The 57,149-nt window shown below is 71.4% G+C and carries 50 protein-coding genes and 2 pseudogenes (2 of these 52 only partly in view); 17 read left to right on the plus strand and 35 right to left on the minus strand.

Annotated elements, in window-relative coordinates; all coding sequences use genetic code 11:
• Window positions 1-275: the end of a lipase maturation factor family protein gene (locus ABZ937_RS07230; RefSeq protein ID WP_361687051.1), read on the plus strand. 1,147 nt of this gene lie to the left of the window's left edge; the window shows 275 of its 1,422 coding nt (coding positions 1,148-1,422); its start codon lies off the left edge, out of view; it ends in the stop codon at window positions 273-275.
• Here the strand turns inward: ABZ937_RS07230 and ABZ937_RS07235 are convergent.
• The 8 genes from ABZ937_RS07235 to ABZ937_RS07270 are packed head-to-tail and all read right to left on the minus strand — an operon-like array spanning window position 263 to window position 8,090.
• Window positions 263-1,102 carry an amidohydrolase family protein gene (locus tag ABZ937_RS07235; RefSeq protein ID WP_361686789.1) on the minus strand — a complete coding sequence of 280 codons (840 nt, stop codon included), beginning with the start codon at window positions 1,100-1,102 and terminating at the stop codon, window positions 263-265. The two genes, ABZ937_RS07230 and ABZ937_RS07235, sit on opposite strands and share 13 nt — an antisense overlap.
• Entirely contained in the window at window positions 1,099-1,413 is a 315-nt protein-coding gene (locus tag ABZ937_RS07240; protein WP_361686792.1) for an L-rhamnose mutarotase, read from the minus strand. The genes ABZ937_RS07235 and ABZ937_RS07240 overlap by 4 nt, the downstream gene beginning before the upstream one ends.
• On the minus strand, window positions 1,410-2,378 hold the full coding sequence (locus ABZ937_RS07245; protein ID WP_361686795.1) for an aldo/keto reductase: 969 nt from the start codon (window positions 2,376-2,378) through the stop codon (window positions 1,410-1,412). Before ABZ937_RS07245 ends, ABZ937_RS07240 begins: the two co-directional genes overlap by 4 nt.
• Window positions 2,375-3,148 carry an SDR family oxidoreductase gene (locus ABZ937_RS07250; protein ID WP_361686798.1) on the minus strand — a complete coding sequence of 258 codons (774 nt, stop codon included), beginning with the start codon at window positions 3,146-3,148 and terminating at the stop codon, window positions 2,375-2,377. Before ABZ937_RS07250 ends, ABZ937_RS07245 begins: the two co-directional genes overlap by 4 nt.
• Window positions 3,127-4,485, minus strand: a complete 1,359-nt coding sequence (locus ABZ937_RS07255; protein WP_361686801.1) for an L-fuconate dehydratase — start codon at window positions 4,483-4,485, stop codon at window positions 3,127-3,129. The genes ABZ937_RS07250 and ABZ937_RS07255 overlap by 22 nt, the downstream gene beginning before the upstream one ends.
• Before the next feature lie 38 nt (window positions 4,486-4,523).
• Window positions 4,524-5,549: an ABC transporter permease gene (locus ABZ937_RS07260; RefSeq protein WP_361686804.1), complete on the minus strand. Its 1,026-nt coding sequence runs from the start codon at window positions 5,547-5,549 to the stop codon at window positions 4,524-4,526.
• Window positions 5,542-7,032, minus strand: a complete 1,491-nt coding sequence (locus ABZ937_RS07265; protein ID WP_361686807.1) for a sugar ABC transporter ATP-binding protein — start codon at window positions 7,030-7,032, stop codon at window positions 5,542-5,544. The genes ABZ937_RS07260 and ABZ937_RS07265 overlap by 8 nt, the downstream gene beginning before the upstream one ends.
• The gene (locus ABZ937_RS07270) at window positions 7,029-8,090 is read right to left on the minus strand and encodes a sugar ABC transporter substrate-binding protein (RefSeq protein ID WP_361686810.1); all 1,062 of its coding nucleotides are present in this window, start codon (window positions 8,088-8,090) and stop codon (window positions 7,029-7,031) included. Before ABZ937_RS07270 ends, ABZ937_RS07265 begins: the two co-directional genes overlap by 4 nt.
• Before the next feature lie 164 nt (window positions 8,091-8,254).
• On the opposite strand from ABZ937_RS07270, the gene ABZ937_RS07275 reads away from it, so the two are divergent.
• Window positions 8,255-8,962: an FCD domain-containing protein gene (locus ABZ937_RS07275; RefSeq protein ID WP_361686813.1), complete on the plus strand. Its 708-nt coding sequence runs from the start codon at window positions 8,255-8,257 to the stop codon at window positions 8,960-8,962.
• 10 nt (window positions 8,963-8,972) lie between these two features.
• Here ABZ937_RS07275 and ABZ937_RS07280 read toward each other — a convergent pair whose 3' ends face one another.
• From ABZ937_RS07280 to ABZ937_RS07305, 6 genes are read right to left on the minus strand one after another with little or no spacing between them, the layout of a single operon-like run.
• Window positions 8,973-11,993 carry a glycoside hydrolase family 38 C-terminal domain-containing protein gene (locus ABZ937_RS07280; protein ID WP_361686816.1) on the minus strand — a complete coding sequence of 1,007 codons (3,021 nt, stop codon included), beginning with the start codon at window positions 11,991-11,993 and terminating at the stop codon, window positions 8,973-8,975.
• Window positions 11,986-14,058 carry an endo-beta-N-acetylglucosaminidase gene (locus ABZ937_RS07285; RefSeq protein WP_361686820.1) on the minus strand — a complete coding sequence of 691 codons (2,073 nt, stop codon included), beginning with the start codon at window positions 14,056-14,058 and terminating at the stop codon, window positions 11,986-11,988. The genes ABZ937_RS07280 and ABZ937_RS07285 overlap by 8 nt, the downstream gene beginning before the upstream one ends.
• Window positions 14,055-15,311, minus strand: a complete 1,257-nt coding sequence (locus ABZ937_RS07290) for a glycosyl hydrolase (protein WP_361686823.1) — start codon at window positions 15,309-15,311, stop codon at window positions 14,055-14,057. Before ABZ937_RS07290 ends, ABZ937_RS07285 begins: the two co-directional genes overlap by 4 nt.
• A 26-nt stretch (window positions 15,312-15,337) precedes the next feature.
• Window positions 15,338-16,243, minus strand: a complete 906-nt coding sequence (locus ABZ937_RS07295; RefSeq protein WP_361686826.1) for a carbohydrate ABC transporter permease — start codon at window positions 16,241-16,243, stop codon at window positions 15,338-15,340.
• A complete protein-coding gene (locus ABZ937_RS07300; protein ID WP_361686829.1) occupies window positions 16,240-17,127 on the minus strand; it encodes a sugar ABC transporter permease in 888 nt (295 codons plus the stop codon). Before ABZ937_RS07300 ends, ABZ937_RS07295 begins: the two co-directional genes overlap by 4 nt.
• Window positions 17,128-17,133: 6 nt before the next feature.
• Window positions 17,134-18,420, minus strand: a complete 1,287-nt coding sequence (locus ABZ937_RS07305; RefSeq protein WP_361686833.1) for a sugar ABC transporter substrate-binding protein — start codon at window positions 18,418-18,420, stop codon at window positions 17,134-17,136.
• A gap of 218 nt (window positions 18,421-18,638) precedes the next feature.
• Between ABZ937_RS07305 and ABZ937_RS07310 the strand changes: the two genes are divergently transcribed.
• The 3 genes from ABZ937_RS07310 to ABZ937_RS07320 all read left to right on the plus strand — a co-directional run bounded on the left by ABZ937_RS07310 (window position 18,639) and on the right by ABZ937_RS07320 (window position 21,430).
• Window positions 18,639-19,685 (plus strand): LacI family DNA-binding transcriptional regulator, encoded by a 1,047-nt coding sequence (locus ABZ937_RS07310; protein WP_361686836.1) that lies wholly within the window; start codon window positions 18,639-18,641, stop codon window positions 19,683-19,685.
• Window positions 19,686-19,688: 3 nt separating this feature from the next.
• A complete protein-coding gene (locus ABZ937_RS07315; protein WP_361687063.1) occupies window positions 19,689-19,940 on the plus strand; it encodes a hypothetical protein in 252 nt (83 codons plus the stop codon).
• 140 nt (window positions 19,941-20,080) lie between these two features.
• Window positions 20,081-21,430 (plus strand): amidase family protein, encoded by a 1,350-nt coding sequence (locus ABZ937_RS07320; RefSeq protein ID WP_361686839.1) that lies wholly within the window; start codon window positions 20,081-20,083, stop codon window positions 21,428-21,430.
• Between the two features lie 27 nt (window positions 21,431-21,457).
• Here ABZ937_RS07320 and ABZ937_RS07325 read toward each other — a convergent pair whose 3' ends face one another.
• On the minus strand, window positions 21,458-21,943 hold the full coding sequence (locus ABZ937_RS07325) for a GNAT family N-acetyltransferase (RefSeq protein WP_361686842.1): 486 nt from the start codon (window positions 21,941-21,943) through the stop codon (window positions 21,458-21,460).
• A 57-nt stretch (window positions 21,944-22,000) separates the two neighbouring features.
• Window positions 22,001-22,174, minus strand: a complete 174-nt coding sequence (locus tag ABZ937_RS07330; protein WP_107117948.1) for a hypothetical protein — start codon at window positions 22,172-22,174, stop codon at window positions 22,001-22,003.
• 488 nt (window positions 22,175-22,662) lie between these two features.
• Here ABZ937_RS07330 and ABZ937_RS07335 point away from each other — a divergent pair, with 488 nt between their 5' ends.
• Window positions 22,663-23,058 carry a hypothetical protein gene (locus ABZ937_RS07335; protein ID WP_361686844.1) on the plus strand — a complete coding sequence of 132 codons (396 nt, stop codon included), beginning with the start codon at window positions 22,663-22,665 and terminating at the stop codon, window positions 23,056-23,058.
• Between the two features lie 50 nt (window positions 23,059-23,108).
• Here ABZ937_RS07335 and ABZ937_RS07340 read toward each other — a convergent pair whose 3' ends face one another.
• From ABZ937_RS07340 to ABZ937_RS07370, 7 genes are all read right to left on the minus strand, one after another.
• A complete protein-coding gene (locus ABZ937_RS07340) occupies window positions 23,109-24,623 on the minus strand; it encodes an SDR family NAD(P)-dependent oxidoreductase (RefSeq protein WP_361686846.1) in 1,515 nt (504 codons plus the stop codon).
• A gap of 552 nt (window positions 24,624-25,175) precedes the next feature.
• Complete coding sequence (locus tag ABZ937_RS07345; RefSeq protein ID WP_361686849.1) at window positions 25,176-26,507, minus strand: wax ester/triacylglycerol synthase family O-acyltransferase; 1,332 nt, start codon at window positions 26,505-26,507, stop codon at window positions 25,176-25,178.
• 147 nt (window positions 26,508-26,654) lie between these two features.
• Window positions 26,655-28,976, minus strand: coding sequence for a GH92 family glycosyl hydrolase (locus ABZ937_RS07350; protein ID WP_361686852.1), 2,322 nt, complete (start codon window positions 28,974-28,976; stop codon window positions 26,655-26,657).
• A gap of 130 nt (window positions 28,977-29,106) precedes the next feature.
• A complete protein-coding gene (locus ABZ937_RS07355) occupies window positions 29,107-29,586 on the minus strand; it encodes a GNAT family N-acetyltransferase (protein WP_361686855.1) in 480 nt (159 codons plus the stop codon).
• Between the two features lie 20 nt (window positions 29,587-29,606).
• A complete protein-coding gene (gene glgC, locus ABZ937_RS07360; RefSeq protein WP_361686858.1) occupies window positions 29,607-30,827 on the minus strand; it encodes a glucose-1-phosphate adenylyltransferase in 1,221 nt (406 codons plus the stop codon).
• A 50-nt stretch (window positions 30,828-30,877) separates the two neighbouring features.
• Window positions 30,878-32,029, minus strand: a complete 1,152-nt coding sequence (gene glgA / locus ABZ937_RS07365; RefSeq protein WP_361686861.1) for a glycogen synthase — start codon at window positions 32,027-32,029, stop codon at window positions 30,878-30,880.
• Window positions 32,030-32,069: 40 nt separating this feature from the next.
• Entirely contained in the window at window positions 32,070-32,840 is a 771-nt protein-coding gene (locus ABZ937_RS07370) for a (2Fe-2S)-binding protein (protein ID WP_361686864.1), read from the minus strand.
• Window positions 32,841-33,068: 228 nt separating this feature from the next.
• On the opposite strand from ABZ937_RS07370, the gene ABZ937_RS07375 reads away from it, so the two are divergent.
• Complete coding sequence (locus tag ABZ937_RS07375) at window positions 33,069-34,457, plus strand: DMT family transporter (protein WP_361686867.1); 1,389 nt, start codon at window positions 33,069-33,071, stop codon at window positions 34,455-34,457.
• Here ABZ937_RS07375 and ABZ937_RS07380 read toward each other — a convergent pair.
• Window positions 34,447-35,631, minus strand: a complete 1,185-nt coding sequence (locus tag ABZ937_RS07380; protein ID WP_361686870.1) for a transglycosylase family protein — start codon at window positions 35,629-35,631, stop codon at window positions 34,447-34,449. The two genes, ABZ937_RS07375 and ABZ937_RS07380, sit on opposite strands and share 11 nt — an antisense overlap.
• Before the next feature lie 271 nt (window positions 35,632-35,902).
• Between ABZ937_RS07380 and gndA the strand changes: the two genes are divergently transcribed.
• A complete protein-coding gene (gene gndA, locus ABZ937_RS07385) occupies window positions 35,903-37,342 on the plus strand; it encodes an NADP-dependent phosphogluconate dehydrogenase (RefSeq protein ID WP_361686873.1) in 1,440 nt (479 codons plus the stop codon).
• 483 nt (window positions 37,343-37,825) lie between these two features.
• Here gndA and ABZ937_RS07390 read toward each other — a convergent pair whose 3' ends face one another.
• From ABZ937_RS07390 to ABZ937_RS07400, 3 genes are all read right to left on the minus strand, one after another.
• Window positions 37,826-38,170 carry a GNAT family N-acetyltransferase gene (locus ABZ937_RS07390; protein WP_361686876.1) on the minus strand — a complete coding sequence of 115 codons (345 nt, stop codon included), beginning with the start codon at window positions 38,168-38,170 and terminating at the stop codon, window positions 37,826-37,828.
• Between the two features lie 37 nt (window positions 38,171-38,207).
• A complete protein-coding gene (gene panD, locus ABZ937_RS07395) occupies window positions 38,208-38,627 on the minus strand; it encodes an aspartate 1-decarboxylase (RefSeq protein WP_361686879.1) in 420 nt (139 codons plus the stop codon).
• A gap of 551 nt (window positions 38,628-39,178) precedes the next feature.
• Window positions 39,179-39,796, minus strand: a complete 618-nt coding sequence (locus ABZ937_RS07400) for a hypothetical protein (protein WP_361686882.1) — start codon at window positions 39,794-39,796, stop codon at window positions 39,179-39,181.
• A gap of 967 nt (window positions 39,797-40,763) precedes the next feature.
• Between ABZ937_RS07400 and ABZ937_RS07405 the strand changes: the two are divergent.
• The 5 genes and pseudogenes from ABZ937_RS07405 to ABZ937_RS07425 form a co-directional block, all read left to right on the plus strand.
• Window positions 40,764-41,204 (plus strand): annotated as a pseudogene (locus ABZ937_RS07405) (transposase family protein); the annotation flags it as partial.
• 220 nt (window positions 41,205-41,424) lie between these two features.
• A pseudogene (locus ABZ937_RS07410) lies at window positions 41,425-41,523 on the plus strand (ABC transporter permease subunit); the annotation flags it as partial.
• Window positions 41,524-41,782: 259 nt separating this feature from the next.
• The gene (locus tag ABZ937_RS07415) at window positions 41,783-42,205 is read left to right on the plus strand and encodes a hypothetical protein (RefSeq protein ID WP_361686885.1); all 423 of its coding nucleotides are present in this window, start codon (window positions 41,783-41,785) and stop codon (window positions 42,203-42,205) included.
• An 84-nt stretch (window positions 42,206-42,289) separates the two neighbouring features.
• Entirely contained in the window at window positions 42,290-42,706 is a 417-nt protein-coding gene (locus tag ABZ937_RS07420; protein ID WP_361686888.1) for an SsgA family sporulation/cell division regulator, read from the plus strand.
• A 254-nt stretch (window positions 42,707-42,960) separates the two neighbouring features.
• A complete protein-coding gene (locus ABZ937_RS07425) occupies window positions 42,961-44,226 on the plus strand; it encodes an aromatic acid exporter family protein (protein ID WP_361686892.1) in 1,266 nt (421 codons plus the stop codon).
• Here the strand turns inward: ABZ937_RS07425 and ABZ937_RS07430 are convergent.
• A complete protein-coding gene (locus tag ABZ937_RS07430; protein WP_361686895.1) occupies window positions 44,214-45,824 on the minus strand; it encodes a multicopper oxidase family protein in 1,611 nt (536 codons plus the stop codon). The genes ABZ937_RS07425 and ABZ937_RS07430 overlap by 13 nt on opposite strands.
• 94 nt (window positions 45,825-45,918) lie before the next feature.
• Entirely contained in the window at window positions 45,919-46,098 is a 180-nt protein-coding gene (locus ABZ937_RS07435) for a hypothetical protein (RefSeq protein WP_361686898.1), read from the minus strand.
• A 434-nt stretch (window positions 46,099-46,532) separates the two neighbouring features.
• On the opposite strand from ABZ937_RS07435, the gene ABZ937_RS07440 reads away from it, so the two are divergent.
• The gene (locus ABZ937_RS07440) at window positions 46,533-46,730 is read left to right on the plus strand and encodes a hypothetical protein (RefSeq protein ID WP_361686901.1); all 198 of its coding nucleotides are present in this window, start codon (window positions 46,533-46,535) and stop codon (window positions 46,728-46,730) included.
• Between the two features lie 97 nt (window positions 46,731-46,827).
• Here ABZ937_RS07440 and ABZ937_RS07445 read toward each other — a convergent pair whose 3' ends face one another.
• The 6 genes from ABZ937_RS07445 to ABZ937_RS07470 form a co-directional block, all read right to left on the minus strand.
• On the minus strand, window positions 46,828-48,129 hold the full coding sequence (locus tag ABZ937_RS07445) for an MFS transporter (RefSeq protein WP_361686904.1): 1,302 nt from the start codon (window positions 48,127-48,129) through the stop codon (window positions 46,828-46,830).
• Window positions 48,126-49,262: a PLP-dependent cysteine synthase family protein gene (locus ABZ937_RS07450; RefSeq protein ID WP_361686907.1), complete on the minus strand. Its 1,137-nt coding sequence runs from the start codon at window positions 49,260-49,262 to the stop codon at window positions 48,126-48,128. Before ABZ937_RS07450 ends, ABZ937_RS07445 begins: the two co-directional genes overlap by 4 nt.
• A gap of 1,339 nt (window positions 49,263-50,601) precedes the next feature.
• The gene (locus tag ABZ937_RS07455; protein ID WP_361686910.1) at window positions 50,602-51,015 is read right to left on the minus strand and encodes a hypothetical protein; all 414 of its coding nucleotides are present in this window, start codon (window positions 51,013-51,015) and stop codon (window positions 50,602-50,604) included.
• 25 nt (window positions 51,016-51,040) lie between these two features.
• A complete protein-coding gene (locus ABZ937_RS07460) occupies window positions 51,041-51,421 on the minus strand; it encodes a protease inhibitor I42 family protein (RefSeq protein ID WP_361686913.1) in 381 nt (126 codons plus the stop codon).
• A 142-nt stretch (window positions 51,422-51,563) separates the two neighbouring features.
• Window positions 51,564-53,147 (minus strand): peptidoglycan-binding protein, encoded by a 1,584-nt coding sequence (locus ABZ937_RS07465; protein WP_361686915.1) that lies wholly within the window; start codon window positions 53,145-53,147, stop codon window positions 51,564-51,566.
• 11 nt (window positions 53,148-53,158) lie between these two features.
• Window positions 53,159-53,530 carry a hypothetical protein gene (locus ABZ937_RS07470; RefSeq protein ID WP_361686918.1) on the minus strand — a complete coding sequence of 124 codons (372 nt, stop codon included), beginning with the start codon at window positions 53,528-53,530 and terminating at the stop codon, window positions 53,159-53,161.
• 400 nt (window positions 53,531-53,930) lie between these two features.
• On the opposite strand from ABZ937_RS07470, the gene katG reads away from it, so the two are divergent.
• From katG to ABZ937_RS07485, 3 genes are all read left to right on the plus strand, one after another.
• Complete coding sequence (gene katG, locus ABZ937_RS07475) at window positions 53,931-56,123, plus strand: catalase/peroxidase HPI (RefSeq protein WP_361686921.1); 2,193 nt, start codon at window positions 53,931-53,933, stop codon at window positions 56,121-56,123.
• 104 nt (window positions 56,124-56,227) lie between these two features.
• Entirely contained in the window at window positions 56,228-57,052 is an 825-nt protein-coding gene (locus tag ABZ937_RS07480) for an aspartate/glutamate racemase family protein (RefSeq protein ID WP_361686925.1), read from the plus strand.
• 23 nt (window positions 57,053-57,075) lie between these two features.
• Window positions 57,076-57,149: the beginning of an SUKH-4 family immunity protein gene (locus ABZ937_RS07485; RefSeq protein ID WP_361686928.1), read on the plus strand. 523 nt of this gene lie beyond the right edge of the window; 74 of the gene's 597 nt are visible here — the first part of the coding sequence; its start codon is at window positions 57,076-57,078; its stop codon lies off the right edge, out of view.

Raw genomic sequence — 57,149 nt, forward strand, 5'->3', positions numbered from 1 at the left:
TGATGTGGTTCGCGGCGCTGTCGCCCGCCTACGCCGGGGAGTGGTTCGGCGGCCTGGTGGAACGCCTGCTGGAGAACGACCGGGACACGCTGAGACTGCTCCGCCGCTCCCCGTTCCCGCCGGAGACCCCGCCCCGCTATGTCCGGGCCCGGCTGTTCCGGTACCGGTACACGAGCTGGCGGGAGCTGCGGGAGACGGGGGCGTGCTGGGAGCGGACGTATGTGCGGGACTTTCTGCCGCCGACGCGGCTGGCGGGGGCGGTTCAGAGGTCGTAGACGCGTGTCGCCGTCCCCTCGAACAGCGCCGTGCGCTCGGCGGTGCTGAGCCCCTCGGCCAGCTCGACCGCGACTTCGTGCACCCGCGCATAGCTCGCGGCCGGTGTGCACACGGGCCAGTCGGAGCCGAACATCAGGCGGCCGGGGCCGAAGGTCTCCAGGGCGGTCTCCGCGTACGGGCGCAGGTCGTCGGTGGTCCAGGCGGCGCGGTCGGCCTCGGTGACCAGGCCGGAGAGCTTGGCGACGGTGTTGGGGAGGGCGGCCAGGGCACGCAGGTGCGTCGTCCAGGGTTCGCGTGCCCCCGAGGCGATCGGCGGCTTCCCCAGGTGGTCGAGCACGAAGGTGAGCCGGGGCAGCGACTCGGCCGCCTTCGCGCACGCCGGGAGCTGGTGCGGCAGGACCACCAGGTCGTAGACCAGTCCGGCGTCGGCCACGGCGGTCAGGCCGCGCCGGACGTCGGGCCGCAGCAGCCACTCGGGGTCGGGTTCGGCCTGGACCTGGTGCCGGATGCCCTTCAGACGGTCGCCGCCGGGGAGTTCCCGCAGCCGGCACAGCTCGTCGGCGATGTCGGGGCGGGTGAGGTCGGTCCAGCCGACGACACCGGCGATCAGGTCGTGCCCGGCGGCCAGGGCGAGGAACTCCGGGGTCTCCTCCACCACCGTGACCGTCTGGACCAGGACGGTACGGTCGACTCCGGCGGCCCGGGCCTCGGGTTCCAGGTCGGTGACGGTGAAGTTCCGTCGCAGCGGCTGGAGTCCGGGGCCCTGGATCCAGTCCTGGTCGCGGACGGTCAGGTCCCAGACGTGGTGGTGGGCGTCGACGGTCACGGCAGCTCCCAGACGACGGGCAGGGTCGCGCCCGCGCCCTCGGCGGAGTAGTCGTGCACCACGTCGAACAGCTCGGCCATCCGGGCCTGCCAGGCCACGTTGACCGGGAGCCGCTCCAGCTCGGCGAGCAGGCGGGCGTAGTCCGCGCACTCCACCACGTGGAAGAGGTCCGCACGGCTGCGCCAGATGGTCCAGGACGTGGCGCCGGCGGCGCGGATGGCGTCGGTGAGTTCCTTCGGGACCGCCCGGTGGGCCGCCTCGTACTCGGCGACGCGGTCGGCGCGGACCCTGGTGTGCAGGGCGACTCTCATGAGGGTTCCTCCGGGGGCAGCAGGCCGGTGTCGCGCAGCTCGCGCCAGAAGGCGTCCGGGACGGGCGCGGCGAACTGGTCGGCGCAGTCGTGGACTTCGGCGGCGGAGCGGGCGCCGACGAGGACGCTCGCGACGGCGGGGTGCGCGGCGCAGAAGGCCAGGGCGGCGGCGCGCAGGGTGGCGCCGTGCCGCTCGGCGATCGCCTTGAGGCGCAGGGCGCGGTCCAGCAACTCGCGCGTCGCACCGGTGTAGTCGTACGTCGACCCGGGCGCCGGATCCGCCAGCAGGCCGGAGTTGAAGGCGCCGCCGATGACGACGGACACACCGCGCCGGGCGGCCTCGGGCAGCAGCTCGGTCGCCGCGCTCTGGTCCAGCAGGGTGTAGCGGCCCGCGCAGAGCACCACGTCGACGTCCGTGTCGCGGACGAATCTGGTGAGCATCTCCGCCTGGGTCATTCCGGCCCCGATGGCACCCACCACGCCCTCCGCGCGCAGCTTCTCCAGGGCCGGGTAGCCCTCGCGGAAGGCCTGCTCGGCATGGTCGTCGGGGTCGTGGAGGTAGACGACGTCGACGCGGTCGAGGCCGAGGCGGGCCAGGCTCGCCTCCAGGGTGCGGCGGATGCCGTCGGCGGTGAAGTCCCACACGCGGCGGTGGGTGGCGGGTACGGCGAAGCCGTTCGCCAGGTCGTCGCCGGTGCCGTCGGCCGGGTCGAGGCGGCGGCCGACCTTGGTGGAGAGGGTGTAGTGGGCGCGGTCGTACTCCCGCAGGGCCGCGCCCAGGCGCCGTTCGGACCGGCCGAGGCCGTAGTGGGGGGCGGTGTCGAAGTAGCGGACGCCACGCTGCCAGGCCGCCCGGACCGCCGTGTGCGCCTGCTCGTCGCTCACCGGGGCGTAGAGGTTGCCGAGGGCAGCGGCGCCGAAGCCCAGGGAGGTGACCTCGACGCCGCTGCGGCCCAGGGTGTTCACCGGTCCGCCGCCGGCCGGAGCCTGAGGCCCTGCATGCCGCCGTCGACGGCGAGCGCGGTGCCGGTGGTGGCGCCGGAGAGGGGGCCGGCCAGGTAGGCGATGGCGCCCGCGACCTCGGCGGCGGAGACGAGCCGTCCGGTGGGCTGGCGGGCCTCCAGGGCGGCGCGTTCGGCGGCCGGGTCCGGGGCCGCGTCCAGCAGCCGCCCGATCCACGGGGTGTCCGCCGTACCGGGGTTGACGCAGTTCACGCGGATGCCCTCGCGGACGTGGTCGGCGGCCATGGCGAGGGTCAGGGAGTACACGGCGCCCTTGGTGGCGCTGTACAGGGCGCGCTGCGGCAGGCCCGCGGTGGCCGCGATGGAGCAGGTGTTGACGATGGCCGCGGTGCCCGGACGGGCCGTGGCGGCGCGGCGCAGATGGGGGAGGCAGGCGCGCGCGGTGCGGACCATGCCGAGGACGTTGACGTCGAAGACGCGCCGCCACTCGGTGTCGTCGTTGTCCTCGACGGTGCCCTGGGCGCCGATGCCCGCGTTGTTCACCAGGATGTCCAGTCCGCCCAGCGTCTCGGCGGCCTCCGCGACGGCCGTGCGCACCGAGGCGTCGTCGGTGACGTCGGCGCGCAGCCCGAGGAGCGGCTCCGCCACGGTGGACGGGTCCAGGTCGAGCACGGCGACCCGGGCGCCGCGGGCGGCGAGGAGGTCGGCGGTGGCCCGGCCGATGCCGGAGGCCCCGCCGGTGACCAGGGCCCTCAGGCCCGTGAAGTCGCCCATGCGGCCTGTCCCTTCTGCGTGTCGGGGTCGGCGGCCCAGTAGGTGCCGTCGGGGAAGGTGTAGCGCGCGAGGGCCTCCGGGCGCATGGCGGCGGAGAAGCCGGGCGCGGTGGGTGCCGTGTAGTGGCCGTCGCGGACGACGACCGGGGTGACGAAGTGTTCGTGCAGGTGGTCGACGTACTCGATGACCCGGTCCTCGGTGCTGCCGGAGACGGCCAGGTAGTCGAACATCGACAGGTGCTGCACGAGTTCGCACAGGCCGACCCCGCCCGCGTGCGGGCAGACGGGGACGCCGAACCTGGCGGCGAGCAGCAGGATGGCGAGGTTCTCGTTGACGCCGCCGACGCGGGCGGCGTCGATCTGCACGATGTCGAGGGCGCCGGCCTGGAGCATCTGCTTGAACATGATCCGGTTGTGCACGTGTTCGCCGGTGGCGACCTTCACGGGGCCGACCGCGCGGCGGATCGCGGCGTGGCCGAGGACGTCGTCGGGGCTGGTGGGTTCCTCGATCCAGTACGGGGCGAACTCGGCGAGGGCGCGGGTCCAGCGGATCGCCTCGTCCACGTTCCAGCGCTGGTTGGCGTCGATCGCCAGGCGTACGTCCGGTCCGACGACCGCGCGGGCCACCCGGCAGCGGCGGATGTCGTCCGCGAGGTCGGCGCCGACCTTCAGCTTGATCTGCCGGAAGCCGTCGGTGACGGCCTGCGCGGCGAGCCGGCCGAGCTTGTCGTCGTCGTAGCCGAGCCAGCCCGGGGAGGTGGTGTAGGCGGGGTAGCCGCGCTCCAGGAGCCGGGCGCGGCGCTCGTCGGCCCCCTCCCGTCCCCGTCTCAGCAGGCCGAGGGCCTCCTCGGGGGTGAGCGCGTCGGTGATGTACCGGAAGTCGATCTGGCGGACCAGCCATTCGGGTTCGGCGTCGGCGAGCAGCTGCCACAGCGGCTTGCCGGCGCGCCGGGCGGCGAGGTCCCAGACGGCGTTGACGACGGCCCCGATCGCCATGTGCATCACGCCCTTCTCGGGGCCGAGCCAGCGCAGCTGGCTGTCGGCGATCAGGTCCCGGAAGAGCGAGCCGGGGTCGGCGCAGAGTTCCTCGACCCCGCGGCCCAGCACATGGCCCCGCAGTGCGTCGATCGCGGCGACCTGGACGTCGTTGCCCCGCCCGATGGTGAAGGTGAATCCGTGCCCCTCCAGGCCGTCGGCGGCGTCGGTGCGCAGGACGACGTAGGCCGCCGAGTAGTCGGGGTCCGGGTTCATCGCGTCGGAGCCGTCCAGCTCGCGCGAGGTGGGGAAGCGGATGTCATGGGTGTCGACCGCGGTGATGCGGGCGGGGGCGTCGGACACGGATGCCCTTTCTCGTAAGGGTGAGGGAGGACGGTGCGTCAGTCCTGGGCGCGGCCCGTCGTCACACGGGCGATCATGAGGGCGACGAGGATGATGCCGCCGTAGATGGCCTGGATCCAGAACGACGGCACCTGGGCGAGGGTGAGCAGGTTCTGTACGACGCCCAGGAGGAGGACGCCGGTCAGGGCGCCGAACATGGTGCCCTTGCCGCCGTCCAGGCTGATGCCGCCGATCACCGCCGCCGCGAACACGGTGAAGATCATGTTCTGGCCCTGGTTGGCGCTGATCGCGCCGACGTAGCCGGTCTGCATGATGCCGCCGACGGAGGCGAGGACGCCCGCGACGACGAACACGCCGAGCATGACGCGCTCCACGCGGATGCCGGCGGCGCGGGCGGCGTCCGCGTTGCCGCCGATGGCGTACAGGGCGCGGCCGACGCGGTGGTACTTGAGCATGCCTCCGGTGACGGCGAAGGCGAAGGCGGCGAGCCACACCGACATCGGAACGGTCAGGAAGGTGGTGGTGGCCAGGGAGGAGAAGCTGTCGGGCATGCCGAACAGGGTCTTGCCCTTGGTCGCGCCGACCAGCAGCCCGCGCAGCACGATGAGCATGGCCAGCGTCACGATGAACGCGTTGAGCTTGAACTTCACGACGAGGATGCCGTTGAAGGCGCCGACGGCCGCGCCGACGACGAGGATCGCGAGCAGGGCGAGCGGCGCCGGGAACCCGGTGCCCCAGCCGGACTGCGCCGCGGGCAGCACGAGGAGCGCTCCCACGGCGGGCGCGATGCCGACGACCGACTCGAGGGACAGGTCGAACCTGCCCGTGATCAGCACCAGCGACTCGGCGAGCACGACCATGGCGAGGGCGGCGGAGGCACCCAGGATCGAGATGAGGTTCCGCTCGGTCAGGAACGAGTCGTTGACCAGCGCGCCCAGCACCATGAGCAGCAACAGGGCGGGGACGAGGGCGAGTTCGCGGGCCCGGCGGAGCAGCACCGCCCGTGCCGCCCGCTGGTCGGGCACGCGGGTCCGGGTGAGCGGCGGGGCCTTGGTGTCAGCCATGGTCCACTCCTTCGATGGAGGCGATCAGCTCGTGGTCGCGCCAGCCCGCCGGGTGCTCGGCGACGATCCGGCCGTGGAAGAGGACGAGGACGCGGTCGCAGCGGCGCAGATCGTCGAGTTCGTCGGAGACGACGAGCACGGCCGTGCCGTCCTCGCGGGCGCTGTCCACGCGGGCCAGCAGGGACTCCTTGGACTTCACGTCGACGCCCGCGGTGGGGTTGATCAGCACGAGCAGGCGGGGATCGGAGGCGAGGGCGCGGGCCATGACGGCCTTCTGCGCATTGCCGCCGGACAGGTCGGAGATGGGCTGGCCGGGGCCCTCGGTCTGGATGTCGAGGCGGTCGATCAGCTCGGTGGCCAGGCCGTTCCTGCGTTCGGTGCCGACGAAGCCGAAGCGGCCGAGCCGGTCCAGGACGCTCAGGGTGGCGTTGTCGCCCACGGTCATGCCGGGGACCAGTCCCTGCTCGTGCCGGTCGCGGGGCACGCAGCCGACGCCGGCGTCCAGCGCCGCCCGCACGTCCCCGAACGGCAGCCGTCCGCCGTCCAGCCGGGCCGATCCGCCGGTCGGGGTGTGCAGTCCGGCGAGGGTCTCGGCCAGCTCGACCTTGCCGCTGCCGCTGATCCCGGCGAGCCCGACGACCTCGCCGCGGCGGACGGTGAGGTCGATGTCCCGGTACGCGGCGGAGGTGAGGCCGCGGACGTCGAGCACGACCGGGGACGCGGCGGGCACCGTGTCCCTCGGGTCCGTGTGCTCGGCGACCGACTCACCCGCCATGGCCTCCACCAGGGCCGCCCTGGGCAGCTCGGCGACGGGGGCCGTGGTGATCCAGCGGGCGTCGCGCAGCACGGTGACGGTCTGGCAGACCTCGTAGACCTCCTGAAGGTGGTGCGAGATGAACAGGAAGGTCACCCCGGAGTCCTGCAGCGCGCGCATACGGCTGAACAGCCGCTCGATCTCCCGGTTGTCGAGCTGGGCGGTCGGCTCGTCCAGGACGATGAACCGGGCGCCGAAGCTGAGCGACCGGGCGATCTCCACCATCTGCCGGTCCTCGACGGTGAGGTCGGCGGTGCGGGCCTCGGGGTCGACGCGCACGTCCCAGGTGTCGAGGAGTTCGGCGGCCTGGCCGCGCAGCCTGCGCCAGGAGATGAACCCTCGGTGCACCGGCTGCCGGTTGATGAAGAGGTTCTCGGCGACGGTCAGCTCCGGTACGACCGTGGGCTTCTGGTACACGCAGGCGACCCTGCGGCGCCAGGCGTCCCGGTCGGCGAGCGGGGGCGCCAGCTCGCCGTCGAAGCGGACGGTGCCCGCGTCCGGGGCCTGGAGGCCGGTGAGGATGCCGACCAGGGTGGACTTCCCCGCGCCGTTCCGGCCGACGAGGGCGTGGGACTCGCCGGGCAGCACGGTGAGCCGGCCGTCGGCGAGGGCGACGGTGGGGCCGTAGCGCTTGACGATCCCCTCTGCTTCCACGAGTGGCGTGCTCATTTGACCGTGTTGCCCCACAGCTTCGGGTCGTCGACGTTGTCCTGGGTGACGAGTGGCGCGGGGAGCTGGTCCTCCAGGATGCCGCTGGGCAGCTTGACGATCGTGGAGTCGTGGTCGGTGGGGCCGGGCTTGAACGTCTTCCCCTCCATCGCGGCCTTGATGTAGTACATGCCGTACTTGGCGTAGGCGTCGGCGGGCTGGGAGACGGTGGCGTCGATCTGGCCCTTGCGGATGGCGTCGAACTCCTGCGGGATGCCGTCGTTGGAGACGATGGCGATGTGGCCGTTCCGGCCCGCCGCCTTCAGCATGTTCTTGGATTTCAGGGTCTGCAGGGTGGGCGCGAGGTAGACGCCGCCGGCCTGGAGGTAGATGCCCTTGATGTCGGGGTTGGCGTTCAGCAGCGTGTCGAGCTTGGAGGCCGCGGTGTCCGACTCCCACTTGGCGGGGATCTCCAGGACCTTGAGTCTGGGGTACTTCTCCCGCACACAGGACCGGAAGGCCTCGGACCGGTCGCGGCCGTTGACCGAGGCGAGGTCGCCCATGATCTGCACGACCTTGCCGCCGCCGACGTGCTGCCCCAGGTAGTCGCAGGCCTTCTGGCCGTACGCGACGTTGTCCGCGCGTACGACCATCGCGACCTTGCCCTTGTCGGGGGCCACGTCGACGGCGACGACCGGGACGCCCTTGCGTTCGGCCTGGTCCAGGCCCGCCTCGATGGCGGCGCTGTCGAGCGGGGCGACGACCAGGCCCTTCACGCCCTGGTTCAGCTCGTTGTTGATGTCGGTGATCTGCTGCGAGGGGTCGCTGTTGGAGTTGACCGTCTTCAGCGCCTCGACGCCCTCGGACGTGGCCATCCGGGGCACGTAGTCGTTGTACGACTGCCAGAACGGCGAGGTCAGCAGCGGCAGGATCACGCCGACCTTGCCGGTGCCGCCGCCCGCGCTCGCGGTGTCCTTGGTGCTGCCGCAGGCGGCGAGCAGGAGCGAGGCGCACACGGCCAGGGCCGCCGCGCCGGTGATCGTGGACCTGCTGCGTTTCCTCACTGCGCTGGCGGGCATCTCGCGGCTCCTCGTCGAGGGGGTTCGAGCAGACGACCGCATACTTATCAGACCACTCCAGCGCCGGAACAGCCTTGTGCACCGAAAAATCGCGCACGCGAGCCGCAGTGGTCCGACCACTTGGCTGGCTAGACTGCGACGCACCCGGTGACTGGAGGAGTGGCGTGGACGAGGCAGCCCCGCAGAAGGGCACGGTGCCCCAGCGCGCCATCGAGGAGATCAAGGCGATGATCGCCGAGGGCCGGCTGGAGCCGGGCCAGCGGTTGCCCACCGAGCGGGAACTCGCCGTCCGGCTGGGCATCTCGCGCAGCTCGATGCGGGAGGCGATCCGCGCGCTGACGGTCCTGGGCGTCCTGGAGGCGCGGCACGGCTCCGGGATCTACGTCACCGCGCTGGAGGCCGGCGATCTGCTGGAGACCTTCGGGGTGGTCGCCGACCTGTCCCGGGGGCCGCGTCTGGTGGAGCTGCTGGAGGTGCGCCGGATCCTGGAGTCGACGGCGACCGCGCTGGCCGCCGCGCGCATCACCGACGACCAGCTCGCCGCCGTGGGCAAGCACCTGGCGGCGATGAACGCCTCCGACGACCCCGAGGAGATCCTCGCCCACGACCTCGCCTTCCACCGCGAGATCGCGTCCGCCGCCGGCAACGAGACCATGGCCGCGATCCTGGACGGCCTGTCCTCGCGCACCTTCCGCGCCCGCGTCTGGCGCGGCTATCAGGAGGAGGGCGCCTTCGCCCGCACCCGCCGCGAGCACGCCGCCATCCACCGCGCCCTCGCCGCCCGCGACCCGGAGGCGGCACGAGCGGCGGCAGCGGCCCATGTGGGCGAGGTCGAGGAGTGGCTGCGGGCCCAGCTGGCACCCCCCTCCTGAGCGCCTGCGCTCACGCCCGGCGCAGTCGCAGTGTCATCAGTTCGAACGGCCGCAGGCGTACGGCGATCCGGTCGCCGTCCCGTACCGGCGGCTCCCCGTCGCCGCCCGGCCGCTCCAGCAGGTCCGTCACGGTGACGTCGCCGACGGCGAAGCCGGCCGTCAGGGTCGCCCGGGCCCGCCCGCCGTGGGCCTCGTGGAAGCGGACGACCACGTCCCCGCTGCCGTCGTCGGCGAGTTTCACCGCCGACAGCACCACCGCGTCGTTGTCCACCGTGACCAGCGGCGCGACCTCGTGCGCGCCGGTCGCGGACCGCTCCGGCAGATTGATCCGCCATCCCTCGCGGACCGCGTCGGCGAGGGCGGCACCGGGGAGCAGGGCGTGGCGGAAGCGGTGGACGCCCTGGTCGGTCTCGGGGTCGGGGAAGCGCGGGGCGCGCAGGAGGGACACGCGGACCGTGGTGGTCGTGCCGCGGTCGCCTTCCCCGCGCACCGTGCGGGTCACGTCGTGGCCGTACGTCGAGTCGTTGACGACCGCCACGCCCCAGCCGGGCTCCGCCAGGTGGACGAAGCGGTGGTTGCACGCCTCGAACTTGGCCGCCTCCCAGGACGTGTTGGTGTGGGTGGGCCGGTAGGCGTGCCCGAACTGGGTCTCGGACGCGTACCGTTCGGCGTGCAGGTCGAGCGGGAAGGCCAGTTTGAGGAACTTCTCCGTCTCGTGCCAGTCGACCTCGGTGTCGATGAGCAGCTGCCGCTCGTCCGGCGGCAGGGTCAGTACCTGGGTGACCCGGGAGGCGCCGAAGGAGCGGACGATCCGCACCGACGCGCCGTCCTCCCCGGCCGTGAGCGACTCGGCGTCGGTGAGGTCGGTGACGGTGTTGCGGTAGAAGGAGTCGACGTCCCAGGCGTCCCACATGTTCGGGAAGTCCGGGTGGAGCTGGAGGAGGTTCGCGGCCCGGCCGGGGGCGATGGTCTCGCGGTCGGCGGCGGGGTCGTAGGCGGAGACGACCAGGCCCCGGGCGTCGACGGTGATCCGCAGCAGGCCGTTGTCCAGCGTGAATCCGCCGTCCTCGCCGGAGGAGACCGTGGTGCGGCCGGCCGTCGCCGGGGTGGCGGCACCGCCCGCCGGGACGCCGTGGCGGTCGTGCGGGGCGCCGTTGAAGACCAGCGGGGTCGTGCCCTCGCCGGCCAGCGCTCGCTGGGCGGACTCGACGACCGTGGTCAGCTCGGCGGCCAGGCGCTCGTACGTCGCCCGCGCCTCGCGGTGCACCCAGGCGATGGAGGAGCCGGGCAGGATGTCGTGGAACTGGTGCAGCAGGACCGTCTTCCAGATGTGGTCCAACTCCTCGTACGGGTAGGGGAATCCGGTGCGTACGGCGGCCGTGGCAGCCCAGAGTTCGGCCTCGCGCAGCAGGTGCTCGCTGCGCCGGTTGCCCTGCTTGGTCTTCGCCTGGCTGGTGAGGGTGGCGCGGTGCAGTTCGAGGTACAGCTCGCCCACCCAGACCGGCGGTTCGGGGTATTCGGCCTCGGCCTTCTCGAAGAACGCGCGGGGCGTCTCCCAGACCACGGTCGGGGAGCCTTCGAGGTCGCGCAGCCGGGCCGCCTTGGCGACCATCTCCCGGGTCGTGCCGCCGCCCCCGTCGCCCCAGCCGGAGGGCGCGAGGGAGTGCCGGGCCCTGCCCTTGTCCTTGAAGTTGCGGGCCGCGTGGGCGAGTTCGCTGCCCTTCATCGAGCAGTTGTAGGTGTCGACCGGCGGGAAGTGCGTGAAGATCCGGGTGCCGTCGATGCCCTCCCAGTGGAAGGTGTGGTGCGGGAACTTGTTCGTCTGCGACCAGGAGATCTTCTGCGTCAGCAGCCACTTGGAGCCGGCCGCCTTGATGATCTGGGGCAGCCCGGCGGCGAAGCCGAAGGTGTCGGGCAGCCAGGCCTCCTCGTTCTCGACGCCGAACTCGTCGAGGAAGAACCGCTTGCCGTGCACGAACTGCCGGGCCATCGCCTCCGAACCCGGCATGTTGGTGTCCGACTCCACCCACATCCCGCCGGCCGGCACGAACCGCCCCTCCGCCACGGCCTTCTTCACCCGCGCCCACACCTCGGGCCGGTGCTCCTTCACCCACGCCCACTGCTGGGCCTGGGACATGGCGAACACGAACTCCGGCTCGTCCTCGAGGAGCGCGGTCATGTTGGACGTCGTACGGGCCACCTTGCGGACCGTCTCGCGCAGCGGCCACAGCCACGCCGAGTCGATGTGCGCGTGCCCGACGGCGCTGATCCGGTGCGCGGACGGCACGGCGGGGGCCGACAGCACTCCGGCGAGCCGCTCCCGGGCCCGGTCCGCCGTGCCGTTCACGTCCTGGAGGTCGAGGGCGTCCAGCGCCCGCTCGACGGCGCGCAGGATGTCGTGCCGGCGCGCGGAGTCCACGGGCAGCTCGGCCATCAGCTCGCCGAGCACCTCCAGGTCCATGACCAGCTCCCACACCGACTCGTCGAAGACGGCGAGGTCCATGCGGGTCAGGGTGTACTGCGGCTCGCTGCCCGCCGTCTCCTTGTCGCCGAGCCGTGTGGGCACGAAGGGGTGGTAGTCCAGGACGACCGGGTTGGAGGCGGCCTCGATGTGCAGGCGCACCTCCTCGCCGCCCTCGGCCGGCGCGCCGACGCGCACCCACTGGTTCCGCGGGTTGAGGCCCTTCACCGGGGTGCCGTCGGGCCGGTAGACCAGGCCCTCGCACTGGAATCCCGGCATGTTCTCGTCGAAGCCGAGGTCCAGCAGGGCCTCGACGGTCTTCCCGGCCCACGCCTCGGGCACGGTTCCGGTCACCCGGAACCAGCTGGTGCCCCACGGAGCGCCCCACCGGGCGCCCACCTCGATCGGCTCGGGCGCGGCGGCGAGTCCCTCCGCGACCGGTACGGGCTCGCCGGGCGCGTGCCACACCGCCACCCGGAGCGGCACGGACTCGGGGTACACGGCAGGGCGGATACGTTCGTCGAGGACGCGCCTGAGGCGGGCTTCCACCAGAGTGCGGTCGTCATGCATGCGGGGTGCTCCCTGCGGGGTTCCGGATGGTTTGCCAGGGGTGGGTGACGGTCACGGCGGTCGAGGCGTTGTACAGCTCCCCCACGGAGCGCACTTCGAACCGTGCCGAGGTCTCGCCTTGTTCGGGCCGCAGGCCGGAGAGGAAGAAGGCGCGCTGGCCGGTGGCGCCGAGGAAGCGGCGGGTGCCGTCGGGGAGGAGGCGGTGGAGGGTGTAGTGGCGGACGGTGCCGGGGGCGGGGTCCCAGGCGAGGCGGAGGTCGCCGCCGCTCGCCGCGGTGACGCGGGCGCCGGACGGGGCGGCGGGCGTCGCCGGGGTGCCGTCGGGGCGGACGGCGAGGCCGCCGAGGCGCCAGCGCACCGGCCCCTCGGTGGCGGTGAGCCGGATGCCCAGGGCGCGCACGGTGCCGGAGAGCCCGGTGAGCGGGACGGTCACGGTCTGCCAGCCGTTGACCGACCGCACCCGGATTCCCTCGTTGACCGAGTTCACAGGCAGATACCGGTACGGCGGTGTCGCACCCGCCGCACTCGGCTCCGCCGTCGCCACCGCCAGCTCGACGTCCACCTCCCCAGACTCGCTCCGGGACGTCAGGTCGACAACCGTGTTCACACCGATCGGCAGCCGCGTCGCGTACAGATCCAGCACGGCTGGTTGATCCAGTTCACCCGCCACCAGCACACTGCTCCCGCCCCGCCAGGCGTCGGCGAAGTCGAAGGAGACCTCCGGCCGCTCCCCCGCCGTCCGGACCACCCACCGCCGCGACGGCAGCCGGTCCTGGAGCCCGAGGTGGTTCCACGGCGCCTCCGAGGTGACGTCCCCCTCCTCGTACCACCGCAGTCCGTGCCCGGTGTTGAACACGCTCGCGAACGGCACCGAGGTCACCGTCGACCGGTCCGCCACGGACACCGCCGGCGCCCGCCACGGATCACTCGCGTCGGGCAGCGACGGGTCCAGCGACCGCCCGGTCCAGAACCGGTCGTCGGCCGCGTGGAAGTCCTCGGGTGCGCGCTGGTCGGCGGGCAGGTGGTTGCGGGTCCACTCGGGCCGGTAGAAACCGATCGAGGTGACGTGCGGCTTGCCGGACGGCACGATCGCGTCCCAGTTCACATACGTACCGGACCCGTTCGACTCGACGTCGACGCCGGCCCACAGCTCGTACCGGCCGCGTCCCAGCTGCTGCGCCTTCGTCCCCGACGCCGCGAGCGTGGCCGCGCTCCACCGGAAGTCGACGAACATGTCGTCGGCGGCCTGGAAGAACGCCTGGTTCTGGCTGTTCAGGGCGCCCTGCCAGCTGACCGTGCCGTTCACGGTCATCGCGTCGTACCAGGTCACCCGCTGCCCCCTGGCCGCCGCGAGCGCCTTCAGCTCCTTGAGGAAGCCCAGCGTGGCCGTGCCGAGCGCGGTGTTCCCGCCGCTCGTCTCGGCGTTCACGAACCAGCCGTCGAAGCCGTACGCCGCCGCCACGGCGACGAGTTGCGCGGCGAGCGGGTAGTGGCCGGAGGCGTCCTTCTGCACCAGGTCTTGGGTCCACCGGAGCTGTCCGCCGTAGGCCACCGGGGGCAGGAAGATGTTCCCGAGGACGGGGACGCCGTGCCGGTGGGCCGCGTCCACGATCGGCGCGTTCGGCGCGAGGATCAGGCCCTCGCCGGCCGAGCCGCCCCAGAAGACCAGCTCGTCCAGGTAGGCCCAGTGGGTCAGGGCGTAGTAGTCGGCGGTGGCCGAGCCCTGGGAGGGGTTGCCCGACGTCGGTCCGAAGGAGACGAGCGCCTGGACGCGGGCCTGTCCGGAGCGGGCGGTGGGGTTCGCCGGGGTCGGGGTGAAGCGGGCGGCGAGCGGCACGGTCGCGGCGTTGAAGGCGAGGTCGGGGTCGTCGGCGGCGCGCCAGCTCTTCAGGCTGCGCCAGGTGATGCCGGGGCCGGGACTGCCGGCGGGCAGGGAGTCCGGGTACCAGTACGAGGCGTACGGCGGGGTCGCGGCGGCGGCTCGCGGGGCAGCCGCCGCCGGAAGCGAGGAGGCCAGGGTGGCCGTGGTGGCGGCGATCAGGACGGTGCGTCTGGTGGGGTTCACGAGCGGGTGCCTCCTTGGGGGGTGGGGAGTACCTCGTCGGGAGTGACGACGTCGGTGATGCCGCGCGCGGCGAGGTGGTCCTCGTCCTCGGCGCGCGTGTCGAGCACGGTGGTCGGCCGGGCGCCGTCGGCGACGAGCCGGAAGAAGGCGTCGAAGACGTCGCCGCCGGGCGCGCAGCGGGAGCGGCGGGCCGGGTCGGCGGGTACGGCGAGGGCCGTGCCGCGCGGCGCGGGGGCGGGGTGGGTGCGCCGGGCCGCGTCGGCCAGGACCCGGGCGATCTCCTTCGGCTGCCGTGCGCCGGTCAGCAGGCCGAGGGAGTATTCGAGTTCGGGGAAGTCGGCGAGGGTGCGCGGGACGTCGTGGGAGCACCACCAGGTGATGCCCCACAGGTCGGGGCAGTCCAGAACGTTCCTGATCGTCGCCTCGGCGAAGGCGGCGGCGTGCTCGGCGGGCACCAGGGGCGCGGGGGCGCCGACCTCCTGGAGCCACACCGGCCGGTGCGGTTCGTCCGCCCAGGCCTTGCTCAGCTCGACCAGGTACTCGGCGTGGTGCTCGGCGGGCACGGAGCTACGGCCGTGGCGCTGGGCGGTGCCGTTGAACACCCAGGAGTGCACGGCGGTGACGTCGCCGAGCCGGGCCGAGTGGCCCGGGGTGAAGGGCTGGTCGTCCTGGTACCAGGCGGCGTCGTAGGAGGCGTGCAGATGGAGCCGGCCCGGTGCGCCCTCGGCGCAGGCGGCCAGCATCCGGGTGAGCCACCGCCCGGCCTCCTCGGCGGTGATCCGGTCGGGATCGGGGTGGGGGCCGGCGGCGAACTGGTTGACCTCGTTGCCTACCGTCATGCCGAGGAAGCCCGGCCGGTCGGCGAGGGCGGCGGCGAGGGTGCGCAGATAGGCGGCCTGCCCGTCGATGACGTCCGGGTCGGTGAAGAGGTTGCGGCGGTGCCAGGTGCGGGTCCAGGCGGGCAGGAAGTCGAAGCTGCTCAGGTGCCCTTGCAGCCCGTCGACATTGACGTCCAGGCCGCGTTCGGCGGCCGCGTCGGCCAGGGCCACGAGCTGGTCCACGGCGTGCGGGCGGATCAGGGTGCGGTTGGGCTGGAAGTACGGCCACAGCGGGAAGACCCGGATGTGGTCGAGTCCGAGCGCGGCGATCGCGTCGAGGTCGGCGCGCACGGAGTCGAGGTCGAAGTCGAGCCAGTGGTGGAACCACCCTTCGCTGGGCGTGTAGTTGACGCCGAAGCGCACGGCAGGAGGCATGCGGTGTCCTTGCACTCGGGGGAGGTTCAGCCCTTGACCGCGCCCTCGCCGACGCCGCGGAAGAAGTACCGCTGGAGGCAGGCGAAGAGGGCGATGAGCGGCGCCACGGCGATCACGGTGCCGGCGGCGACGAGGCGTTCGTCGTTCGCGAAGGTGCCGTGCAGGTAGTTGAGGCCGATGGTCAGGGTGAACTTGGACGGGTCGCTGAGCACGATCAGCGGCCACAGGAAGTCGTCCCAGGCGCCCATGAAGGCGAAGATCGCCACGACGGCGAGGGTGCCCTTGACCGACGGCAGGGCGACGCGCCAGAACCGCTGCCAGACGTTGGCGCCGTCGACGTAGGCCGCCTCCTCGATCTCGTAGGGCAGGTTGCGGAAGGCGCCCCGCATCAGCAGCACGTTCATCGCGCCGATCGCGCCGGGCAGGACAACCCCGATCAGCGTGTTGTTCAGGCCGAGTTCGCGCATGGTGGTGAACTGGGCGATGACGATGCCCTCGACGGGCACGAGCATCGCCAGCACGAAGACGAGGGTGGTCACGCGCCGGCCGCGGTAGCGCAGCCGGGCCAGGGCGTATCCGGCGAGGGCCGAGCCGACGCAGTTCGTGACGACGTTGGCGGTGGCGACCTTCAGGGAGTTCAGGGCGTAGTCCCAGACCGGGATGGTGTCGGCGACGCGGGTGTAGTTGTGCAGGGTGGGCCGGCCGGGCAGGAACCTGGGCGGTGAGCTGTAGATGTCCTCGGTGGGTCCCTTGAGGGAGGTGGAGAGCTGCCAGAGGAACGGTCCGACGGTCAGGGCGAGGACGGCGAGCAGCAGCAGGTAGCGCCAGACCAGCTCGGCGGCCCGGATCCGGCGGCCGTGCCCGTCGGTGACGCGCTTCTCCCGGGCGGCGGTGGCCGGCCGCTCGGGCCGTACCTTCTCCAGGACGCTCATGACTCCTCCCTCCGGTCGGCGCGCAGCACGAGCAGCATCAGGGCGACGGTGACGACGAACACGACGACGGAGAGCGCGGAGGCGTAGCCGACGCGGCCGGTGAGGCCGGTGCCGGTGCGCTGGACGAGCATGACGAGGGTGGTGTCCTCGCCGGCCGGGCCGCCGCTCGGGCCCGCCATCAGGTACACCTCGGAGAAGACCTTGAACGCGGCGACCGAGGAGAGCGCGGCGACCAGCACCATCGTGGACCGTACGGCGGGCACGGTGACGGAGAGGAAGCGGCGCACCGGTCCGGCGCCGTCCACGGCGGCGGCCTCGTGCAGTTCGCGCGGTACGTTCGCCAGCGCGGCCAGATAGATGATCATGTAGTAGCCGAGGCCCTTCCACACCGTGACCGCCATGGCGCTGAACAGCAGCAGCCACTGGTCGCTGAGGAACCCGATCCGGCCGATCCCGACGGTCTCCAGCAGCGAGTTGACCAGTCCGCGCTCGTCCAGCAGCCACACCCAGATCAGCCCGACCACGACGATCGAGGCGACGACCGGGGTGTAGAAGGCGGAGCGGAAGAAGGTGATCCCGGGGATGTTCTTCTGCACCAGCAGGGCGAGCAGCAGCGGCAGTACGACCAGGGCCGGGACGACGCACAGGACGTACAGGGAACTGTTGCGCAGGCCGGTCCAGAACATGTCGTCGTGGAGCAGTTCGCGGAAGTTTGCGAGGCCGACGAAGTGGCCGGGGACCAGGGTGCGGCGGTCGGTGAAGGAGTTCGCCAGCGTGGAGACGAAGGGGTAGAGCACGAAGGCGCCGGTGACCAGCAGTCCGGGTGCGGCGAACAGCCAGGGGCTGGACGGAAGCTGGCGTTTGACGCGCAGGGGCGTGGCCATGCCGGGTCAGCCCTGCTGGAGCAGCCGGTCGGCGGCCTTGACAGCGTTGTCGAGGGCTTCCTTGGGGCTCTCCTTGCCCTGGAGCGCCTTGGCGACCTCGTTGCGCAGCGCGGTCTTCATCTGCTCGCTGAACAGGACCGGTGTGTAGTTGACCGCGCTCTTCAGGGACTTGGCGGCGGCGATGCGCACCCTTGTCTCGTCGGTGCCGTCCTCCTTGGTGAAGTACGGGTCGTCGAGCGAGCCCGCGGTGCTCGGGAAGATGGCGACCTTCTTGGCGAAGGACATCTGGTTCCGCGCGTCGGTGACGAAGTGGGCGAAGGCGACCGCGGCCGGGGTGTGCCTGGTGCGGGAGTTGACCATCACGCCCATCACGTACATGTTGACGTGCCCGGTGCTGGTGATCTGGTCGGTGATGCCGATGTTCCGGTAGAGGCTGGGCGCGTTCTTCTTGAAGTTGCCGAGGTCCAGGGCGCTGCCGGGGTTCATGGCGACGGCGCCGGTGAGGAACTTCTTGCCGGCGGACTCGCCGGTGGCGGTCAGGGCCTGCGGGTCGAGCGCCTTGGCGTCGTACAACTGCTTGTACTTGGTGAGGAGTTCGACCCCCTTCGCGTCGTTGAAGGCGAATCCGTCGCCCTGTTCGTTCATCAGCGGGACGCCGTAGCGGCCGAAGTCCTCGATGGTGGGCACGTTGGCGAGGGTGGCGACCTTGCCGTCACTCTTGTGCGCCATCGTGAGGGCGTCGGCGAAGAGTTCGTCGTACGTCTTCGGCGGCCGGTCGGGGTCGAGTCCGGCCTTCTCGAACAGGGCCTTGTTGTAGAAGAGCGGGCCGGTGTTCAGATACCAGGGGAAGGCGTACGTGCCCTTCATGCCCGGTACCTGGTGGCTGGCCCAGGCGCCCTGCAGGTACTCCGACCTGTACGTGGCGGCGGCCTTGTCGAGATCGAGGGCGAGGCCGGCCCGGGCGAGCGGGGCGACCAGGTCCGGGGAGACGTTGACGACGTCGGGCAGGGTGCCGCCGCCGGCGTCGGCGCTGAGCTTGTCGGCGTAGCCCTCGGCGGGCTGGTCGACCCACTTCACGTGCGTGCCCGGGTACTTGTGCTCGAAGTCGGCGATCAGGCCCTCGAAGTACGGCTTGAAGTTGGCGCGCAGGTTCCAGGTCTGGAAGGTGATGTCGCCCTCCACCTTGCCGGAGGCGTCGGTCGTGCCGCCGTCGTCACCGCCCGAGCCGCAGGCGCTCAGCGGCAGGACGAGGGCGAGGGCGGCGGCGGCGAGGGTTCTGCGGGACATGGGCACGGACACGGCTCCTTTGCTGTGTCGGGCTGTCGGTGGCGCCAGAGACCTTGCCCAGCGCGTTCGGAGAAAGTCAATGCATTCGTCCGAGCTAAAGAAATCCGACCTTCATTAGTGCAGGTCAGCCGGGTTTGATCGGGAACTTGCCGTCAATTGCTAATGCGCTTTAGGGTCTTGACACTCAAGCGCATTAGCGAGCACCCTCCGGAAGGGGGAGAAGCATGCCGACCAGACGGTCCCCCGCCCGCCGGCCCACGATGAAGGACATCGCCCGGCGCGCCGGAGTCTCCGAGAGCGCCGTGTCCTTCGCGCTCAACGACCGCCCCGGTGTCTCCGAGGCCACCCGGGCCCGGGTCCGCCGGGTCGCCGAGCAGCTCGGCTGGCGCCCCAGCACGGCCGCCCGCGCCCTGTCCGGCGAGGGCGCGGCGACGATCGGCTTCGTCCTCGCCCGGCCCGCGCACACGCTGGGCGTCGACTCGTTCTTCCTCCAGCTCGTCTCCGGCATCCAGGAGGTGCTGGCCGAGCGCCATCTGGGCCTGCTCTTCCAGGTGGCGGAGGATGTGGCCGACGAGTGCGCGGTCTACCGGCGCTGGTGGGCCGAGCACCGGGTGGACGGCGTCCTGGTCGTCGACCCGCGCGCCGACGACCCGCGCCCCGGCCTGCTGGACGAACTCGGCCTGCCCGCCGTGGTGATCGGCGGCGCGCCGGACGAGCGCCACCCCGGTCTGTCCACCGTGTGGGCGGACGACGCGGCCGGGATGGCGTCGGTGGTGGACGAGCTGACGGCCCTCGGCCACCGCCGGATCGTCCACATCGCCGGCCTGCCCGATCTGGCCCACACCCGGCGCCGGATCGCCACCCTGCGCGCGGAGGCGGAGCGGCGCGGCCTGACCGAGGTCCGCTCGGTCACCACCGACTACTCGGACGCGGAGGGCGCCGCCGTCACCCGGCGCGTCCTGAGCGCCGCCGCTCCCCCGACCGCGCTGATCTACGACAACGACGTGATGGCGGTGGCCGGGGTCTCGGCGGCGGCCGGACTCGGCCGCTCGGTACCGGAGGACGTCTCCGTCGTCTCCTGGGAGGACTCGGCCCTGTGCCGCATCGTCAAGCCCTGGCTGTCGGCGCTGTCCCGGGACAGCACGGAGTTCGGCCGCACGGCGGCGCGGGAGCTGCTGGCGCTGCTGGACGGCGGCCCGGCCCGGACGGTACGGGTGCCGGTCCCCCGCCTGATCGAACGCGACAGCACCGGCGCGGTACGGTCCGGTTGAGCGATGCCGACCGCTGCCCGGCCCCACGAAGGTGAGCAGACGGGGGAGTTCTCGACCCTGCTCGCGCACGACGCGCGGTTCGACTACGACGTCCTCACGCACGAGTTCGCCCGGGCGCGGGCGTGGCTGCCGGCCGCCCAGCACCTGTGCGGTTCGCTCCGCAGCGTGGCCGGAGCCGTCGAAGTCGCCGCCGTGTGCGGAGGCGGTGTCGATTCACATGCTCATGAGCGGCTCCCCACACTCCGATTCATCTGATGACCGAGGCGTGACCGGGAAGTCCCTCTCGACGCATCCGGCCCGGCGGTGCACAGTTCTCCCTACGCGCCCCGGCTCACCGGGACGAGTAGCCGGTGAGCGGGCGGGCGCGGTGCCGACGAACCAGTCAAGGAGCGCCCGTGAGCAGCTGGGCCGGCCGGAGTGCCGCCGTGATCGCCGCCGCCGTCCGCGAGAAGCGGGTCACGCCCCGGGAGGTGGTGGCCGAGCACCTCGCGCGGATCGAGCGGCGCGATGGCCGGATCGGGGCGTTCCGGAAGGTCCGGGCGGAGGCGGCGCTCGCCGAGGCCGACGAGGTGGCCTCCCGTACGGATCTGACCGAACTGCCGCTCGCGGGCGTGCCGGTGGCGGTCAAGGACAACCTCGCGGTGCGCGGCGAGTCGTTCCGCAACGGCTCCGCCGCCACCCCCGACACCCCGGCCGCCGAGGACCATGTGACGGTGGCCCGGCTGCGGGCGGCCGGCGCGGTGGTGGTCGGCCTGACGAACGTGCCCGAACTGTGCGTGTTCGGCACCACGGAGGGTCCGTACGGCATCGCCCGCAACCCCTGGGACCTCTCGCGGACGGCGGGCGGCTCCTCCGGTGGCAGCGCGGCGGCGGTGGCCGCGGGGCTGGTGCCGCTGGCGCTCGGCAACGACGGCATGGGCTCGCTGCGCATCCCGGCCGCGAACTGCGGGCTGGTCACGCTCAAGCCGGGGCACGCGGTGGTGCCGGCGGGGATCGGCAACGGCGACTGGTTCGGCATGTCGGAGAACGGCCCGCTGGCCACGACGGTCGAGGATCTACGGCTGATGCTGGCGGTCCTCGCGGACGCCGAGTTCGTACGCCGACAGGAGCCGGCCCGGCTGAGGATCGCCGTCGCCCTGCGCAGTCCGCTCGCCGGGGTGAGCGTGAGCCGGCCGTACACGACGGCGGTCCGGCACGCGGCCGGGGTGCTGGCCCGGTCCGGCCACCAGGTCCGACGGGCCGAACCGCCGTACCCGCTCTCCCTCGGCGTGACCGCGCTCCAGCACTGGACGGCCGGGACGGCGGTGGACGCCGCGGGCCTGGACCCGGCGCGGCTGGCCCGCCGGACCCGGGTGCACGCGGCCGTGGGCCGCCGCTTCGTCGGTACGGTCCGCACCGGCGCCGCGCGCGAGAGGCTGCGCGAGCGGCTGACACCGTTCCTCACCGAGCACGATGTGCTGCTCACCCCGGCGCTGGCCCGCCGCTCCCCGCAGGCCGGCCCGTGGCACGAGCGCGGCTGGCTGCGCAACGTCCTCGCCAACTCCGCCTACTCGCCCTTCACTCCGCCGTGGAACCTGACGGGCTGGCCCGCGATGTCCGTCCCGGCCGGCACCCTGCCCTCGGGCGCCCCCTGCGCCGTACAGCTCGTGGGCCGTCCGGGCACGGAGGCCGTCCTGCTGGACCTCGCGGAGGAACTGGAACGGCTGAGTCCGTGGCAGCGGACGGCGCCGGCGGCGGATCGGTGACAGCCGGAGGGCGGGGCGGCGACTCTGCTAGTCCAGCGCCCGGTACATGATGTGCAGCCCCACCCTGCCGTGGCGCGGGTGGTCGTACGCCTCCGGGACCGTGCCCAGGACGCTGAAGCCGAGGGACGTCCAGAGGCCGACGGCGGGGTTCGTCTCGACGACGGCGTTGAAGACCATCGCGCGGTAGCCCTGCGCGCGGGCCTCGGCCAGGATGTGTTCGGCGAGGGCACGGCCGATGCCGCGGCCGACGCAGTCCGGGTCGACCATGAACCCGGCGTTGGCCACACCGGCGGCGGGGCCGCCGTAGTTCGGGGTGAGGTAGGCCGAGCCGACCACGGCTCCGGTCTCGTCCTCGGCGACGTAGACCCGCTTGGCCGGGGCCATCCACAGGTCGCGGGCCGCTTCCTCGGTGGTGTCGGGGTCCCACGCGTAGGTCTCGGCCGCGGCGACGATCCGGTGCCAGAAGGGCCAGATCCGGGGCCAGTCCCCGGCCGCGGCTTCTCTGATCAGCATGGGCGTGAGTCTGTCACGCCCATGCGTGCGGCGATCGCGGCGCCTTCGGCCCCGGGGTCAGTCCACGCTCGGCAGGATGTGGGGCTCGGCGAGGTCGTCCTCGTAACCCGCGAGGCGGATCGGGGCGGACCGGGCCCACACGTCGAGGCTGCCGAGTTCTCCGGGCCGGCGGCCCACGCGCTCCGTGCGTTCCTTGGGGCGCTGTTCGCGATTCGTCTTCTCCGGTGTCACCGCGCACTCCTTATGTGTCGGTCACCCTCGGGCGTACCGGACAGTCTGTGCCTCGGCGCTGGACGCCCGCTCGGGTCTGGATGGAAGGCCGTTTCGGACGCGGTGGCGCCGGTTCCTCTGTCAGAGCAGGCCGTTGTGAACCGGCTCGCCCAGGACGGACGGTGGGTGTGGGTGGGACCCCTTACTGCTGTCCGTCCACTCCAGATTAACCAAATGAGCGGGCATCCGCTCGATAGGGAATGCAAACAACCTGTAACCAATACGCTTCCGGTAGTTCCTCAATACCCCTCAATATGGGGCCTTTTGAAGCAAGATGGCCACTCGGAAGACATCGCGAATCACCCACTCGGCCTAGCCGAGCGAACATTCCTTCGAGCCGGCCCGCAACGGCATGCCGGGCCCGGCGCAGTTCAAGTGCCGTTGGCCGGGCGGCAAGCTCGCCATGATCTGCTGACGCGGCAACGGCTGTCTCGCGGAAGGACTGACGCATGGAGCTGCGCAGCGTCGAGGAGCTGATGGAACTGCTGTACGCCGGCCGGCACCAGCACGCGCTGCGAACCGCGGCGCTGCTGCGCCGCGGCCGCCCCGCCGACAAGGAGCTCCAGGTGGCGGGCCTGGTGCGGGGCATCGGGCGGGTGCTGGGGGCGGGCGACGAGGCGGCCCGCTCGCGGAGCGCGGCCGAGGCGGTGCGCCCCCTGCTCGGGGAGCGGGTGTTCCGGCTGGTCCGCGGGGACGCGGACCCTGCCGACGACGATGCGCTACGGCTGCGCCAGGCCGACGAGGAGAGCCGCACCGCCGGCTTCGACGCGGGCGTGCTGGAGGACTGGCGCACGGTGCTGGAGCTGGTGGCGGCCCGCCACGCGCGGCTCGGCGCGGTCGACTGAGGGCCGGCCGCCGCCGCACACCGCGCCGTGGGCGTCACCCGCCCGGCGGGTCACCACTTGCCGGGCGCGTAGTCCTTCAGGAAGACGCCGTACAGGTCCTCGCCCGCCTCGCCGCGCACGATCGGGTCGTAGACGCGGGCGGCGCCGTCGACCAGGTCGAGGGGGGCGTGGAAGCCGGCCTCGGCGAGGCGCAGCTTGTCGTAGTGGGGGCGCTCGTCGGTGATCCAGCCGGTGTCGACCGAGGTCATGAGGATGCCGTCGGTCTGGAACATCTCCTCGCCGCTGGTCCGCGTCACCATGTTCATCGCGGCCTTGGCGGCATTGGTGTTCGGGTGGCCCGCGCCCTTGTAGCCGCGGCTGAAGACGCCTTCCATGGCCGAGACGTTCACGACGTACGCCCGTCCGCTCGCCGCCTTCCTGGCCGCGTCGGCCATGACCGAGCGGAGCTTGCTGATGAGGATGAACGGCGCCGTGTAGTTGCACAGCTGGGTTTCGAGCAGCTCCACCGGGGAGATCTGCTCGATCGACTGCACCCAGGTGTTGGTGTCGACGACGTCCGGGACCAGGCCGCCCGCGTCGATGGCGGTGCCGTCCAGGTGCCGGGCGACGCTGGCGTTGCCCGCGACCAGGGCGAGGTCGGCGACATGCTGGGCGTCGAGGCTGCTGGTGCCGACGGGCAGCGCGTCCGGCCCGCCGAGTTCACCGACCGCGCCGGAGTTGAAGGCGCCGATGACGTGGTGGGCGGGCAGCTCGCCGGCGGGCAGCGGGGCGTTCTCGCCGTCGACCAGGGCGGCGTAGGCGGAGGGCAGGCGGCGCACGGTCTGCGTGGCGTTGTTGATCAGGATGTCCAGCGGGCCCGCCTCGGCGACCTGATCGGCGAGCGCGACGGCCTGGGCGGGGTCGCGCAGGTCGATGCCGACGACCTCCAGCCGGTGCATCCAGTCCGCCGAGTCCTCCATCGCCTTGAAGCGGCGGATGGCGTCCTTGGGGAACCGCGTCGTGATCGTCGTGTGCGCGCCGTCGCGCAGCAGGCGCAGCGCGATGTACATGCCGATCTTGGCCCGGCCGCCGGTGAGCAGGGCGCGCTTGCCGGTGAGGTCGGTGCGGGCGTCCCGCTTGGTGCGGTTCTCGGCGGCGCACTTCTGGCACAGCTGGTGGTAGAAGTAGTCGACCTCGACGTAGCGCTGCTTGCAGACGTAGCAGGAGCGGGGGCGCTGGAGTATGCCCGCGATCCGGCCGGACTCGATCTTGGAGGAGGGCAGGATGCCCTCGGTCTCGTCGTCGATGCGTTCGGCGGAGCCGGTCGCGGTGGCCTCCGTCACGGTGCGGTCGTGGGCGGTCTTGGCGGCCCGGCGCTCCTGGCGGCGGCGCTGCTTGACCGTGCGGTAGATGTGCGAGGTGGCCCGGCGCACCTTGATCGCGTCGGGGTGGTCGACCTCCAGCCGGTCCAGCTCCTCCAGCACGCTCAGGCAGACGGCCAGCCGCTCGGGGTCGATACCGGGCCCGTAGACCACCTCGTCCAGGGGCATGTCCATGGACGCCGAGCCGTCCTCTGTCACCGTCATCGCGCTGCCGCTTCCCTGATCACCCGCGCAGCGCTCCGACTCGCGCCCGCTTTCGAACAGGGAATGTTACGGAGCGCCGGACCCCAAAACCAAACCGCTTTCCCGGAGGGCCCCTAGCCAGGCACCGCGGGCCACTTGCCTCCCAAGACCCACTTCGATCCCCTCAGCCCCACAGACCCCACCAGCCGTCAGCCCCGACCGCGACGAGTCCCCCGCATCCCGGCCGACCCACGGTCGTCGGCAAGGAGACCGCCCGGCGAGGCCCGACGCGGCGTAGGGCTCCGCCGCAGCCGTGACCGGGCGGGAGCGCACAGGCGCGCAGCCCCGCTGACGACTCCGCCCCACGGAACCCGGAAGCACCCGCGGTCTGACGACGACGCAACCGTCCACCACGTCCCCGGCCGCGAATGACGGCCCCGCGCCGCAGCCGCCGCCCCGGGCCCAGCCACAGCCCCAGCCGCCGATGGCGGGAGCCGCCCCACGGGGTCCCGCACCCGGCGGCGAGAGGCGCGCCGGGTGCGGGGGATCTCCCGGGCCGGGTGGAAGGCGGGGTCAGGGATCGCAGGCTGCGAGCAGTGTCGCCACCTCTGCCGACACCGCGTGGGCGAACCGGTCCAGGTCCGGGACGGCCTGTGCGTCGGCGACCAGCCCGTAGTGCACGCGCCCGCGATACGTGGAGATCGCGATCGCGAGCGCCTGGCCGGGCGCGAGCGGGGCCAGCGGATACACCTCGGCCAGCTCGTGGCCGCCGAGCCGGAGGCCGAGCCCGGGCAGCGGCACGCTGGTGACGAGGATGTCGAACCACAGCCGGGCGGCCTGGCCGACCAGCGGTCCGCCGAGCCGGTGGCCGAGGGCCGGGACGTGGTCGGCGAGCAGGGCCACCGCGCCGGCGCCCCGGTTGGGGCCCGCGTCCTTGTTGCGGACCATCGCGGTGCGCACGGTGTGCAGGCGGCCGAGCGGATCGGGCTCGTTCACCGGGAGCCGTATCAGATAGCCGGAGAGCCGGTTGCCCTGTGGCTGGGCGGTGTGCGGACGGCGCCGCGAGACGGGGATCAGGGCGCGCGGCGCCACCCCCTTGCTGCCGTCGCCGCGTTCGTCCAGCCAGCGGCGCAGCGCGCCGGCGACGACGGCGATGAGGACGTCGTTCACGGTGCCGCCGGCGCTCTTGCGCACCCGGTGCACGTCGTCGATGTCGAGGACGACCCCGGCCGTGCGGCGCGTGCCGCTGGGCGCGGAGGTCAGCGCGGCGGTCGGGCGCATGCCGAGCGTGGACCGGGCGAGCGAGGCGCCGATGTCCAGGGCCCGGCCCATGTCGGACAGCGCTCCCCTGACCAGTCCGGGGACCAGCGCGGGCAGCCGGCGCACGTCGGGCAGCAAGCCGCGCGGCGGCTCGATGGCGCGGGGCGGGCGCACGGGCAGGTCGACGGGGTCCAGGACGCCCGCGGCGAGCTTCAGCGCGCGCAGCCCGTCGGCGAGGGCGTGGTGGAACTTGAAGAGCACCGCGAAGGACACCCCGTCCTCGCCGGGCAGCACATGCGCCTCCCAGGGCGGCCGGGCGCGGTCCAGCGGGCGCTGCATCAGCCGGCCGGCGACCGCGTGGAAGTCGTCGGTCGGGGCGTGCAGCCGGACGTGGTTCAGGGGGTCGAAGTCCGGGTCGGTCTCGCGGGCGGCACCACCGAAGGCGAGCGGCTGCCAGGTGTCGCGGATGCGCATGCGCAGTCCGGGTACGGCGGCGGCGCGGGCGGCGAGCAGGTCGGCGGCATGGGCCCCGGCGGTGGGTGAGTGCGTGGTGAAGACACCGAGCGCGCCGAGATGCATCGGATGCCGGTCGGACTCCATGTTCCAGAAAGCCAGGTCGAGGGGGGCGAGTGGGTCGGAAGTCAAGGTCTTGCCTCACGCGTCGACGACGGGCGGATCAGCAGTCAATCTCCGCCGAGCGATTACGGTCAAGTACGATCAAGCTACGCTCAGTTAACGTCAGGTTAAGTCCCGCCCCTGCCGAGAGTGGCGGGACTCAAGAGACGTCTGAGGTCATCTCAGGACGGGCGGCGCCGCTTCGCGTGACGTACCCCACTCAGACGGGCGCGGGCCGACCGTGAAGGCGAGAGAACGCAGGGAGCGCAGCGCACGGGTCGTCAGATAGGTGCGGGTGTGCGGGGTCCCGTCCGTGCGCACGGCCTGGACGTAGCGGTCGGTCGCCGAGGTGCCGGGCGCGGTCACCGTCAGCCGGCCGCTCGGCCAGTAGCCGCGGTCCAGGGTCAGGTCGACGCGGTCGAAGACCGGGGTGGTCAGACCCCAGGTGTCGTAGCCGGGCTGGACCGGGAACAGCCCGATGGACGACAGGACGTTCCAGGCGGACATGGTGCCGAGGTCGTCGTTGCCGGTCATGCCGGTGGGGCTGTCGGTGAACAGGGTGAGCGCCGCGTGCACCACGTCCGTGGTCTTCCAGGGCTGGCCGGTGGAGAGGTAGGTGTAGGGCGCGATGAGGTCCGGCTCGTTCATCGGGTTGTACACGGCGGCGTTGTAGTAGGCGTACGGGTCGCCGTGCACCCACACCTCGCGGGCGGTCCGCTCCGGGTCGGCGAGCAGCCGGTCGTAGGCGAAGAAGGTGTCCAGGCGGTCGTTGGCCGCGCGCTTGCCGCCGATCAGCCCGACCATGCCCGGTACGTCCTGGGGGACGAGCCACTGGTACTGCCAGGCCGTGCCCTCGTGGAAGCCGATCCCGCGGGCCGGGTCGGCCGAGCCGGTGAAGGCGCCGGAGCCGTCGCGGGCGCGGAAGAAGCCGATGGCGGGGTCGAAGACGTTCCGGTAGTTCCGCGAGCGGGCGGCGTAGCGGGCCGCGTCCTCGTGGTGGCCGAGGCCGCGGGCCATCTGGGCGAGCATCGCGTCGGCGAGCGCGTACTCCAGGGTGACGGAGGCACCGTGGTGGTAGTCGGAGTCGCCCATCTTCGCGTACGGCCGGCCCTTGACGTAGGGGGCGAAACCGTTCGCGAGGTACTCGGCGTTGGCCTCCCGGCCGACGCCCGGGTACTCGGCCGGCGGCACGCCGTCGGCGTTCTTCCTCAGCGCCCGGTAGGCCCGCTCCTCGAACCCCTTCAGGAGCCCCATCCGGTAGGCGGTGGTCAGGAACGGGGTGACCGGGTCGCCGCTCATGATGTTCGTCTCGACCGGGCCGTAGCCCCACTTGGGCAGCCAGCCGCCGTCCTCGTCGACCGCGACCACCGACCGGGCCATGTCCCGGGCCTCACGCGGCGCGAGCAGGGCGAGCAGCTGGGCCTGGGTGCGGTAGGTGTCCCACAGCGACCAGTTCTGGTAGTAGGTGAAGCCCCGGGCGCGGTGGATGCGCCGGTCCCAGCCGAAGTAGCGGCCGTCGGCGTCGCTGCCGACGTTCGGCGCGAGGTACGACCGGTACAGCGAGGAGTAGAAGGTCCGGCGGAGCGCGGGCGAGCCGCCCCGCACACGGACACCGGCGAGCCGGCGCTCCCACTCCTCGCGGGCCCGGTGGCGTACGGCGTCGAAGGACCGGCCGCCCTCGGCGCGCAGATTGGTCGCGGCACCGCGCGAGTCGACGTACGACAGGGCGGTGGTCGCCTCGACGGTGCGGTCCCTGGTGGTGTCGAAGCGGACGTAGGCGCCGTCGGGTCCGCTGCGGGCGCCCGGGCTGATCGTCCGGCCGTCCCAGGTGCCGTAGGCGGTGAAGGGCCGGCTGAAGCGGGTGATCGTGTAGACCGTGTAGGGGCCGGTGTCCCGGCAGAAGCCGTGGCCGGTGATCTCGGTGCGCACGGTGCGGTCGTCGAGGATCTCCACCGCGCTGCTCACCGCCTTGTGCAGCGACTGGGCCGCGTTCAGCAGGACGTTGGCCTTGTCGGTGGCCGGGAAGGTGTAGCGCTGCACGCCGGTGCGGGCGGTCGCGGTGAGTTCGGCGCGGATGCCGGAGGCGAGGCCGACCCGGTAGTAGCCGGGGCTCGCCTCCTCGTCGTCGTGTGCGTAGGCCGCCGCGTACTGGGCGTGGTCCGTCTGGGTGACGTCGCCGGTGGTGGGCAGCACGGGCAGGTCGCCGCCGATGCGGCAGCCGACGCCCGAGAGGTGGACCAGGGAGAAGCCGCGGATACGGTTCTGCGTGTAGTCGTAGCCCGTGCTGTGCCCGGTGTCCGGGGAGAGCTGCACCATGCCGAAGGGCACGGCCGCGCCGGGGAAGGTGTTGCCCTCGTTCTGGCTCCCGATGAACGGGTTGACCAGGTCGGTGAGGTGGCCGTCGGTCCGCTCGGCGGCCCGTGCGGCGGGGGCGGCGAGCAGCGCGGACGCTGCCATCACCCCGGCCATGCACAGCCGCGTGCGCCGGGTCCCTCTCATGTCGGATGACCTCCGCAGGTTGGACATCGTTGGCTGCATCCTGAACGGCGGAGGCCAAAAACCCGGGCATTCGTGGATATTTCCATGAAACGCGTCGCGCGGGCGCGGGGAACCGAGGGCTGATGGGCGGTCAGAGGGCCAGCTTGAAGCCCTCATGGCTGCGGGCGAACCCCAGCCCGGTGTAGAAGCGGTGCGCGTCCTCGCGGTTCTTGTTGCTGGTGAGCTGGACGAGCGCGCAGCCGCGTGCCCGCGCCCTGGTCATCGCGTGCGCCATCAGGGTCCGGCCGAGCCCGCCGCCCCGCCGGTCCGCGCGGATCCGCACCGCCTCGATCAGGACCCGCTCGGCACCGCCCTTGCCGAGCCCGGGGATGTACGTCGCCTGCAGGCAGCCCACCACGGTGCCGGTGCCGGTGCCACCTTCGCCTTCGACGAGGACCAGGATCTCGTTGCGCGCGTCCGCGTCGACGGCGGCGAAGGCACGTTCGTACGCCTCCGTCACCTCCACCGTCGCCGGATCCACCACCCGCTCCTCGTCGGCGAGCAGGGCGAGTATCGCGGGCAGGTCGGCGCGGGTCGCGGTACGGAACACGAGTGCGGAGGCAGTGGACACGGCGTCGACCCTAACGGGTGCTACGGCACCCGCTGGCCCTTCCCCAGCGCGATGACGCCGCCCTTGGAGACGGTGTACAGCTCGGCGTCCCGCTCCGGGTTGACGCCGATCGTGGCGCCCGGCGGGACCTCCACGTTCTTGTCCAGGACGGCGCCGCGGACCACCGCGCCCCGGCCGATGCGTACGTTGTCGTGCAGCACCGAGCCCTGGACCACCGCGCCGGGGTCGACGCGGACGCCCGGGGAGAGCACCGACCGGGTGACCTGACCGCGGATCAGGCAGCCCGCGCTGATGATGGACTCGCTCGCGATGCCGCCCGCGTTGAAGCGGGCCGGGGAGAGCTGGCCCGAGTGGGTGTAGATGGGCCACTGGCGGTTGTAGAGGTTGAACGCGGGGCGCTCCGCGATCAGGTCCATGTGCGCCTCGTAGTAGGCGTCCAGAGTGCCCACGTCCCGCCAGTAGCCCTGGTCGCGGGCGGTCTCGCCGGGCACGTGGTTGTCGCTGAAGTCGTACAGCTGGGCCTCGCCGCGCGCGGTCAGCTCGGGCAGGATCGAGCCGCCCATGTCGTGCACCGACCGGCCGTCCTCGGCGTCCCGCTGCAACGCCTCGACCAGGGCCTTGGTGGTGAAGACGTAGTTGCCCATCGAGGCGAACACGCACCCGGGGTCGTCGGCCAGGCCGGGAGGGTCGGCGGGCTTCTCCAGGAAGCGTTCGACGGCGCGGCCGTCCGGGCCCGGCGTGATCACCCCGAAGGACGAGGACTCCGCGCGCGGCACCCGGATGCCGGCCACCGTCACCCCCGCGCCGCCCTCGATGTGCTGCGCGAGCATCTGCCGCGGGTCCATGCGGTACACGTGGTCGGCGCCGAACACGGCCACGTACTCGGGCTGTTCGTCGTGCACGAGGTTCAGGGACTGGAGGATCGCGTCGGCGCTGCCCAGGTACCAGCGCGGCCCGAGGCGCTGCTGTGCGGGGACCGGGGTGACGTAGTTGCCGAGCAGGCTGGACATCCGCCAGGTGGTGGTGATGTGCCGGTCCAGCGAGTGCGACTTGTACTGGGTCAGCACGCAGATGCGCAGGACGTCGGCGTTGACGAGGTTGGACAGGACGAAGTCGACGAGGCGGTACGTTCCGCCGAAGGTGACCGCTGGTTTGGCGCGGTCCGCGGTGAGCGGCATCAGGCGCTTGCCCTCGCCGCCCGCCAGCACGATCCCGAGCACGGAAGGACCTCCACGACGCATGGCAGCTCCCCTCACCCTGGTTGAACCATGGCTGCCCCGAGCAGGCCCGGCTAAGCCTGCTTGAGGATCTCCTCGTACAGCCCCGCCGTACGGCGGGCCACCGCGTCCCAGCCGAACTCCTCCACCGCGCGCACCCGTCCGGCCTCCCCCATCCGCCGGGCCGCCGCCGGATCGCCGAGGACGGTGTCCAGCGCCCGGGCGAGCCCGGACTCGAAGTCGTCGTCCACGTCGACCAGCAGACCGGTACGGCCCTCGTCCACGACCTCGGGAATGCCGCCCACCCTCGACGCGACGACCGGGGTGCCGCAGGCCATCGCCTCCAGGTTGACGATGCCGAGCGGCTCGTACACCGACGGGCAGACGAACACCGCGGCGCGCGTGAGGAGTTGGATCACTTCGGGGCGCGGCAGCATCCGCGGGATCCAGAACACACCCGCCCGCACCCGGCGCAGCTCCTCGAACAGCTCCTGGAACTCCCGGTCGGTCTCCGGGGTGTCGGGAGCGCCCGCGCACAGCACGACCTGGGCACCGGGGTCGATGTCGCGTACCGCGCGCAGCAGATGGGGCACGCCCTTCTGCCGGGTGATCCGGCCGACGAACAGGACGTACGGGCGGGCGGGGTCGATGCCGTGCCGGGTGAGCGCGTCGGTGCCGTGGTCGGGCCGGTAGAGCCGGGTGTCGATGCCGTTGTGCACGACGTGGACGCGGGCCGGGTCGAGCGCCGGGTAGCAGGCGAGGACGTCCTCGCGCATGGCTCCGGAGACGGCGATCACCGCGTCGGCCGCCTCGACCGCGGTGCGCTCGGCCCAGCCCGACAGGGCGTACCCGCCGCCGAGCTGCTCGGCCTTCCAGGGGCGCAGCGGCTCCAGCGAGTGGGCGGTCACCACGTGCGGGACGCCGTACAGCAGCTTGGCGAAGTGGCCGGCGAGATTGGCGTACCAGGTGTGGGAGTGGACGAGTTCACGGCCTTCGAGGGCGGCGGCGACGGCGAGGTCCACGGAGAAGGTGCGCAGCGCGTCGTTGGAGCCGTCGAGCGCGGACCAGGGGCGGTGGCGTACGACGCCGACCCCGCGGCCCTCGCCCCAGCAGTGCACCTCCAGGTCCACCAGGGCGGTCAACTCGCGGGCGAGGAACTCCACGTGCACGCCGGCGCCGCCGTAGACGTCCGGGGGGTACTCCCGGGTCAGCAGTCCCACTCGCACCCGACAACCCCCTTGTCCCGGCGGCAGGTTCCCTTCATGGTCACCCAGATGCGGCGCGCGGGGAAGAGCGCGGGGCAGAGCGCGGCGGTCGCGTGAAGCAGCAGTCGCCGCAGAGCCCGCCACCGGGCACCCGGTAGTACAGGCAGCAGCTGCGACGCCGGAAGGCCGTGCCGGTGCGGATGCCGGTGGCGTTCAGCAGGGGGTGGGCGAACAGCTCGTCCGTGAGGGTGCGGGTGCGGGCCGCCACGTCGGTACGGCCGTGGGCGCGGGCCCAGCGGCTCAGTTCCCGGGCGGTCGCGGCGAGCGCGGAGCCCGCGTTGCCCCATAGCAGCCCCGCCGCGACGCCGTAGCGGGCCCGCAGGGTCGCCGTCAGGGGCTCCAGATGGCCGTGCAGCACGGTGTCGGCGAGCGTGGCCGCGTCCCCGGGCAGCGGGCGCAGCTCGGTGAGCCACAGGTCGTCGGGGGCGGCGGCGAGGGCGTCCCAGCGCAGCAGGCGCGGATCGAGGTCGGGCAGCCGGCCGTACAGGACCGCACAGCCCAGGGCGGCCGACCACAGCCGGGCTGCCAGCCCCTGCTGGGCGATGGAGGCGGCGACCCGCGGCTCGGGCGTCCGAAGCCGGTCCCCCACGGTGGTGACACGCAAGGTGACCGGATTCCGGTGGACATCCGATGTCACCCCCGCGTAGCCGTCCGCGAGGGTCGGCAGCCGGCGCGGATCGTCGGCGCCGGCGGCTCGCTCGGGGTCCGGAGTGCGCAGGACGAAGAAGCCGCCGAGCGGGCGCAGCGCGGCGAGATCGGGGTCGAGGTCCACGACAGGTACTGGTATCAGGCGGGTCGCGGGGGCGATCGGGCGGGTGCCCGCGCTGCGTCGCCCCTCCAGGGGATGATCACTCGGCCGGCGTACTCCATCGGCAGTAGGCCGCAAGGCGTGCTCAGGTACGACGACGGGAAGACGGCGGCCGGGCAGAGTGTTGGCCATGGAAGCCGACCGTACGCAGCGCCGGGCCCGGAACGTCCGCCGCACGCAGAGGAGACACCGATGAGCGCCCTGGCGTTGTCCGTGCTCCTGTCGGTCGTCTCCGCCCTCGCCTACGCGGGCGGAGCGATCGTTCAGGAGCAGGTGGCGGTGTCCTCCCCCGACAGCGCGTACCTCCCGCTGCGGCGGCCGGGCTGGTGGGGTGCGCTGGCACTCAACGGTCTCGGCGGAGTGCTGCACGTCGTCGCGCTGGCCTACGGGCCGCTCAGCCTGGTCCAGCCGCTCGGCGCGCTGACCATCGTCTTCGCGCTGCCCATGGCGGCGCTGTGCGTCGGCCGCCGGGCCGGCGCCACCGCCTGGCGCGGCGCCCTCATGGCCACGGTGGGTCTCGCCGTCCTGCTGTCCCTGGTCGGCTCCTCCTCCGCGCACTCCCTCGACCCGGCCCAGCGGCTGGCGGTCGCGCTGGTCACCGGCGGGGCGGTGGTGGCGCTGATGTGCGCGGGCCTGGCCGTGCACCGGCATCCCGCGGTGCGCAGCGTGCTGCTCGCCACCGCCTCCGGCATCGCGTTCGGCATGTCGTCGGTGTTCACCAAGTCCGTCGCCGTGGACTGGACCCACGGGATCGGCCTGGGCGACCTGCCCTCGCTCGCGGTGATCGGCCTGTTCGCGGCCGCCGGCGTCCTGCTGTCCCAGGCCTCCTACCGGGGCGGCGGCCTCGCCGCCCCGCTGGCCACGCTGACCGTGGTCAATCCGGTGCTGGCCGCCGCGGTGGGCATCCTGATGTTCGGCGAGACGTTCCGCTACGGCACCACCGGCACCGTGCTCGCCCTGGGGTGCGGGGTGGTGGCGGCGGGCGGTCTGATCATGCTGACGACGGAACGGCTGACGGGCACGGCGACGCCTGACGCCGCGGAGCCGGCCCCGGCCGCCGCCTCGGACGAGACGTCGCCGGCGGTTCCCTCCCCGGTCGTTCCGCGGCCGGCCGCCGTGCCGTCGCCTTTCGTCCCGTCGGCCAGAGCGCTGCCGGCTGTTCCGTCCCCGGTCGTCCGGTCGTCCGGGGAGGCGCCGCCGGCCGCTCCGTCACCGGCCGGCCTGCCACCGACCGGGGCGTGGCCGCCCGTTCCGTCGTCGGTCGTCCTGTCTTCGGTCGTTCTGCCGTCGGTCGTTCTGCCGTCGGCCGAGGCGGCCGGCGTGCACGGTGGGCCGGCCGTCGCCGGGACGGTGCGTGCCGGCGCGAAGGCGCGGATCGACATGCCGCAGCAGCGCGGCCCCGTGGAGCCGCGCACGGACCGGGCCACGGTCACCGGGAGCGGCGCCGGGGCGGACGACGACAGCGCAGGCGCCGAACCGCCGGGCGGCGACGCGCTTCCCGCGTCGTACACCTCGCTGCCCGTGACCGTCCCGGTGCCGCTGCCGGTGCTTGACCTGGGGCGGCCGCGCGTCAGATCCTGACGCCGCCGGCCCGCAGGTAGGCGAGCGGGTCGATGTCCGTACCGAAGCCGGGTCCCGTCCGCACCTCGAAGTGCAGATGCGGGCCCGTGACGTTTCCGGTGGATCCGGAGCGGCCTATGCGCTGGCCCGTGGTGACGTTCTGGCCGACCCGCACGGAGATGGCGGACAGGTGGGCGTACTGGGTGTAGCGGCCGTCGGCGTGCCGGAGCACCACCTGGTAGCCGTACGAGCCGCCCCAGCCCGCGGCCACCACGTGCCCGGCCGCCGCCGCCTTCACGGAGGTGCCGGTCGGCACGAGGAAGTCGACGCCGGTGTGGTAGCCCTTCGACCAGTGGGAGCCCGCCACGTGGTAGCCGGTGCCGACGGAGGCGGTCACCGGGGCCACGAGCGCGTGCCGGGTCGGGGCCGGGGTGTGGTGCGTGGTGGGGTGCTCCGAAGGTGCCTTCTTCTTCGGGGCCTTGGGCGGCGCGGTCCTGGTGTGGGTGCCGCTCAGGCTGAGCCGCTGGCCCGGCAGGATCAGGTCGGGATCGGCACCGATCGTCGTGCGGTTGCCCGCGTACAGCGTGCGCCAGCCGCCCGCCACGTGCTGGTCGCCGGCAATGCCGGAGAGGGTGTCGCCGTGCACCACCGTGTACATCTCCGCCCGGCCCGCGCGGGACTGGGGGGTGGTCTGCGGCTGCACGTCCTTGACGGAGGCGGACTTCGAGGTGCCGGACCTCGGCGTACCGGACTTCGTGGTGCCGCTCTGCGCGGGACGCGTGGCCGCCGAGTCGGTGCGCACGTCGGCGCCGCCGCCTCCCCGGGTCAGCCCGGCCCGCACCGAGCACACCGGCCAGGCGCCCGGCCCCTGCCCGTCCAGGACCTTCTCGGCCACGGCGATCTGCTCGTCCCGGCCGGCCAGGTCGGCGCGCGGCGCGTAGCGGGTGCCGCCGTACGCCTCCCAGGTGGACTGGGTGAACTGCAACCCGCCGTAGTAGCCGTTGCCGGTGTTGATGTTCCAGTCGCCGCTGGACTCGCAGGCGGCGACCTTGCTCCAGGTGGCCGCGTCGGCGGCGCTCGCGGTGCCGGCGGCGACCAGCGGGATCGCGAGGCCGGCGCCGCTCGCCGTGACGGTGAGTGAGGCGCGGTTGATCCTGTTCGGCTGGTACCGGCGGTGCCGGCCGCGTACGGCCATGTCCGAATCCCCTCGGCATGCGTCAGGAGCGGCAAAAGTAAGCGCCACGAACTGGCCATGACAAGACGGAAAATCGGCCTCCCTGGCCGGTCAATTGGCCGGGAATCGGCCCCTGTTCGATCCGGCCTGCTGGTGACTGAGGCGGAAGGCGGCCCCCCTGCGTACACATGCGTGGCGGGTCGGATGTGCGCTCGCCGTAGCGGCACGTCAGGATGGGCGAGGACCCGTACTGACGGAGCCGTAGTCACGAGGCAACCAGGGAGCAGGCGGTATGAGCACTTCAGCGCAGATCGGTGTCACGGGCCTCGCGGTCATGGGCCGCAATCTCGCCCGGAACTTCGCGCGCAACGGCTACACGGTCGCCGTGCACAACCGCACGGTGTCGCGCACGAAGGCGCTGGTGGAGGAGTTCGGCAGCGAGGGGGACTTCGTCCCGGCCGAGACCGCCGAGGAGTTCGTGGCGGCCCTGGAACGCCCGCGCCGCCTGGTCATCATGGTCAAGGCCGGTCAGCCGACGGACGCGGTGATCGAGGAGTTCGCGCCGCTGCTGGAGCCCGGCGACATGATCATCGACGGTGGCAACGCGCACTTCGCGGACACCCGGCGCCGGGAGAAGGCGCTGCGCGAGCAGGGCATCCACTTCGTCGGCATGGGCGTGTCCGGCGGTGAGGAGGGCGCGCTGCACGGGCCGAGCATCATGCCGGGCGGCCCGAAGGAGTCGTACGACTCGCTGGGCCCGATGCTGGAGAAGATCTCGGCGAAGGCGGCGGACGGCGCGCCGTGTGTGACGCACGTGGGCCCCGACGGCGCCGGGCACTTCGTGAAGATGGTGCACAACGGCATCGAGTACGCCGACATGCAGCTGATCGGCGAGGCGTACCAGCTGCTGCGCGATGTCGCCGGGTACTCCCCCGCGCAGATCGCGGACATCTTCCGCACCTGGAACACCGGTCGGCTGGACTCGTACCTGATCGAGATCACCGCCGAGGTGCTGTCCCACGTGGACGCGGCCACCGGCAAGCCGTTCGTGGACGTGGTGGTGGACCAGGCCGAGCAGAAGGGCACCGGCCGCTGGACGGTGCAGATCGCGCTGGACCTGGGCGTGCCGGTGTCCGGCATCGCCGAGGCGGTCTTCGCCCGGTCCCTGTCCGGCCACGCGGCGCTGCGGGCCGCCTCCCGGGACCTGGCAGGCCCGAAGCCGGCCCCGCTGGGCGAGGCGGAGGCGGCGGCCTTCGCGGACCGGGTGGAGCAGGCGCTGTACGCGTCCAAGATCGTGTCGTACACGCAGGGCTTCCACGAGATCGCGGCGGGCAGCGAGGAGTACGACTGGAAGATCGACCTCGGTGCCGTCTCCGCGATCTGGCGCGGCGGCTGCATCATCCGGGCGGCCTTCCTGGACCGCATCCGCGCCGCGTACGACGCCCGTCCCGACCTGCCGAGCCTGCTGTCGGACGAGACGTTCGCGCGGGAGATCGCCGACGCTCAGGACGACTGGCGCGAGGTGCTGATCGCGGCGACCCGGCAGGGGGTGCCGACGCCGGGCTTCGCGGCAGCGCTGGCGTACTACGACGCGCTGCGGGCGTCTCGCCTGCCGGCGGCTCTGACGCAGGGGCAGCGGGACTTCTTCGGGGCGCACACGTATCGGCGGGTGGACCGGGAGGGGGCGTTCCACACGCTGTGGGGCGGGGACCGCAGCGAGGTGTCCGCGTAGCCCTGGCACCTGATCGCCCGCTCATCGGGGTGGTGAGATCGATGCGCGGGCGCGGGCGGGCTGTGGTCTGTCGCGCGGTTCCCCGCGCTCCTGAGGGCGGGCGGCGCACGCCCTGCCCTCAGGTCAGGGGTGGACCTGGCTCGGGGTTCGGCGGCGGTTCCGGGCCCGGCGGGATCGGGGACGGTGAGGGTTCCGGGGGGCTCGGCGTCGGCGTCGGGGGCGGTGCCGGGTTCGGCGGGGGCTGGGGCGGCTGGGGGGCCGGCCCCGGCTCCGGGGGCGGGACCGGGGTGGGGAACGGCTCCGGCGGGGTGGGCGTCGGGGGCGGCGCGGGTTCGGGGCCGGGGGGTGGTGGGCTCGTCATGGGGTCCTCCGGGCAGACGCGGGAGATCGCCTCTGGACTATTCCCCGACTACCCTGCGGCGGCTCGGCCACTCACCCGAGGGCGGCACCGGTCGACGGCACTCCGCCGTCACGACCGGCCGGTCAGAACCGGCCGGGGTGAGCCTTCAGCCAGTCCTTCGCGGCCCGCAGCAGGGCCGGGTCGGCCGGCGGAGCCGTCTCGGGGTGGCGTTCGGCCCACTTGACGACGTACGGGCACAGCGGGGCCACCGGGACGCCCTCGCGCTCGGCGAGGGCGTACAGCTCGCGGGCGAGCGATCCGGCGATGCCCTTCCCCTCGTGGGCGGGCTCGACGATCGTGTGGACGGGGACCAGGGCGCGCGCGGGCGACTCCAGGACGAAGTACTCGATGTGGCCGACGACTTCACCGTCGCCGACGGCCTCCAGACGGCCCGCCGCCCGGTCGTCGCGGATCTCGGTCTCGCTCATGGGCACGCACGCTCCTGGTCTGGTCCTGGTCCGCCGGTCAGGCCCCCACGGCCTGCGGGCTGCGCTGCTGATCCGTACCGGGCACCGGCTCGGACGGGTCGGCACCGAGGGACACGATCCGGTTGCCGGCGTCGACGTGCACGACCCGCGGCTTCAGCTCCCGCGCCTCGGCGTCGGTGACCTGAGCGTAGCTGATGATGATCACCAGGTCCCCGGGGTGGACGAGATGGGCCGCGGCCCCGTTGATCCCGATGACCCCGGACCCGCGCTCACCCTCGATGACGTACGTCTCCAGCCGGGCACCGTTGGTGACGTCGACGATGTGCACCAGCTCCCCGGGCAGCAGGTCGGCGGCGTCGAGGAGGTCGGCGTCGATGGTCACGGATCCCACGTAGTGCAGGTCCGCCTGGGTGACGGTGGCTCGGTGGATCTTGGACTTGAACATGGTACGCAACATCGGGGCACTCCCACAGATAGGCTCCCTGCCTGCGTTTTTGCAGGTCAAGGGCTGTTTCCATACCCTACAACGAGTCGTATGTCCGGGCAGCTTTCCCTGGGTTTTCCAGGACTCATGCCGACCACTTGCCGACTTGTCTGACGCAATGTCAGGCGACTGGAGGAGGGTTTCGCCCACCCTCCCGTCCCCCGCGGCGACGACGACTCAAGCCTACGCAGCACACCCTCAAGGACATCCGTGACGACCGTCACTCGGGCGGCCTGGAGGGCAGTCAGAGGCGGCGACGCTCGACCGGGAGCCGGACCACGCACCGCCGTGGGTCGGCTGGCCCGAGCGCCTCTACACCGCCCCGCAGGTGGAGGCCCCCAAGGTTCATCAACGATCCCGAGTGTCGAGCGAGCGCGGCAACGTAGCAGCGAATCGCCGGTTAGCCAAACCGGCGATTCTCGTGACCAAGGGCTTCGCCGGCTTCCTCCGCCAGGACCTGGCCGCGCCTCGTTCGAGCTTCTCCGGACGCGCATCCTCATAAAAAGCCGCGGCTTGCCGCAGCACTACCGAGACAGGAAGACGGACGCTGCACCTGCCAGCAGCGGGCCGACGACAACCAGGTTGGTCTGAATGTCGCTGAAGGCCGTGCGGTCGACGCCCAAGGCTGCCTCCAACCGAGAACGCTTGTCCAGAGCATCGGCCAGTTCGCCAGGGTCAAGTGTCCCCAACGGATGGCACAGATCCACCAGTTCGCGGCCGCGCTGACGAAGTATCGCTGCCACTGGTGCGTACACGAGCGCGACGAGGGCGGAACTGCTGGCCCCGAAGACCAAAGTCGGCTCGGTGCTCGTCTGCTTGGTCATTCGCTGGCTGGTGGCCTCAGCAGTCACCAGCAGGGCGATGATCCCGCCCATGGCGGTCAGCAGTGACTGCAGTAGCCGACCCACCGCGATCAAGGTCCCGAGTTGGAGACCGGGCGAGGCACGGGCGGTGTCGGCCCGGACGCGAGACACATGGCCGACACCGATGACGGTGGCCGCTCCGGGAGCAAGTCCGAATGCAGCAAGCACGATCAGCACAAGTGCTCCCCAGGCGCCGATGAGGTCCCCTCGCAGCACGACGATCAGCACCACGCCGCTGACCGCATACACCAGGGCCAGCGGCCAAGCGACGACCTGCATCGGTACTTCACCAAGCCTGGCAAGTTCTACCCAGCGCCGCGGACCACCCCCGTCTCCCGGATCCGCGCAACCTCAAAGCCGTCTCCCCACCGGGCCTCAGATGGCCCCACCCTGAAGTTGCCAACCCAGACTCCCCCACCCACAGGCGACTCACACCCTGAGCCGCCTGTTCCTGGAGCGCGGCTACACGCGGGCTGCGTCACATGCATGAGCCACAGTTCGCCAACCTCGCGATGACCTTCACGCAACTGCGGACAGAGCCCCGAAAAATGGTTCTGTCAGCGATCTCGTGATGCCGCCCTGATCACGCTCCCTGTCCGACATTCCTCACGCCCATTAATCTGCGCGCATGGATGGCACACTCAGCATGGCGGTACTGGGGTTGCTGTTGTCTGCGATCTCACTGGGATGGCAAGTGGCTAGCCATTTCCTTACTGCGGGGCGCGTACGGTGTGAACTATGGGTAGGCCGAAGCGGGTCGGGATCGTTTCAATCGGGGCCGGGGTACAATCTCACGAGTTCGCCTGCACACATCGATCGCGCCTACACGTCGTACACCCCAGAAGCCGACAGAACGGAGTACCCACACGAGGTCCTCATCATCAAGGTGGCCAACGTCGGCAGAGCGCCCGTGACAGTGACCTGGCCCAGCGCGTACTTCAAGCGAAACGCCATATGGGGAATAGGTACGTCCCCTCTTGGTTTCGAGATGACGGGAAGCTACTACCTGCTAGGACCCGGGGAAACCAGGGACTGGGTCATGCCTTTGTGGCCTGCGGTCCTGAAGTTTCGAGCTCAACACCCCGATACTCCAGTAGTGATTCGTGGGCACATTGGCCTAGGGCAGCGTGGACGTAGGCGCCTCTCCCCCCGACGTAATGCGCTGACCCTGTCTTCTGATGCGGCACCCTTGCCCTAGCCCGGTCGATCGGCGGTGTTGGCGCATCCGCTGTGCACGGGCGTCGCGATGGCTCATCTTGCCTTGTTGGTGGAGGAGTTGGCCCGGCCGTGGGCAGCCGCGGTGGAGGGGCGGCGTTTCCGGCAACGAGGCGGCGTGAGGAGACGTGCGCAGGGTGCCGGTGCCCGCTGTCGGCTGGTGTTCGTGGACCGGCTGTGGGCCACGCTGATTCATCTGCGACACGATCTGCCGCACGCTGTGCCGACAGTACTGTTCGGCGTCGATCGCTCGACCGTCACCCCGGCCGTCGGTGAGACGCGCCGGCTGCTGGCGGAACGGGGCTTTGCTGTTCCCGACAGGCCTGGCATGCGGCTTCGAACTCTGGAGTACGTGTTCGCCTACGCCCGGGCCGAGGGTGCCGAGCTGAGGCTGGACGCCACCGAGGTGCAGGTCCGACGGCCGGCCGCCGGCCGGGGCGGCAGGCGGGCATTCGTGTCGGGCAAGAAGAAGGCGCCGACTTTCTCGACTGGCAGAAGGAAGTGGAGTGGCGCTGACGGATACCGCCGAAGAGGTGTCGGCCGACGACGACCCCGGCTTCCGCAACATCGGCTGCCAGATCTCGAACGTCGGCACCCAGGTGTCGGCGCGGCGGTCGTCTCGCAGTTGGGTGTCCCCAACTCCGATGCCTGAATGCCGTTCTGGGGTGATTCGGCATCGACGGGCCGGGTCGGCCGGGCTCCAGGCCATTCCCGACACCGTCCACGAGGGCGCGCGGGTCGATGGGGCGAGCGCCTGGCAGCGTTTTCGGCACGTGACGTTGCCGCTGCTCTGAGCGCGGGCGATGCGGAAGCAAGGAGGCCGCAGGCGACGGCGACACCGCCTTCGCCACGACGCCCGGGCCCGCCCAGCACCAGCCGGCCTTCAGCCGATCTTCGCCCGAAAGAACCCTATAGGTGGTGAAATATGTCACAACCAGCAATGTTCAATGTTCAACTTATTCGGGAGTAGCGTCACTCCTGCCCCACCACCTCGGGGCCGCCGCCAGAGCCCTCACCCACAGGGCTCCGGCACCGAACAGGAGAAAGATCATGAATCACACCTTCGGACGTCGCGCCGCCACCGCGGCCGTCGCTCTCGCGGCCATAGCCGGCACCCTGCTGACAGCGGGCGGCGCCGCCTCAGCAGCTCCGAACCCTGCGGTTGGCCACGCCACGGCCGCCTCCCACACCCCGGGCGCCGCGTACGGCGATCACCGAGGCGACCGAAACGACCACCGCGACAACTGGGGTGGCCGAGACGGAAGCCACCGCCGGAGCAACCGGGACGACCACCGTGGCGACCGGCGATGGGATGGCCACCGCCGCTGGGAGCGGCAGGGCCGGTACTGGTACAGCGACGACCACGGGCACCGTTACCGCTTCGACAACCACCGCTTCTACCAGTGGGAGCGCGGCACATGGGTCGTCGTGATCGGCAACGCCCACGACTTCGACCACAGCATCTTCCGCTGACCGCACGGACCATGGCGGGCGCCGAGTCCGGGCACCGTTCCACCGTCCGGACCCGGCGTCCCCGGCCCCAACACCCTCCGAACCATGACCAGTTGCGTACACCACATGCTCGACATGGAGCTCGCATCCCCGCTGGGTGAACGGATCCTCGTCCCGACCCGCCTGCTCTACAGGTCACAGGACCCGCTCGCCGTGCAGTTCCTCTTCCAGGACGGCCTCCAGGGCCTGGTCCCCTGGATCTTCGCACGCGACCTTCTCGCCGCAGGGACTCAGGCCCTCAGCGGAGACGGCGACGTGCAAGTCTGGCCCGCCGGATCCGGCCCCGAGGGGCTCCTGCACCTCCTCCTGTCCTCCCCTCACGGGTCCGCCCACCTCACGGCCTCACTCCCAGCGGTCGAGCGGTGGCTGCACCGCACGTACCAGCTCGTGCCCGCCGCCAGGGAAACCGAGGCACTGGACCTCGATACCCACCTCGCCCAATTGCTGGACGGAGCATCCTGAACCATTTCGGGATCCTAGGTGCACCGTCTTCACTGCTACCGCGGGTGCCGTCGCTGAGCATCGCGAACAGCGCTGAAGCGGCGACGGCAAATCGAGAGGCTTCGGATGCCGGGAATACGGCGGCCCCGTCACAGAAGGTGGCGAGCCCGTGCCCGGTGGGTGCTCTTGCCGACGACCAGGCCGAGGAGGACAGCAGGGTGGCCGTGGCCGACATCACCAGGTCAAAACGGACAAACGATGCCATCATCGATGTCGTGCAAAATTCAACCATTCCGCTGGGGCGCACTCCGGTGACGACGGCGGGGCCGCTACGTCGCCTCGCCGGCCTGTTCCGCGCCAAGCGGGCCGACCATGTGGTGCACGGCGTCAAGACCCTCATCTCGGCATTGCTCGCCTGGGGCATCGCGGCCCCCTGGTCCCCCGACGGCCGTCCCTACGTGGCGGTCGCCACGGCTCTGCTCATGGTCAACGCCTCCACGGTCTACCAGTCCGTGACCAAGGCGGCACAAAGTGTAGTGGCCAGGGTCGCCGGGTTGGTCCTCGCCCTCGCGGCGGCTCGGCTGCTGGGACCGACCGCGGGCGCCGTCGCGGTCATCGCGGTCATCGCGGTCCTGGCGGGCCCCCGCCGCACCGCTGACGACCGTCTCCAGATCGCCTCCACCGCCGTCATCGCACTGGCCGCCAACGCAACTGATCCCATGGGCAGTCTCGTGTCCCCCGCGCTCCAGACGATCACCGGCGCGGCCGTGGGTATCGCGGTCAACGCCCTCGTCCTGCCGCCGCTCTACCTGAACGAGTCCGACTCCGCCGTACGCGACCTCGGCCGCTCCTTGGGAACACTCCTGCACGACATGGGTACCGGCCTCTCCCGGCGACAGCTCACCCCGAAGGCCCACAACTGGCTGCACCGGGCGCGCAGCCTGGACGAACTGCTCGTTCGTGCAGAGGAAGAGGTGCAGCGGGCCGACGAGAGCCTGCGGTGGAACACACGCTGCGTCGCACACAGGTGGCGCAAGGAGACGACCTCCAACGACACGTTCAGGGCCTTGCGCGGCGTGTCGATCCAGGTACGCGGAATCGCACGGACCCTCGCCGACAACGCGCACGACAACCACGCCGATCACCACCTGGGGCACCAGTTCCTCGACCGATACGCCGAAACCCTCCAGCTGGCGGGAGCTGCCGTGCAGGCCTTCGCCGAATCGGGCCCGGCGACCGACTCACCGGACGCATCCCCGCGTGAGCGCCTGCGCGGAGCGATCGACGGCACGCTGGCCTGGCACGACACCATGACCGACATGATCACCCTGGGCACCCTCACCAAGCCGGGCGCCTGGCACGTCTACGGCTCACTCATGACCGACGCGGAAAGGCTGTTGGCCGACCTCGACCAGAGTCCACGAGCGCGAGCCCGCGAGTTGAGGGGAAGCGAGAGTGGCCACCCGGTCACCCGGGTGCCGAGGCCGACGGACGAAGCCGGCCCCGGTACCGGATACAACGGGAGCGATCAGCTCTGGTAGGCGACCAGTGCCATCATGCCGACCTCTCCGTGGTACGCGTTGTGGCAGTGCAGCATCCACTGGCCGGGGTTGTCTGCATCGAAGATGACGGACAACTTCTTCTTCGGCAGCACGATGGAGGTGTCCTTGCGCGGGCCACTGCTCCCGAGCTGGTAGGTGTGGCCGTGCAGGTGCATCGGGTGCCACATCTCCGTGCTGTTGAGGAAGTCCAGCCGGACCCGCTGGCCTTCCTCGATCGCGAGCGGGTTCGCGGCGGGATCGGCCATGTCGAAGGGCTTGCCGTTGATGGCCCAGTTGTACTTGTCCATGCCGCCGGTCAGCTCGACACGGTGCACGCGGTCCACCTTCTTGGGCGACAGGCGGACGTCGGCAGCGGCGCGAAGTCCGGACGCCGTCAGGATCCTGCCGTTCAGCTCCTTCGGGCGGACGGTCGGCAGCGGCGCGCTGCCGGATCCGGTGCGCACCAAGGCCATGCCGGTGGCGTTCTTGCCCTCCGCCAGGGCCACGAGCGGGAAGACGCCATCGCCCAGGGTGACCAGAACGTCGTACCGCTCCCCCATGCCGATCAGCAGGGCGTCGACCCGCTGGTGCTCGACGGGGAACCCGTCGGTGTGGGTGATGGTCAGCTCATGGCCGGCGAGCGCCACCCGGTACGCCGTGTCACCGCCCGCATTGATGATGCGAAGCCGGACGCGCTTGCCGGGCTTGCCCTCGTACACGTCGGGCTCGGCCGGAACACGGCCGTTGACGAGGTGGTAGGGGTACTTCACGTCGCCGGCGTCGCCTCCGAGCAGTTCGCTCTCGGCGCCCATCAGCATGAACCGCATCGACATCCCGCCGGACGAGGCCGAGGCCGACGGTGAGGAGGAGTCCTCCCCCATGTCCATCCCGCCCATGTCACCCATGTCGTGGCCCTCATGGCCGCTGGAACCGGAGTGGCCGCCCATGTCCATGTCGCCCATGCCGTGCCGCAGCTCGGCGAGGACCTCGTCGGGGGTGCCGGTGACGCCGTCGGCCCAGTCGTCCAGGACGACGACCCACTCGTCGTCGTACGACAGCGGCTCCTTGGGATCCTCGACGATCAGCGGCGCGTACAGGGCCCGGTCGAGCTGGACACCGACGTGGGGGTGGAAGAAGTACGTGCCGGGCGCGTCGGCGACGAAGCGGTAGGTGAAGTCGGTGCCCGCCCGTACGGCCTGCTGGGTGGCCGGGGGAACGCCGTCCATGTCGTTGCGCATGGCGATGCCGTGCCAGTGGATGGACGTCGAGGTCTTGTCCGGCAGCTGATTGGAGAGTTCGGCGGCCAGGGTGTCGCCGGCGGACAGGCGGATCTCCTTGCCCGGGGCCTGGCCGCTGAACGCCCAGCTCCTGGCCATGACTCCCCCGCCGAGGTCGAGCACGGCAGGCGCGGCGGTCAGGGTCACCTGCTGCGTCCTGCCGGTACCCTTCCGCTTCTTCTCGGCCGCGGCGACCGCCGAGCCGGACGGGTTGACCAGGGCGGGTGTCGTGCTGGAGCCGCTGCTGCAGGCGGCGAGCGCGCCGGCGCCCGCTACGCCGAGCCCGGCGAGCAGGACGGAGCGACGGTTGATGCTGTTCATGGGTGTCCTCGATCTCAGTGTGCGCATGCGTGAGTTGGCGTGCGGGGACGGCTCCTCGACATGACAAAGGCATGCCGGAGCCGTTGGGCACGGCCTAAATGCGCAGCTGGGAGAGGACAGACAGGTCCGGTGGCGCCCGGTCCGCCGCCCCGGCGATCTCGGGTGCTGCGGTGACCGCTCCGTACGAGGCGAGACCGGAGGATTCCCGGGACTGCGCCGGTGGCACGAGCTTCACGACCTCGAAGCTCGCGGTCGCACAGTGCTGCATAGCCATACCGGAGCAGGCTTGCCCGTGAGCACCGCTCATCGGAGGTGCGGTGACGATCGGCTCCGCAGTCTGCTCGGGGCCACTTCCGTGTGCGTGCCCGGGCATCGGCTCAGGTGCGGAACGGCTGTCCGGCATCACCATGCCGGGTGGCATCACGTGGGTGGCATAAGAAGGTGTTGAGCTGGTCGCCGCTACTGCCGTCTCGTGGTGAATCAGCACGGCGAGGACAGCGAGCAGAGCGATGACGGCAGCACCCGCCCAGCGGACGGCGCCGCGCGAGGCGCGGGTCCGCGGGGCCCAGACTGCCCGTGCTGTCATCGCTTCCCTCTGAGTTCCGGTGGAACGACCGCCTCAATATATACCCCGGCGGGGTAACCGACGCCCGGCCGCGGCGCCATGGTCATCAGTGGCCCCGCATCCCGCCGCCCATGGTGTGCATCGTGCGCGAGGCGATCCTGGTCGCCCACCATGAACGACAAGCCCCGGACGGTGTGCTGCTGTGGATCAACCAGCTCGGTGAGGACGGGCCGTTTTACCTGCCCGCCGATGATGTCGCCGCCGCTCTGCCAGGGCAGTGGCGGGCCATCGAGGTCCGCGCCGGCTGGGGCAGCTGGGCCGTGCTGCGTCGCGCCTGTTGAGCCCGCTCAGATGGCTTCTTTCAGCTGCCGCTCCGACGACGCTCGGCAGGGGCGGGACACCTGGCGGTGCCCCGCCCTCGGGCCCGAGGGCCGGTGGTCAGACGGTCGCGGGCAACGGCTCGGCAGCGGACGGCGCCGCCAGTCGGCCTGAGCGGTGCAGGCCGTACAGGGCGACCGCGCACGCCAGGCCGAGGGCGAACAGCGTGATCCACGGCAGTGCGGGCATCCCGGCCGCGCGGGCGGCGTCCAGCGCGGCGCCCGTGCCGAGGTTCCCGACGGTGATACCGATGCCGCAGATCGTGTTGTAGAGCCCGTAGTGGGTGGCGACGAGGCGGTCACCGGAGAGGCGGACGATGGTGTCCATCTCGAACGGGTAGGCGATCATCGTGCCGATGGCCAGCAGCAGTGCGGCGAGCGTCGGCGGAACCGCCGCGAGGAGCCACAGCCCGATCCCGTACTCCGGCACGGGCACGGCGGTGGCCAACAGCAGGGGCACGAAGGCCATGCCCATCGCCGCCAGCCCGCGCACGAGCGCCTGCCCGGGCTCGTATCGCGCCTTGCACCACGCTGTCACCCGCGTCTGCCCGACGATCGTGCTCAGCCCGGAGACCGCGAAGAGGACCGCCACCGCGGCCGTGCCGAACTCTCCGTCGCCGCCGAGCCGGCGCACCTCCAGCGGCAGGGCCAGATAGACCTGGAAGGACAGGACGTATGAGCCGATCATGGCGACGGAGAAGAGCAGGAAGGGGCGGTTCGTGAGGATGCCGCGCCACTGGGCGAGCACACCCTGACCATCGTCGCTGTCCTGGCGCTTGGTGTCGTCGGCCCGCCGGGCGGGCAGTGCGCGGATCTGTACGACGCTCAGCAGGGCGAAGATCCCCGCGGCGACCAGGCAGGTGATGCGGAAGTCCACCCCGGTCAGCACCATGCCGACCAGGGGGCCCAGCAGGATTCCGGCCTGGTAGAAGACGTTGAACAGCGCGAACGCCTCGACCCTGCGCTCGCCGGCGTCGGCCGCGAGGTACGCCCGTACGGCCGGGTTGAACAACGCCCCTGCCAGGCCCGTGGCCGCCGAGGCGGCGAGCAGCGCGGGCAGCGAGTCCACCAGCCCGAGGGTCGCGAAGCCGAGTGTGCGCAGCACGCATCCGGCGATGATCATCGGCTTGTAGCCGATCCGGTCGGCGAGCGTGCCGCCGACCAGGAACATGCCCTGCTGGCTGAAGTTCCGTACGCCCAGGACGAGCCCGACGAGCCAGCCGGCCAGCCCGAGCGTCCCCGACAGGTGGGCGGCCAGATACGGCATCAGCATGTAGAAGCCCAGGTTGATGGTGAACTGGTTCACCATCAACAGCTGGACGCTGCGCTCGTACGACCGTACCTGTGTGAGCATTCCCTTCACCGGCCCTCCTCCGCGGAGTCGGCACCCGGTACATCCTCGGTGACGTCGTGGTGTGCGCCTTGCAGGGTGAGGGGATCGACCACGGTGGTGCACCGGGTCCAGTGGGTGACCTCCTTTTCGTCCAGGCGGCCGATCAGTTCCGGTTCGGGCGCCGGGGGCGATTCGAGCAGGCCGTGGGCGGCGCAGTAGTCGTCGTCGTAGACCGTCCCGAGGTAACGCTGTGGGCCGTCGGGAAAGATCGCTACGATCCGTGCGTCCGCCGGCGTCGTCCGGGCCAGCCAGCCGGCCACCAGCGCGACCGCGCCCACGCTCCATCCCCCGGTGGCGTAGTGCGAGGCGGCCAGCTGTCGGCACGTCCACACGGCTTCGTGCGGGGCGACCCAGTGCACCTCGGAGAACTGCTCGTAGGCGACATTGCGGGGGTAGATGCTGGAACCGAGTCCGCGCATCAGACGGGGTCGGGCCGGCTGACCGAAGATCGTCGAACCGGTGGTGTCCACACCGGCGACGGTCAGCTCCGGGTAGAGCTGCCGCAGGACTCGTGAGACACCCGCCGAGTGGCCGCCGGTGCCGACGCTGCACACCAGCATGTCGATGTGGCCCATCTCGGCCGCGAGTTCGAGGGCCAGCGGGGTGTAGGCGGCGACGTTGTCCGGATTGTTGTACTGGTCCGGGCACCAGGAGTCGGGGTGCTGCTCCAGCAGCCGCTGAACGCGCTCACGGCGGGCCTGCTGCCAGCCGCCCGTGGGGTGTGGCTCGGACACGACGTTGACCTGGGCGCCGTACGCGGTCAGCAGCCGGGTCATGGACAGCTCCAGTCCCGGATCGGTGACCAGGGTGACCGGGTGGCCGTACACCATGCCGGCCAGCGCCAGCCCCAGACCCAGAGTGCCGCTGGTGGACTCGATGATCCGCCCACCGGGCCGCAGGTCGCCGCGGGCCCGGGCCCGCTCCACCATGTGCAGACCCGGCCGGTCCTTGATGCCGCCCGGGTTGAATCCCTCAAGCTTCGCCCAGAAGCCACGCCCGGCCGGGGCCAGGGGTTCCGACACCCGCAACAGCGGGGTGTTGCCGACCAGGCTGGACAGGGCGGACTGGCCGGGGACGACCGCTGTCCTGGTCAATGACTGCATGTCTGTGTTGTCGCTCTCGCTCGATGAATGCACGGTGCGGGTTCATCTCGCGCCCCATGACTCCAGGGCGGACCGTGGGTCCGCGTCGAGGCCGTGGGCGCGCGGCAGCCGGAGAGGTCGGTCGGCTGCGAGCGAGTGGTCTAGATCCTCCACCGCGACGTATGGGCGAGCGCCACTCGGCCGGCGCGTCTGTCGTGACGTCTGCGAAGTGCACGCCGTGCAAGGGGGCTGCCCACTACCAGGGTCACGGCGACCAGGACGACGACGGCCATGGCGACGAGAGGAAGGTCCTCCGCCGACTGAGCCGCCGTACGGACGATCATGTCCGACGCGCAGTCCTCATCTCCGTGGGGGCCGTGAAGCCCGTCAGAATCTCCGGTCGCCGGGAGCACCGAGGCAGAGGCAGGGACGAACACCGAGCGGTGCGTCTCCTCAGGCATTCCATGGATGACGGCACACAGCATCAGTGCCATCACCAGGACGCCGAGGATCACCGAAACGGGTCGGCGCCACCGCGACGAGCCGGATGGGGCCCATGAGGCATGCACGGGCAGACGGGAATGTGTCGGCACAGGTCCTCCGCGCTGCTGCACCCCCCTACGAGTACGCGGGGAGACGCAGACATGGGTGGGGGGTAGGACGGCATCGACGAACGTGACGACCCATCATGAGCTCAGGGGACGCGGCTCGTCGCGCGCTCTCAGCCCAACCGGTGACGACCGGCAGGCCGGTTGGCGGACTCTGTGCTCCTAGACCTGCTGAACCACGGAGGCGGCTCTCAGAGCCGTAGTGGACATCCCACCCACACGCAGACCAGCGGCAGACAGGCGAAGGGGCGAGGCGCCCTCGGCACCGGTTGATTCGCGAACCGACGCTGCAAAGAATGGCGGGGCCAAAACGGAACCCTGCTGCGGCTGCCCGGACACACACTCCTGACAAGGATGTGACGGCTGGTGACCACCATGGTGGTCACCAGCTTCCCCTGCGAGCAGCGGAGAAGGCCCTGCGGCCGCATGGCGAATGTCATCGGCCGGTTGCGCCGGAGAGGTCGTCGCGCTGGTGGAGAGGTGTCCCGCGACGGTCTCGACGTGCACACCGTGGGTCAGGAGAACGCCGAACAGAAGCACGGCCAAGGCCAGCACGCGCAGCACCGGGCCCACATCGGAGCGGGCCCGAAGCATGCGCTGGGGCGACCAAGCCGTAACCATGCCGTGATCCTAGCGGCTTGCCGCCAGTGATCGACCACCACTACTGAAACTCGGGTTGACTCGCCAGGGAATGGCTCGTTTGCTGCGGCGAGTGTGCACCCGGTCGCAGACGGCCGTCGCCAGGTGTCTCCTCACGTACTCCGGCCCCGCGCCCGGGTCCGCTGCTTCAGTTCGATGATGGTCGCTACGGCGCGCAGCCAGGTGGCCGCGGTGTCGTCGGCGGCGATCCCGCCGCTGAGTTCGGTGCCGGCCCGCAGCCACTCCCGTACGAGGTCGGCCGCCTCCCGGCGGGGCAGGGGCTCGGGCAGCTCCGCGGCGCGGGCGAGTCCGCCGGCGCGCACGGTGTCGGCGAGGAAGGCGACCGAGCGCGGCTCGGTGCCGAGGCGGTCGAGGAGGACGGCTGCTGCCGCGGCGCCGTCGCCGAACAGGGCGGTGCGCCGGGTGCCGGGCTCGGCGGTGAGCCCGTGGCGCAGCAGGACGGTGATGTCGAGCCGGGCCAGTTCGTCGTCCGTGCGGTACGGCGGGTAGGGGGCGTCGTCGTTCATGGCGGGGCCTCGGGTGTCTCGTCGCTCAGTCGACGGTGACGGTGTAGGTGATGCGCTCGGGGGCCTGGGAGGGGGTGGCCGCCCCCGCGGTCGGGGTGGCGGAGGGGCCGGTCGTCGCGGGGGGCAGGGTGGAGGTGTTGCCCTGGCAGGTGGTGAAGGTGCAGTGCAGCAGCGTGAACCGGGTGGTCCCCTTGCCCTTGGCCTCGAACGTGAAGGTGAGCCGGCCGCCGGCGCCGTCCACCGGCTCGTCGCCGGAGTCCGACGCGTAGTCCTGGCCGCGGCTGACCAGCACCGAGCTGTCGGGCGCGGGGTCGACCAGGTACCAGTACTCGCGGGTGGAGGCGTTCTGGTCGACGGTGAGCGTGAAGCGCTCGCCCGGCTCGGCGGTGATGCTGGTGTCCTTCACCGGGTGGCTCGTCGGGCGGCTCGGGGCGCCCGCGGGGTGGCTCGCGGTGCTCGTGGAGCCGCCGGCCGGCTCGTGGGTGCCCGAGCCGCAGCCCGTGGCGAGAGCGAGGAGCGCGGACGCCGCGACCGCGGCACCGCCCCTGCTACCGCGGAAGATAGACGCTGTACGCGTTGGGGAGATCACTGGTGGAAGCCTTGCCCATGTGGCCGTTGATGAAGTCGTCCTCGCTGACCCAGGTGGTCGAGCCCCAGGGGTTGTACACCTGAAGCATGTCACCCTCCTGGGCGATGATGGTCATGGCGTGGGCGCCCTCCTTGCCCGAGACGTCGACCGGCACCGGCCGCCCCTGCGCCACCGACTTCTCGACTTCGGTGAGGACCGCCCTGCGGTCGGCGGCGCTGTTCAGGTCCTGGCGCTCGTAGTCGGTGCCGGTGGCACTGCCGACGGCGGTGTCGTTGATCCGTTCCTGGCCCTCGGGCCCCATGCCGCCCCAGTTCTCGCCGCCGTCGCCTTCGGTGTGCAGCCGGTGCTGTTCGGCCACCAGGCGCTGCTTGAAGGCCTCGGGGTCGTCCTGCTGCCCGTCGGGGCCGCCGGTGAGGTCGAGCGCGTACAGGGGGTCGACCATGGCGCGGGACGTGACGGTGGACGAGGCCACACAGGTGCCCTCGGAGCCGTCGCCGCCCTGGATCCACCGCTGGCCGTCGAACGTGACGTAGTCCTTGTTGTTGTTCGAGCCGTCCGGGGCCAGACCCTCGTCGTTCATGCTGTCCGGGGCAGTGACCACCGGAGTGAGGTGCCGGCGCAGCCAGGCGGGGTCCTTGCCGTGGATCTTGTTCTGGAACGTCCCGATCTCGGCGACGCTGTGGCCGGCGGCCAGGGCCTTCATCAGGTAGGCCCGCTCCTGCGGGCTGTCCGACTTCGCCAGCATCCGCTCCATGGACGTCTCGTCGTCGAGGCTCAGCAGGTCCATACGCGCCGACGCGCGCTCCAGGTCGCCGGCCGTGAGGATCTCGTTCAGCTCTGCGTCGGCGCCCGCGACACCGGTGTCGGCGAGCATCAGCTTGTCGACGGCGGTGAGTTCGCTGGTCTCCATCTTCCCGGCCCGTGCCTCGGCGGCCCACTTGTTCAGGTCCCGGGCCGCGACGCGGGTGGCCTCCTGCGCGTCGGAGACGGCGGCGTGCATCAGGTCGACCGCGAAGGAGCCGAAGTGGGCGGCGTTCTTGCGGTCCCACTCCTCCTCGTCGCTCTCGTGCAGGTCGTCGAAGAAGCCGTCCTTGCCGCCGAGTGTCTTCTTCTGCTCCAGCAGCTGTCCGCGGCCCTGCTCGTCCTTGCGCTGCGCGGCGCCGATCGCGTCGGCCAGCGTCAGCAGCACCGAAGCGCCACTCCGGAACGCCTCGCCCATCTGGGTCACGGACCGCCCGGCGGCGTTCACCACGTCGGAGGCGAGGACGCTCGTGTCACCGACCCACACCTCCGGAAGACCCTTGCGGCCCACCCGGTCGACCTGGTCGAAGACGCTGCCGACATGGTCGACCTGACCACGGTAGAGCTCCGCCAGGCCCTCCAGCACGCCCGGGTCGCCGCCGGGTCGGGGCACCGAGAGGGCGTCGTCGATCAGGTCCAGGAGCTCGTTCTTGCTCCCGGCGGCGAGCATCTTCTTGGACAGTCCGGCGAGCCAGGCGAGGCGGAAGGACGGGGAGTCGAAGGGAGAGGAGAAGAACGACACCGGCCCGTTCCTCAGTAGCTCGACAGGGCCGAGGTGCGCCCGCCCCGCGCCGATGTGTCGGTGAGGCTGCTCGTGCCGCCGACGGGGACGCTGTCCGCGTGCGTCTTCACCAGGCCGTCGGTGCCGTGGTAGGTCTTCTTGGCCAACTGCACCTTGCCACCGAGCTCGTGCAACGCCGACGCCAGTGTCTTGGCCTCCGCCTCCCATGCCTTGACGAACGCGTTCAGCGCCGACGCGGCGTCATCGCCGCCGACATCGCCGTACGAGTAACTCGTGCGGGACCTGACGGCCGAGCTGACGCCGTCCATGTCCGTGGCGGCGTCGTCGAGTTGCTGGGCCTGGCCGGTCATACCCGCCTTGACCTGGTAGCCGTCCGAGCCCACCGTGCCTCCCCCGTATGCCTTCGATCGCGACCGCGGGCAGGCTAACACCCACCGCGTAGAGAAGGATCACGCGTCGTCCGCCACACACACCTCCTCCACATCAGAGGCCGGCTTCCTCACGCCGAGGCGTGGGACGGATCGCTCTGAGCCTGCCGGCGAGCCGTTCGACGCCGGCCCGGGCGCGGGCGCGGAGTGAGGACGCGCGGGAGGCCGCCGCCTTCTCCGGGGGCTGCCGTATTCGATTCGGATTGCGTCAGAAATCGGCACGGAGCAGAAAGGCCGCCCCTTTCTCTCACGTCTGTCGTGCGGGGTGCTCTGCGTGTTTCATAGAGGTGTGGTCCGCTGTGCGCGACCATACGGACGCGGCACAAGGAACACCGAGACAGAAAGAAGGGCAGGCATGTCCGGCAGTGAAAGTGAGAATCCAGCAATCCCTTCACCGACGCCCACACCGACTCGGCGGCCCAGGACGAACCGGGACTGGTGGCCGAATCAACTGGACCTTCAGGTTCTCCACCAGCACTCGCCCCAGGCCAACCCGATGGACGAGGACTTCGACTACGCGAAAGAGTTCGCGACCCTCGACGTCGACGCGCTGAAGCATGACGTCTTCGAGGTGATGACGGCGTCCCAGGACTGGTGGCCTGCCGACTACGGTCACTACGGGCCGCTCTTCATCCGGATGAGCTGGCATGCCGCGGGAACGTACCGTATCGCGGACGGCCGCGGCGGTGGCGGCAGCGGCGCGCAGCGCTTCGCCCCGCTCAACAGCTGGCCGGACAACGCGAGCCTGGACAAGGCGCGCCGTCTGCTGTGGCCGGTCAAACAGAAGTACGGCCGGAAAATCTCCTGGGCCGATCTTCTGGTCTTCGCCGGAAACTGTGCCATGGAATCCATGGGATTCAAGACGTTCGGGTTCGGTTTCGGGCGAGAGGACATCTGGGAACCCGAGGAGATCTTCTGGGGGCCTGAGGACACATGGCTCGGAGATGAGCGCTACAGCGGTGACAGAAAACTCACCGGTCCCTTCGCCGCCGTACAGATGGGACTGATCTACGTCAATCCGGAGGGGCCCAACGGAAACCCGGACCCGATGGCTGCCGCCCAGGACGTCCGGGAGACGTTCGGGCGCATGGCGATGAATGACGAGGAGACGGTCGCACTCATCGTCGGCGGCCACACCTTCGGCAAGTGCCATGGCGCGGTCGACGCCAGCTATATCGGCCCGGAACCCGAGGCCGCCTCCATCGAGCAGCAGGGCCTCGGCTGGCGGAACACCTACGGCAGCGGCACGGGACCCCACGCGCTCACCAGCGGCCTGGAGGGCGCATGGACCACCGAGCCGACCCAGTGGGACAACGGGTACCTGGACAATCTCTACAAGTACGACTGGGAGCTGACGAGCAGCCCTGCCGGCGCCCACCAGTGGACGCCCTCGGATCCCGCGGCCCGGGACACCGTGCGCGACGCCCATGATCCGTCGAAGCGGCACGCCCCCATGATGCTGACGACGGACCTCGCGCTGAAGGTGGACCCGGTCTACGGCCCGATCACGAAGAGGTTCCACGAGAACCCGGACGAGCTGGCGGTGGCGTTCGCCAAGGCGTGGTACAAACTGCTGCACCGCGACATGGGACCCCGCTCGCGGTACCTCGGCCCGTGGGTTCCCGAGCCGCAGCTGTGGCAGGACCCCGTTCCCGACGTCGATCACGAACTGGTCGGGGACGAGGACATCACTGCCCTCAAGGGCAGGATCCTCGGCTCGGACCTTTCCGTCTCCCAGCTGGTCACCACCGCCTGGGCGTCGGCGGCGAGCTTCCGCGGCACCGACAAGCGCGGCGGGGCGAACGGAGCACGCATCCGGCTCGCGCCGCAGAAGGACTGGGAGCTCAACGACCTCCCCGAGGTGACCGAGGTCCTGCGCACGCTCGAGCGGATCCAGCAGGACTTCAACCGCTCCCAGACCGGCGGAACGCGGGTCTCCCTGGCCGACCTGATCGTCCTCGGCGGGTGCGCGGCCGTCGAGCAGGCCGCGAGGGACGCCGGGTACGACATCACGGTTCCGTTCGCACCGGGGCGTACGGACGCCTCGCAGGAGCAGACCGACGCGGCCTCGTTCGCCGTCCTGGAGCCCAAGGCGGATGCCTTCCGCAACTACCTTCCGGCGGGCGAGAAGCTGTCGCCGGAGACCCTCATGCTGGACCGCGCCAACCTGCTGACGCTGACCGCTCCCGAGATGACGGTGCTGATCGGCGGCATGCGGGCCCTGAACACCGGCTTCAAGGGGACTTCCCACGGTGTCTTCACCCACCGGCCGGGAATCCTGACCAACGACTTCTTCCTCAACCTGCTCGACATGAGCACGGAGTGGAAGGCGTCGGCCACGGACGAGAACGTGTTCGAAGGGCGAGATCGCGCCACCGGCGAGGTCAAGTGGACCGCCACCGCCGTCGACCTGATCTTCGGCGCGCACTCCCAGCTCCGAGCGGTCTCGGAGGTCTACGCGTCCCAGGACGCGGGAGAGAAGTTCGTACGTGACTTCGTGGCAGCGTGGAACAAGGTGATGAATCTCGACCGGTTCGACCTCGCCTGAGCCCGACGTCCCGGTCGGCCCTCATCGGCCGACCGGGACGTGGCGGAGGGTAACCGCATCCTTCTCAGCCGGGCGAAGGCTCCTACCTGGTACGTTTGCCCACCATGACGGTGGCGTTGATCGACTCAGGGCTCGGCCTCCTTCCTACCGCCGGCTGGCTTCGGCACCTCGCCCCGGATCTCGATCTCCTGCTGCTTCTGGATCCCGAGGGCGCCCCTTGGGGGCCGAAAACCGCTTCCTTCGTCACGGACCGGCTGCTCAGTGCCGCCCACCTGGCCACAGAGCGCGGCGCGGAGGCCATCGTGGTTCCCTGCAACACCGCCACCGTCACCGCGATCGACGCCCTGCGCGAGAGGTTCGAGCCTCGCATTCCCGTGATCGGGACCGTCCCCGCCGTGAAGCCGGCAGCGGCGGCCAGTCAGAACCTCGCCGTGTGGGCGACCGTACGGACCACCGCCAGTGACTACCAGGATCGCCTGATCGCTGACTTCGCGAACGGCATACCCATCGCCCGGGTCGCGTGCCCCGGCCTGGCCGAGGCGATCGACCACGGTGACATGGCCGCCGCAGCGGAAGCGATCGCCGATGCGGCCGAGCGAACCCCCCGGAATTGTGACGCCGTGGTGCTGGGGTGCACGCACTACCCCCTGGTGGCTCCGGCGATTCTGCAGAGCCTGCCCGCCGGGACCGTCCTGCACGACAGCGCGGAAGCCGTCGCCCGCCAAGCACTGCGGCGACTGAACCGCACCCGGGAGACGGGCAGTGTCCTGGGCTCCATCGACGTGGTCCTCAGCGGTCGCGAGAGCCACCTCCCGGAAGGCGCGCACGCCTATCCGGTGGGCCGCGCCCTGGCCGCCGCAGCGCCGGTACCTCGCGAAGCTCTCCTCTCCGCCACCACCCGAGCCTCAGTGACTGCTCCGGCGATCTGAGCAAAGAGTCCGGAGTTCCAGCAGTGCTTTTCGACGTCACACGCGGCCAGTTCGCCGGCATCTTCGACGAGGACCGGATCGCGACCCTGCCCGGCTC

The sequence above is a fragment of the Streptomyces sp. NPDC046727 genome (assembly GCF_040645635.1).
Taxonomy (GTDB): Bacteria; Actinomycetota; Actinomycetes; order Streptomycetales; family Streptomycetaceae; genus Streptomyces.

Bases quoted from the DNA above. Each gene is read 5' to 3' on its own strand.
- ABZ937_RS07240 (WP_361686792.1), bottom strand. From the start codon at position 1,413: ATGAGAGTCGCCCTGCACACCAGGGTCCGCGCCGACCGCGTCGCCGAG.
- ABZ937_RS07250 (WP_361686798.1), bottom strand. From the start codon at position 3,148: ATGGGCGACTTCACGGGCCTGAGGGCCCTGGTCACCGGCGGGGCCTCC.
- ABZ937_RS07260 (WP_361686804.1), bottom strand. From the start codon at position 5,549: ATGGCTGACACCAAGGCCCCGCCGCTCACCCGGACCCGCGTGCCCGAC.
- ABZ937_RS07265 (WP_361686807.1), bottom strand. From the start codon at position 7,032: ATGAGCACGCCACTCGTGGAAGCAGAGGGGATCGTCAAGCGCTACGGC.
- ABZ937_RS07270 (WP_361686810.1), bottom strand. From the start codon at position 8,090: ATGCCCGCCAGCGCAGTGAGGAAACGCAGCAGGTCCACGATCACCGGC.
- ABZ937_RS07280 (WP_361686816.1), bottom strand. From the start codon at position 11,993: ATGCATGACGACCGCACTCTGGTGGAAGCCCGCCTCAGGCGCGTCCTC.
- ABZ937_RS07290 (WP_361686823.1), bottom strand. From the start codon at position 15,311: ATGCCTCCTGCCGTGCGCTTCGGCGTCAACTACACGCCCAGCGAAGGG.
- ABZ937_RS07295 (WP_361686826.1), bottom strand. From the start codon at position 16,243: ATGAGCGTCCTGGAGAAGGTACGGCCCGAGCGGCCGGCCACCGCCGCC.
- ABZ937_RS07300 (WP_361686829.1), bottom strand. From the start codon at position 17,127: ATGGCCACGCCCCTGCGCGTCAAACGCCAGCTTCCGTCCAGCCCCTGG.
- ABZ937_RS07310 (WP_361686836.1), top strand. From the start codon at position 18,639: ATGCCGACCAGACGGTCCCCCGCCCGCCGGCCCACGATGAAGGACATC.
- ABZ937_RS07315 (WP_361687063.1), top strand. From the start codon at position 19,689: ATGCCGACCGCTGCCCGGCCCCACGAAGGTGAGCAGACGGGGGAGTTC.
- ABZ937_RS07325 (WP_361686842.1), bottom strand. From the start codon at position 21,943: ATGCTGATCAGAGAAGCCGCGGCCGGGGACTGGCCCCGGATCTGGCCC.
- ABZ937_RS07335 (WP_361686844.1), top strand. From the start codon at position 22,663: ATGGAGCTGCGCAGCGTCGAGGAGCTGATGGAACTGCTGTACGCCGGC.
- ABZ937_RS07340 (WP_361686846.1), bottom strand. From the start codon at position 24,623: ATGACGGTGACAGAGGACGGCTCGGCGTCCATGGACATGCCCCTGGAC.
- ABZ937_RS07350 (WP_361686852.1), bottom strand. From the start codon at position 28,976: ATGAGAGGGACCCGGCGCACGCGGCTGTGCATGGCCGGGGTGATGGCA.
- glgC (WP_361686858.1), bottom strand. From the start codon at position 30,827: ATGCGTCGTGGAGGTCCTTCCGTGCTCGGGATCGTGCTGGCGGGCGGC.
- ABZ937_RS07375 (WP_361686867.1), top strand. From the start codon at position 33,069: ATGAGCGCCCTGGCGTTGTCCGTGCTCCTGTCGGTCGTCTCCGCCCTC.
- ABZ937_RS07380 (WP_361686870.1), bottom strand. From the start codon at position 35,631: ATGGCCGTACGCGGCCGGCACCGCCGGTACCAGCCGAACAGGATCAAC.
- gndA (WP_361686873.1), top strand. From the start codon at position 35,903: ATGAGCACTTCAGCGCAGATCGGTGTCACGGGCCTCGCGGTCATGGGC.
- ABZ937_RS07390 (WP_361686876.1), bottom strand. From the start codon at position 38,170: ATGAGCGAGACCGAGATCCGCGACGACCGGGCGGCGGGCCGTCTGGAG.
- panD (WP_361686879.1), bottom strand. From the start codon at position 38,627: ATGTTGCGTACCATGTTCAAGTCCAAGATCCACCGAGCCACCGTCACC.
- ABZ937_RS07400 (WP_361686882.1), bottom strand. From the start codon at position 39,796: ATGCAGGTCGTCGCTTGGCCGCTGGCCCTGGTGTATGCGGTCAGCGGC.
- ABZ937_RS07415 (WP_361686885.1), top strand. From the start codon at position 41,783: ATGAATCACACCTTCGGACGTCGCGCCGCCACCGCGGCCGTCGCTCTC.
- ABZ937_RS07420 (WP_361686888.1), top strand. From the start codon at position 42,290: ATGACCAGTTGCGTACACCACATGCTCGACATGGAGCTCGCATCCCCG.
- ABZ937_RS07430 (WP_361686895.1), bottom strand. From the start codon at position 45,824: ATGAACAGCATCAACCGTCGCTCCGTCCTGCTCGCCGGGCTCGGCGTA.
- ABZ937_RS07435 (WP_361686898.1), bottom strand. From the start codon at position 46,098: ATGGCTATGCAGCACTGTGCGACCGCGAGCTTCGAGGTCGTGAAGCTC.
- ABZ937_RS07450 (WP_361686907.1), bottom strand. From the start codon at position 49,262: ATGCAGTCATTGACCAGGACAGCGGTCGTCCCCGGCCAGTCCGCCCTG.
- ABZ937_RS07455 (WP_361686910.1), bottom strand. From the start codon at position 51,015: ATGAACGACGACGCCCCCTACCCGCCGTACCGCACGGACGACGAACTG.
- katG (WP_361686921.1), top strand. From the start codon at position 53,931: ATGTCCGGCAGTGAAAGTGAGAATCCAGCAATCCCTTCACCGACGCCC.
- ABZ937_RS07480 (WP_361686925.1), top strand. From the start codon at position 56,228: ATGACGGTGGCGTTGATCGACTCAGGGCTCGGCCTCCTTCCTACCGCC.